34 protein-coding genes are annotated in these 40,469 nt (G+C 44.1%); 6 read left to right on the top strand and 28 right to left on the bottom strand.

The features are described from left to right. From ACWI_RS02150 to ACWI_RS02125, 6 genes are all read right to left on the bottom strand, one after another. A partial coding sequence (locus ACWI_RS02150; RefSeq protein WP_070369793.1) for a NuoF family protein occupies positions 1-1,661 on the bottom strand: 1,661 nt, incomplete at its 3' end. Then, positions 1,658-2,218 (bottom strand): NADH-quinone oxidoreductase subunit NuoE, encoded by a 561-nt coding sequence (gene nuoE, locus ACWI_RS02145; protein WP_070369792.1) that lies wholly within the window; start codon positions 2,216-2,218, stop codon positions 1,658-1,660. The genes nuoE and ACWI_RS02150, both read right to left, overlap by 4 nt. A 251-nt stretch (positions 2,219-2,469) precedes the next feature. Continuing rightward, complete coding sequence (gene fdhD, locus ACWI_RS02140) at positions 2,470-3,291, bottom strand: formate dehydrogenase accessory sulfurtransferase FdhD (RefSeq protein ID WP_070369791.1); 822 nt, start codon at positions 3,289-3,291, stop codon at positions 2,470-2,472. Between the two features lie 46 nt (positions 3,292-3,337). Then, positions 3,338-5,389, bottom strand: a complete 2,052-nt coding sequence (locus ACWI_RS02135; protein ID WP_070369790.1) for an aldehyde ferredoxin oxidoreductase N-terminal domain-containing protein — start codon at positions 5,387-5,389, stop codon at positions 3,338-3,340. 1 nt (position 5,390) lies between these two features. Continuing rightward, a complete protein-coding gene (locus ACWI_RS02130; protein ID WP_070369789.1) occupies positions 5,391-5,888 on the bottom strand; it encodes a 4Fe-4S dicluster domain-containing protein in 498 nt (165 codons plus the stop codon). Positions 5,889-5,949: 61 nt separating this feature from the next. Then, positions 5,950-6,711 (bottom strand): SDR family NAD(P)-dependent oxidoreductase, encoded by a 762-nt coding sequence (locus ACWI_RS02125; protein WP_070369788.1) that lies wholly within the window; start codon positions 6,709-6,711, stop codon positions 5,950-5,952. A gap of 314 nt (positions 6,712-7,025) precedes the next feature. On the opposite strand from ACWI_RS02125, the gene ACWI_RS02120 reads away from it, so the two are divergent. Next, on the top strand, positions 7,026-8,561 hold the full coding sequence (locus ACWI_RS02120) for a PucR family transcriptional regulator (protein ID WP_084633443.1): 1,536 nt from the start codon (positions 7,026-7,028) through the stop codon (positions 8,559-8,561). Between the two features lie 169 nt (positions 8,562-8,730). Here the strand turns inward: ACWI_RS02120 and ACWI_RS02115 are convergent, their stop codons facing one another. The 5 genes from ACWI_RS02115 to ACWI_RS02095 form a co-directional block, all read right to left on the bottom strand. Next, positions 8,731-11,007 (bottom strand): methyl-accepting chemotaxis protein, encoded by a 2,277-nt coding sequence (locus tag ACWI_RS02115; protein WP_070369786.1) that lies wholly within the window; start codon positions 11,005-11,007, stop codon positions 8,731-8,733. A gap of 88 nt (positions 11,008-11,095) precedes the next feature. Continuing rightward, positions 11,096-11,596 carry a GNAT family N-acetyltransferase gene (locus ACWI_RS02110; RefSeq protein ID WP_070369785.1) on the bottom strand — a complete coding sequence of 167 codons (501 nt, stop codon included), beginning with the start codon at positions 11,594-11,596 and terminating at the stop codon, positions 11,096-11,098. Positions 11,597-11,623: 27 nt separating this feature from the next. Next, on the bottom strand, positions 11,624-12,106 hold the full coding sequence (locus ACWI_RS02105; RefSeq protein WP_070369784.1) for a nucleoside-diphosphate kinase: 483 nt from the start codon (positions 12,104-12,106) through the stop codon (positions 11,624-11,626). Positions 12,107-12,280: 174 nt separating this feature from the next. Further along, positions 12,281-13,951 (bottom strand): formate--tetrahydrofolate ligase, encoded by a 1,671-nt coding sequence (locus ACWI_RS02100; RefSeq protein WP_070369783.1) that lies wholly within the window; start codon positions 13,949-13,951, stop codon positions 12,281-12,283. 158 nt (positions 13,952-14,109) lie between these two features. Beyond that, positions 14,110-15,438, bottom strand: a complete 1,329-nt coding sequence (locus ACWI_RS02095; protein WP_070369782.1) for an aminomethyltransferase family protein — start codon at positions 15,436-15,438, stop codon at positions 14,110-14,112. Positions 15,439-15,594: 156 nt separating this feature from the next. On the opposite strand from ACWI_RS02095, the gene ACWI_RS02090 reads away from it, so the two are divergent. After that, positions 15,595-17,118 carry a PucR family transcriptional regulator gene (locus ACWI_RS02090; protein ID WP_070369781.1) on the top strand — a complete coding sequence of 508 codons (1,524 nt, stop codon included), beginning with the start codon at positions 15,595-15,597 and terminating at the stop codon, positions 17,116-17,118. Between the two features lie 88 nt (positions 17,119-17,206). Here the strand turns inward: ACWI_RS02090 and ACWI_RS02085 are convergent, their stop codons facing one another. From ACWI_RS02085 to ACWI_RS02050, 8 genes are all read right to left on the bottom strand, one after another. After that, the gene (locus ACWI_RS02085; RefSeq protein WP_070369780.1) at positions 17,207-18,151 is read right to left on the bottom strand and encodes an NmrA family NAD(P)-binding protein; all 945 of its coding nucleotides are present in this window, start codon (positions 18,149-18,151) and stop codon (positions 17,207-17,209) included. Between the two features lie 116 nt (positions 18,152-18,267). Further along, positions 18,268-20,316 (bottom strand): NAD(P)/FAD-dependent oxidoreductase, encoded by a 2,049-nt coding sequence (locus tag ACWI_RS02080; protein WP_070369779.1) that lies wholly within the window; start codon positions 20,314-20,316, stop codon positions 18,268-18,270. 135 nt (positions 20,317-20,451) lie between these two features. Further along, entirely contained in the window at positions 20,452-21,336 is an 885-nt protein-coding gene (locus ACWI_RS02075) for a LysR family transcriptional regulator (RefSeq protein WP_070369778.1), read from the bottom strand. Continuing rightward, complete coding sequence (locus ACWI_RS02070) at positions 21,333-22,232, bottom strand: LysR family transcriptional regulator (protein ID WP_070369777.1); 900 nt, start codon at positions 22,230-22,232, stop codon at positions 21,333-21,335. The genes ACWI_RS02075 and ACWI_RS02070 overlap by 4 nt, the downstream gene beginning before the upstream one ends. Before the next feature lie 240 nt (positions 22,233-22,472). Then, positions 22,473-24,782, bottom strand: a complete 2,310-nt coding sequence (locus ACWI_RS02065) for a methyl-accepting chemotaxis protein (RefSeq protein ID WP_070369776.1) — start codon at positions 24,780-24,782, stop codon at positions 22,473-22,475. A gap of 287 nt (positions 24,783-25,069) precedes the next feature. Further along, positions 25,070-25,699 carry a corrinoid protein gene (locus ACWI_RS02060; protein WP_070369775.1) on the bottom strand — a complete coding sequence of 210 codons (630 nt, stop codon included), beginning with the start codon at positions 25,697-25,699 and terminating at the stop codon, positions 25,070-25,072. A 41-nt stretch (positions 25,700-25,740) separates the two neighbouring features. Continuing rightward, entirely contained in the window at positions 25,741-26,538 is a 798-nt protein-coding gene (locus tag ACWI_RS02055; protein WP_070369774.1) for a methyltetrahydrofolate cobalamin methyltransferase, read from the bottom strand. A 34-nt stretch (positions 26,539-26,572) separates the two neighbouring features. Continuing rightward, positions 26,573-27,559, bottom strand: coding sequence for a uroporphyrinogen decarboxylase family protein (locus ACWI_RS02050; RefSeq protein ID WP_070369773.1), 987 nt, complete (start codon positions 27,557-27,559; stop codon positions 26,573-26,575). 259 nt (positions 27,560-27,818) lie between these two features. Between ACWI_RS02050 and ACWI_RS02045 the strand changes: the two genes are divergently transcribed. From ACWI_RS02045 to ACWI_RS02030, 4 genes are all read left to right on the top strand, one after another. Further along, positions 27,819-28,832, top strand: a complete 1,014-nt coding sequence (locus ACWI_RS02045; protein ID WP_070369772.1) for a hypothetical protein — start codon at positions 27,819-27,821, stop codon at positions 28,830-28,832. Between the two features lie 20 nt (positions 28,833-28,852). Further along, the gene (locus ACWI_RS02040; RefSeq protein ID WP_070369771.1) at positions 28,853-29,368 is read left to right on the top strand and encodes a PucR family transcriptional regulator; all 516 of its coding nucleotides are present in this window, start codon (positions 28,853-28,855) and stop codon (positions 29,366-29,368) included. A gap of 18 nt (positions 29,369-29,386) precedes the next feature. Continuing rightward, on the top strand, positions 29,387-30,004 hold the full coding sequence (locus ACWI_RS02035) for a GTP-binding protein (RefSeq protein ID WP_070369770.1): 618 nt from the start codon (positions 29,387-29,389) through the stop codon (positions 30,002-30,004). A 79-nt stretch (positions 30,005-30,083) separates the two neighbouring features. Further along, complete coding sequence (locus ACWI_RS02030; protein WP_070369769.1) at positions 30,084-30,656, top strand: hypothetical protein; 573 nt, start codon at positions 30,084-30,086, stop codon at positions 30,654-30,656. A 186-nt stretch (positions 30,657-30,842) separates the two neighbouring features. Here the strand turns inward: ACWI_RS02030 and ACWI_RS18925 are convergent, their stop codons facing one another. The 9 genes from ACWI_RS18925 to ACWI_RS01985 all read right to left on the bottom strand — a co-directional run bounded on the left by ACWI_RS18925 (position 30,843) and on the right by ACWI_RS01985 (position 40,319). Beyond that, entirely contained in the window at positions 30,843-31,007 is a 165-nt protein-coding gene (locus ACWI_RS18925) for a hypothetical protein (RefSeq protein WP_175440880.1), read from the bottom strand. Positions 31,008-31,015: 8 nt separating this feature from the next. Then, the gene (locus ACWI_RS02025; RefSeq protein WP_070369768.1) at positions 31,016-31,984 is read right to left on the bottom strand and encodes a GGDEF domain-containing protein; all 969 of its coding nucleotides are present in this window, start codon (positions 31,982-31,984) and stop codon (positions 31,016-31,018) included. 234 nt (positions 31,985-32,218) lie between these two features. Continuing rightward, positions 32,219-34,042, bottom strand: a complete 1,824-nt coding sequence (gene glmS, locus ACWI_RS02020; protein WP_070369767.1) for a glutamine--fructose-6-phosphate transaminase (isomerizing) — start codon at positions 34,040-34,042, stop codon at positions 32,219-32,221. A 333-nt stretch (positions 34,043-34,375) separates the two neighbouring features. Beyond that, entirely contained in the window at positions 34,376-35,713 is a 1,338-nt protein-coding gene (glmM, locus tag ACWI_RS02010; RefSeq protein ID WP_070369765.1) for a phosphoglucosamine mutase, read from the bottom strand. A 73-nt stretch (positions 35,714-35,786) separates the two neighbouring features. Continuing rightward, complete coding sequence (gene mnmA / locus ACWI_RS02005; protein ID WP_070369764.1) at positions 35,787-36,830, bottom strand: tRNA 2-thiouridine(34) synthase MnmA; 1,044 nt, start codon at positions 36,828-36,830, stop codon at positions 35,787-35,789. Between the two features lie 23 nt (positions 36,831-36,853). After that, entirely contained in the window at positions 36,854-37,618 is a 765-nt protein-coding gene (locus tag ACWI_RS02000; protein WP_070369763.1) for a cobalamin biosynthesis protein CobQ, read from the bottom strand. Next, positions 37,618-38,973, bottom strand: a complete 1,356-nt coding sequence (locus ACWI_RS01995) for a Mur ligase family protein (protein ID WP_228882717.1) — start codon at positions 38,971-38,973, stop codon at positions 37,618-37,620. Before ACWI_RS01995 ends, ACWI_RS02000 begins: the two co-directional genes overlap by 1 nt. Before the next feature lie 29 nt (positions 38,974-39,002). Continuing rightward, entirely contained in the window at positions 39,003-40,043 is a 1,041-nt protein-coding gene (locus tag ACWI_RS01990; RefSeq protein WP_070369762.1) for a potassium channel family protein, read from the bottom strand. A 12-nt stretch (positions 40,044-40,055) separates the two neighbouring features. After that, positions 40,056-40,319, bottom strand: coding sequence for a GIY-YIG nuclease family protein (locus ACWI_RS01985; protein WP_070369761.1), 264 nt, complete (start codon positions 40,317-40,319; stop codon positions 40,056-40,058). Between the last annotated feature and the right edge of the window lie 150 nt (positions 40,320-40,469).

The following is a 40,469-nucleotide window of genomic DNA, read 5'->3' as shown; positions in this document are numbered from 1 at the left end:
TTTTCGCCGCTAATCGCATCTACGGGACAGTTCTTTTTACAGGCACCGCAGCCGACGCATTTGTCTTTATCAATGGTGTAGGTTAACAGCGGCTTGCAGCTTCTGGCGGTACACTTTTTATTGTAAAGATGATCTTCGTATTCGTTACGGAAATATTTGATGGTGGTCAGCACCGGGTTGGGGGCGGTCTGACCGAGGCCGCACAGGGAACCGTCTTTGATCTTGTAACAGAGTTCTTCGAGCAATTCGATATCACCGTCCTGGCCTTCGCCCTGGGTAATCCGGTTGAGGATTTCCAGCATCCGGGTGGTACCGACCCGGCAGTAGGTACATTTGCCGCAGGATTCTTTACAGGTGAAGTCCAGGAAGAAACGGGCCATGTCCACCATACAGGTGGTTTCGTCCATGACGACCATCCCGCCGGAACCCATGATGGCACCGGTTTTGGTGATTTCGGCGTAGTCAATCTGGGTATCCAAAAGACTGGCGGGAATACAGCCACCGGAAGGGCCGCCCATCTGGACGGCTTTAAAGGCTTTGTCCTGCTTAATCCCGCCGCCGATGTCAAAAATGACGTCGTGCAGGGTCAGGCCCATGGGGATCTCCACCAGGCCGCCTTTTTTGACCTTGCCGGTTAAGGCAAAGACCTTGGTGCCCTTGCTTTCTTTGGTGCCCAGGGCGGCATAGGCGTCGCCGCCATTTCTAAAGATCCAGGGGACATTGGCAAAGGTTTCGACGTTGTTGATGTTGGTGGGTTTGTTCCAGTAGCCTTTCTGGGCCGGAAAGGGTGGTTTTAATCGGGGCATCCCCCGTTCCCCTTCTAATGAAGCAATCAGCGCGGTTTCTTCACCGCAGACAAAGGCCCCGGCGCCGGCTTTGATGCGCAGATCGAAGGCGAATCCGGTGCCGAAGATATCGCGTCCTAAGAAGCCTTTTTCCCGGGCCTGATCAATGGCTTTCTGGAGCCGCACGATGGCCAGGGGGTATTCGGCCCGGACGTAGACGATGCCTTCGTTGGCTCCGATGGCGCGGGCGCCGATTAACATCCCTTCGATCAGAGCATGGGGATCGCTTTCCAGGACGGAGCGGTCCATGAAGGCCCCGGGGTCGCCTTCATCGGCGTTACAGACCATATATTTGGTGGTTCCCGGGGATTTCTTGGCGGCGTCCCATTTGAACCAGGTCGGGAAACCGGCGCCGCCGCGGCCTTTTAAGCCGGCGACTTTGACGGTGTCGATGATCGCGTCGGGAGTCAGCTCCAGCAGACATTTCCGGGCGGCGACGTAGCCGTCAACAGCTAGATAGTCGTCAATCTCTTCAGGATCGATGACCCCGGAGTTGCGCAGGACAATCCGTTTCTGTTTGCCGATCATCGTCAGATCATCCTGGGAAATCTGTAAATCGGCCAGTTCTTTCTGAGCGACGACATAGTCTTCAATGATCCGTTGGGCATCAACCGTGGTGACGTTGACAAAGGTTACCTTGTTGCCGGCATCGTCAACCACGTCAACGATCGGTTCCAGGTAACAGGTGCCGATGCAGCCGGTTTGTTCGACGGACAGCTCGAGTCCTTTTTCAGCGATGATGGCTTCAAAGGAGGTCTGCACCTTATGGGCGCCGGCGGCAATGCCGCAGCTGCCTGCTCCAATGACAATTTTCATGCCGTCACCTCCTGAGGTGCTTTTTCGAAATCCGTTGTCCCGTTACCGGCCTGTTCTTTTAACTCGGTCAGAATATTCGTCACCTTGTCTTTAGTCAACTGACCATAGGTGTCGTCGTTGATCATCATCACCGGGGATAAGCTGCAGCAGCCCAGACAAGCCACGTTGTTCAGGGTGAACAGTCCGTCGGAGGTGGTTTCGCCTTCTTTGATGTCGAGGTAGTCCATCACGGCTTCTTCGACCTGTTTGGAGCCGTTGACGTGACAGGCTGTGCCCTGACAGAGCATGATCAGGTATTTCCCCACCGGTTCAAAGCGGAATTGGGTATAGAAGGTGGCCACCCCGTAAACCTTGGCAATGCTGGTGTGGGTTTCCAGGGCAATATGGCGCATCAGCTCAACCGATAAAAAACCGTAGAGCTCCTGGGCTTTCTGAAGGATCGTAATCAAACTTCCGGGGATGTCGGCGTAACGATCCAGCACCGGTGAAAGTTCCGCAAAGGGATTGGGCTGGTCACTGTGGCAGCCACAGCCAGATATTTTTGTATTTTGACTCATTATTCTTCCTTTCTTTCTTAACAGGGTCCTTAAGGTGTTCACACTATTGGTTTTCATAACATTTAGAAAGCTTTTAATTATTCAAAAAACCTTGCAGCAATCTACAAGGTCTTCTGATTATCTCCATATCAATATTCCTTTATGAACTATTTGAGTAACCACTTAAACTTCCGGTTAAATCGCTTGTTACAAATCTAAATTGTTATTGATTTAATAATTCCAATGATAGTGGTGTCTTTTATTGTTCGCTATTATCCTTTTGAAGCACAAAGTATCTCTGTTTCCTGACCGGCTTCCAAACGTTGCCCATTGGCATACACGGTCATGTTTTGACCACGAACATAACCAATTAAGGTAACGCCGAGGCTTCGGGCCAGGTTTACCGCCTCATCAGTCGGTGAACTAAGCGAAACAACCATGGGCACTTCCAGCATTACTACTTTTTTAAGAATCTCTGATGCAATTCTTCCGGTTGTCATTAAGATCTTATCTTTCGGGTTGATCTCACACATCATGCAGTTACCAATTACTTTATCTAGGGTGTTATGGCGACCAATATCTTCCCCCATGGCCAGAATCACGTCATGATCACACAGCACAGTGGTGTGTACCCCGCCGGTTAAGCGATAGGCAGAGCCGCTTTTGACCATTTGCCGGATCAGATCAAAAATCCTCGCTGGCGTAATTTTTAAATCCGAACAGATGATGATTTTGGGCATCGCTGTTCCCAGACTCATTCCACCGCCACAGCCGGAGGTCAGAATCCGTTTTTCGGTGCTGATGGTGACTTCGTTTTTTAGCCGGACATCGGCCAGCCGACTGCTTTCGCAGACCCTTAAAATATCAATATCATTTACTGCTTTGATAAGTCCTTCTGAAAACAAATAGCCAATCACCAGAAAGTTCAAACTGGAAGGCGAACAAAGAATGGTTACCAGTTCATGGCCATTGACAAAAATCGTCAGCGGCATTTCTTCCGGCAAAGAAAGCTTTTGTTCCGTCCACCGCCCCTCTGCCAGCCGATAACAGCCACTGGTCTTCTTTTCTGATGACAATACCAATATCTTATCCATCACTTTTCGCCTCCTCAGTTTATCTTTTAAATTTCACAGACAATGCTTATTGTGGGCATTTACCCAGCGCTGCCAATTCATTAGCCACGTCGCCCAATCCCAGTTTTTCATAGGTTTCTCGGGTCGGCCAGCCGGTTTTTTCATCCCAACCGCGCAAACGATAATAGTTGGACACAAAAGTATTAAATCCATCTTCATCAATGCAAATACCGTCAGCATCCGGATAACGATGAAAGGGGACAATCTCATCGACTTCCATTTGTCGGGTTCGGTCGTAATTACGGATGGTAATGGCCCGGAATAAATTTTTGATCCGGTTGGCAGCTGTTTCAATCTCTTCCTGAGTCAGGCCGGCCCCGGTGGCCGCTTCAAATAACTCGGTTTCGGCCGTCATCCAGAACATATCCGGCAGCTGCCAGTCACAGGTGGTGATGGCTTCCTTCAATTCTGACTTCGTTTCATTCATGATCACTGATTGGGGGCCCGCCAGACTGCCATAGGGATCTGTTTTCATGGCATGAATATAGTCGGTGGTATCCTTGTGATGAGTGTTGGTCTGAGCATCCCGGGTGGAGGTCATCATTTCAACAGCTATGGGCAGCCAGGTATCTAACGGTACCGTTCCTTCATAACCGCGGCCATTCCAATGGGCTGAATATCCCCAGGCTACTTCAAAACTGATGGGAATATCCAATTGTTTACCGCCTAATCGTCGGGACTTTCGCTGCTGATAAATAGTGTCGCCGAATTTTTCTTTGCCCATTTCCCGTATTGCCCGGGACATGCCTTCGGCAAACAGATTACCATAATAACCTTTACGGTAGACAATCATGTCCAGCATGTATTTCATGAAGTCTTCCGATTCCACATCGATTTCCATGCCAAAGTCAATGTCATCAAAGACCCCTTCTGCATTACCCATGGACAGCCAGGTCATCAGCCAGACAATGATATCCCACTTATTGACGCCATACTGACTGCACAGCTCATTAATGGTCATCCCACGGTTGTAGTCCGGACCCCAAAAATTGTATTCATCACCCTGGTGTTCGTCAAAGAGAATCGGAATTTCAGGATCAGAAAAGTCCGGTGGCGGTGCTGCTCCGGACATCATGGCGCAGGCGGCAGTATTGTTTTTTTCGGTGACATAGGTTTGGGCCGGCATCCAGGCGCAATCGTATTTCCACTCAATGGCAAAGGGACCTACACATTTTGACACCTGATTCATCCGTTCCTGTTTCCAGGTGGTGCTCTTGATATCCATCATCAGTCGGGGACAATGCTGGTTGCATCCATGACTGCAGGTGGTATTGTATTCTCGCAGTCCCCCTTCCACTTCTGCTTCCTGGCCATGACCAAAAAACTTCGGTGATTCCTTAATCGGATTGGTATTAAAACCTGGGGTGCCCATGGTTTTTCTGAGTTCCAGCACCTTGTTCACATCTGCCGGTTTGATACTGCCGGTGCCTCTGACGCAGATGCCCTTTAACAGCTTTGAACCCATGACTGCACCGAACCCGCCTTTGCCGGCGGCGGTTTCATTGGCAGTGGCCACAATTGCCATCCGCAGCAGGTTTTCGCCAGCCGGGCCAATGACAATACTTTTGACATCTTTCCCATGAATAGACTCCAGTTTGATCTGGGTATCATAGGTATATAGCCCCCAAATGCCGGCTGCCAAGGCATCGCGGATTTCTACCGTCTGGTCGTCAATAAAGAGATAGCCCGGTTTTTCCAGGGCACCTTCAAGGACAATCCCATCATAACCGGCATATTTAAGCTCTGAGCCAAACCAGCCGCCCATTCCGGACCAGGCATACTGCTCCGGATAACATTGGGGTGCAATCCCGGCAATGACAATCCTGCCGCCAGTGGGAATACCGGTGGCGGTGGTTGCCCCGGTCATGATGATCAGCTTATTTTCCGGATCGAGGGCTTTGACTCCCGGTTTCACCTCATCCCAGAAGATTTTGTTGGCGACTCCACGCCCGCCCAGGTATTTGGGTACATAATCCCAAATTGGTTGTTCGGTGATTTCCTTTGTTGTCAGATTGACCCGCAAGATTTTTCCGGCATAGCCGCATAATTCTCTCTTCATCTTAGTTTTCCCTCCCTAAGTCAGCCTCTGACAGCGCGAGACATTGTACCTGGCAATACTCAATACAGGCCTGACCCGCTTCACGATTGCGGCACAAATCGCATTTTTTCGCTTTTTTTGACACTGTGTCATAATTGATTCTTTTGGGCTCATAGGGACAGGCTTTGTAGCATTTTTTACAGCCAATACAATCTGCTTCATTGATATAAACAATGCCGCTATCCGCTTCAATACAGATTGCTTGATCTTTTTTGGGACAGGCTTCATAACAGGGATGATCTTGACAATGCTGGCAGGTTAAAATCGTATGATCCTCCAGATTGATGGTATCCCGTTCCAGAAAAATCCGTCGCAACATCTGCCCCGCTGCACCCTCGTGCACCAGACTGCAGACAATTTCACAGGCATTACAGCCCACGCAGACTGAATATTCCTTGGCATGCTGAATGACGTGCCGGCCTAGCTCTTTTGGCCCAAGATTACTATTATTATTCGTCATTTTTCGCTTACATCCTCATCAAATTTTTTGTTGCCCTCTTTCAGTTGTTTGATACTTTATCTTAGTTGCTAATACACACGCCGCCGTCAACAACGATATTGGTTCCGGTTACAAAAGAAGACTCATCGGATCCCAGGTACACGGCTGGATAAGCGATATCATCTGGTTCACCCAAACGACCGACCATACACACTGTGTCAATCATTCCCTGTTGCGCTTCTTTGCTGTTTTTAATGAAGTCCGGTGTCATGCCGGTATTAATTGGTCCTGGTAAAATACAGTTGATCCGAATCCCTTGGCGGGCAAATTCCTTGGCGACATTTCGGGAAAGGTTGGTAACAGCCGCTTTCATAGCACCATAGAAATAAGAATTCAGTTCTGGCCAGATTGACGAAATAGATGCGACGTTAATGATGCTGCCTTTGCCGGCGGCCACCATGCCCGGGATGAAAGCCTGCATCGTCCAGACGTAAGCCCGATAATTGGTTTCCATAATTAAATCGAAATCTTCTTTGTTTTGCTCTAAAAACGGTTTGTGTACCAGAACGCCGGCTGAATTAAAAAGAATATCAACATGATCATATTTTTCATCAACCGCCGCTTTTAATTTTTCGATATCTTCAAATTTACGCAAATCGCATTGAACAAAAGAACCTTCGCCGCCTATTGCTTCAATTTTTTTAACCAGTTCGTTTCCTTTTTCCGCATTTCTGCCGACACAAACAACTTTTGCACCTTCTTTGACATACATCAACGAAACGGCTTCCCCAATACCGGATGTTGCTCCAGTTACTACTGCAATCTTGTTTTCTAATCTGCCCATTTTTTACTCCTTCATATTTTTAGTTTGGATTTAAAAATCAACATGCATTTTTTTGCAGTCTAAACAAAACCGATCTCAACACATCAATAATTTTTAAATCGCTATTACAATCGTTATCATTATAGCAACTGGCTTATCAAATTACATTCTACATTAATTTCAAAATTGCTTTTCTTTTTATACATTTTGTATTATGATATTTTAACAACATTGTTTTGTTAGCGAATTTTATTGAAATCACCATACATTTTGTATGATGAATATTAACTACCGGTCTGTTTTTTTGAATCTTTAATCTGCTGAGGTAATTATTAATGAGAGTAACCATGTCCATGCTTTACGATGGCCTTAAATCGTGCGTGCTTTGCCGCAAAGGAACCGCTTATAACAAAAATATATACGTTGATGATGTCTGTTTCTCCAAGAAAAGTAAAATTCCAACCGATATCAGCTATGTCATTGTCGACTGGAGCGACTATAACCAGGACGCTTATGTTCATATTCCTTCCGAGATGTTAATTTTGGCAACCCGAAAAGAGACGGACGACAGCGAAGTTCTGCCACCCTGTGCCTTGATTATTTATTCGGCTGCTTCCTTATCACAATTATTCGAGATTTGCCGGGATGTTATGCGCCGCTATTTTCAGTGGGGCGATGAGTTGCTGTCTCTGGTGATGAAAAATGTGGACATTCATCAGCTGATTGAATGTGCCCACCGGATTTTGACCAATCCCATGATGATCCTCGACAATTCCATGAAAGTTCTCGGTTTTACTCCGGACGACTCTGTCGACGATGAGGTTTGGAAGCTCACTGTTGAAAAAGGCTATGCCGACCTGGATAGTCAGGCTTCCCAGGTTTTAAAACGGGCCTTGACATTATTAGATAACCGGGACGCCGCCTATAACCACCCCATGCATGGCGACAGTTGGGCATCAGCTAAAAGTGTGGTCTTAAACGGCAACCGGGTTGCCATCATCAGTCTGATCCAAAAAAATCATCCCATCAGCGAAGGTGATTTTTCCTGCCTCTGCTATTTCGGTGATATGCTGGCCTTATATTTTAAAACACATGACAGCCGCAGCTATCTAACTGACAACCGGTTAGAATTAATCATTACTGATATTCTGGATGAACGGTTTAAAAATGATGCTGAACTAGTTGCCCGGATCCGTAACGTTAACTGGCTGCCCAAAAAGAATTTCTTTATTCTGACAATTCAGTCTCAGCATGTCTTTTTAAACAAAACCCAGCTGAAGAAAATTAGTGATGCCATCCTTAAACTCATTACCAGTTCCTGTGCGGTGATTTATAACGATCATATTGTCATTTTGATCAATCACGATCAATTAAGCAGTCTCAGTGCTCAGGAGTCTGAAAACTTAGCACACTTCCTGAAAAAAAATCAGCTGTGTGCCGGGGTCAGCAATGGCGAAGAAAAAATTTCTGATCTTGCCAGACTCTACCGCCAAGCCCTGATGGCGATTGATATTGGAAATTATCTAGGTCTTGACGACCAGTTATTTAATTTTAAAGAGCATCGCCTCAGCAGCATGATTTATGCCTTTGTGAAACTCGGCGATATTGAAAGTTATTTAAACCCCTGTATTAAACAATTGCAGGCATATGATCAAAAGAAAGGGGCTGCCCTGTTGCCAACGCTTGTTGCTTATCTGGATAACAACTGCAAGCAGCTCAAGGCATCTCAGGATTTGTACATTCAGCGGGGTACCCTTATTTATCGACTCAAGAAAATTGAGGAGCTGTGTAAAATTGATCTGACTGATCAACAGGTTATCTTTGATCTGCAGCTTTCATTTAAGCTGTTTCAATTTATCCTTGCGTTTTAATCCCCTAAACTTTACTTCAATCATTTGGCTTTCTTTTATTAAAAAATCAGTACATTTGACAGATAAATGTACTGATTGAAAGAACATAAATTAAGACTTCCCAGCTAGCGGTATGAACACATTTGCTGGGATTTTCCCTTAATACAACCCGAATGGTTTTATCTATTTTTCAAACAAACTTTTTTTCTTCCTCTTTTAACTGAAATCGCCTGATCATCTGATTTAATAACTCAGCCTGACTGTTTAACTCCTCACTTGCGGCAGCACTTTCTTCCGCCGTTGCCGAGTTGGTCTGGACAACTTGAGAGACCTGTTCGATTGCCAGCGTAATCTGCGCAATTTCTGACGCCTGATCATTCGAAGATATCGCAATATTGCTGACAAGATTCGAAACGGTTTCAATTTCAGTCAGCATTTCTTTTAAACGCTCTGACGTTTCATCGGCAATTTTCGAACCGGATACTACTTTTTCAATGGAGTCTTCAATTAAAACCGTTGTTTCTTTTGCAGCTTCAGCACTTCTTGCCGCAAGCGTCCTGACCTCTTCGGCCACTACGGCAAAACCTTTGCCATGCTGACCGGCCCGGGCGGCTTCAACCGCTGCATTTAATGCCAGAATATTCGTCTGGAAGGCGATATCCTCAATCACCTTGATGATTTTTGAAATGTCCGTCGATGACCGATTAATCTCATTCATAGCATCAACTGTTCTTTTCATCTGAAGATTGCCATCTTCAGCGTTATCCCGTAATCGTCTGGTAATTTCATTAACCGCATTGGCATTGTGCGCATTTTGTTTTGTTTCACCGGCTACTTCCTCGATGGAGGCGGTGAGCTCTTCAATGGTACTGGCCTGTTCCGTTGCGCCTTGTGAAAGGGCCTGACCCCCATTGGAAATCTGTCTTGCGCCCATTTTCACCTGATCGGCAGCGGTGTTGATCTCTGCCATGGTCTCGCTGAGATGGGTGGTAATGTCATTTAATGCCATTTTAATGGTAAGAAAATCGCCATGGTAATAGGAGGTAATTTCCAGATTCAGATTTCCCTGACCGATTTCACTCAATGTCTCACTGATTTCAGCAACATACCGCTTTAAAAACGCAATTGTTTTGTTCATGGCAGTTTTTATTTCAGCATGATCACCTGAATAGTCACCGCTCATCGCTGTCTGCAGATTCCCCTTTGATAGTTCAGTCAGTACAATTGAAGCTTCGGAAATGGGTGCAATCACTGCATCCAGGGTTTGATTAAAACCGGCGATGACTTTCGCATATTCGCCACTAAACATTTCGACATGCCCCCTGTAACTGAGATTTCCTTCGATAGCCATGGTTGCCATTGCCTGGGTTTCCTGAGTCAGATTACCAATATTTTCAATCATTGCAATCAAGCTTGGATTTAACGTATCGGCTGTGCTTAACTTCCCGACTTGTTTTAATTCTTTTAAATCACTGAGATCACCTGCGGCAATCCGGCTGGCTACTGCCACAATCAGGTTCAGTTGTTGGTGGACACGATTGATGGACTCCGATAGCTCTCCATAAATTCCCTGGTACTGTCCTTTAACAACTTGGGACAGATCATTGACACGCATGTTTGCCATCACAGCGTTGCCTTCTACGAGAGCCCCTAAGCCATCAATACAGGCATTAATGCCATCCTTGAGATGATTATAATCACCAGCATACTCTTTGGTGATTTTATCCGGTATTTCGCCTTTGCCAATCTTTCCAATAACTGACTCACCCATTCTGATGTGTTCAACTAGGTCTCTGATAACCTGATTAAAACCAATCATAAAATGTTGAAATTGACCATTTAATCCTTCTTCATTTCCTTCATATTCAAAATTACCTTCGTTTGTTTTAAAGGCTTTTTCTGCCATTTCAGAATACAATTGATTGATTTGAGCGACAATATCAAGCAAAGACTGACCTAAAATATCTTGCTCTGATTCTTTCTTAAACTCCACCGAAAAATCGCCTGCCGCCAAATTTTGAACTTTGGCGGCCAGGTCTTTTCGTTTTTCAATCATTAGGACAAATGATGCCATCATCTGTCCCAATTCATCTTTTGAACGTTGTGAAAATGCATTCAAATCATTTACATCCAAGTCAACATCTCCCAGCGCCATTTTTGAGAAAACTTCATTCAGTTTTTTTATTGGTCGTGTTAATATATTTCCTACGATCATTGAACCAATCAAACTTAAACACATGATTGAAAGTGTCATCACTGCAATAAGCATTCCAAATTCAAAACGTATCTGTTCAACATTCAGATCTTTCAAATTAGCCAGATAGGATGATACAAGCAGATAAGAAATGACTCCGTATAAACCAATCCCGATGAACGCGATCGCGATAATCAGAAGTGATATTTTATGTGAAAACTTTCCTCTGAATTCCCTGATTGAAGCTGCTGATTCATTTTTTCTTTTTTTCATTTTATTCAACTTCCTTCTTTTTATCCATTGCTTTTGATTTAATACAGTCAATAACGCTTGATGTCTTTAATCGCCATATCTATTAAACTCACTTGAGCAGTGTATACATACAGGCATTGTGTACCTGATCATTGAGACAAACACTCTTTCTCATGATTCCTTCCAGCCTGAATCCTGACTTTTCCAGAACTTTTCTGGCTCTTATATTTTCAAAGATTGGCACTGCAAAAATACGCACTAAATTAAATTCCGATAATCCCAATTGGCACATTTCTTTAATAGCATTTTGGGTAATTCCGCGTCCCCAATAACTTTCTCCAATCCAAAAGACTAATTCACCGGATTTACTGCCATCATCTTCCTGAATCATCAGGCTGATTGTCCCGATGATTTTGTTCTCGTACATAATGGCTTTATTGATCTGCTTAACCCGGTAAACATTCTTGTCTTTTAAAATAAACGAATGGATATCATCAAGAGCAAACGATTTTTGAGCCACTTTTCCCAGGTTTCTTACCACCGGCCCAGTGGCATGATTCATGATACTGTGCGCATCATTCAGTTTTAAATTTCGTAATTGAACGTTCATGGTTTCCTCCAAATTTATTTACTTACACTAACTGGCATTTAGATCGATCGCTACATCCAGCGCTTCGCCAAACCACAGCTTCGCTTCTTCCCGCAACGATGCTTCTGAATCGCTGCAGTGCAGCAGGTTATTGCAGCTGCGGTTTTCAAGGTTGGCTGCTTCCAGGGTGTCATATCCATAATCGCCTCGGATAGTGCCCTTTTCCGCTTTTGACGGATCAGTTGCTCCGGTGAGCGCCCGGGAGTTCGCAATGGCAGCTGAACCTTCCTGAGACAACAGGATTGGGATCATTCCTCTACCGACATAACTGCTGATCACAGCCGCCTTAAAGCTTTCCCCGAACCGCTTAATGACTTCCTGATAATGTGCCAGAATCAGCTGTTCATCGACATTGCGATAACCGATCTTTTCAATCGAAAATCCTTCATTCCTAAAGCGCTGGCTAATTGTTTCAACCAGTTCCCGTTCCAATGCATCTGGTTTCATAATGATAAAAGCATACGTTTTCATTCCTTTATCTTTCCTTTTGATAAATAGAGCCCATCTCAAAAGCTTCTCATTTTTCAACAAAAATTTTCTGAAGATGGGCCTGGAAGTTAAAATTTCTAAATTATTTGTATGAATGTACTTGTTATTTTAGTGTTTTGTTGTTTTTTCAATGGGGCTTTAATGTTTCATAGGGTATTAGGATAACCCGATGATTTCGCCGTCTTCGGTAATATCCATACCGTTGGCTGCTGGCACTTTGGGAAGACCCGGCATGGTCATGATGGCACCGGTGATGGCAACCACAAATCCGGCGCCGGCAGACAGACGGACTTCTTTGACATGGATGTTGAAATTGCGCGGTGCTCCCAACAGGGCGGCATCATCCGAGAACGAGTACTGGGTTTTTGCCATACAAACCGGCAGGTGATCAAAGCCCAGAGCGGCAATTTCGTCCAGCTGTTGCTTGGCTTCCAGGGTGTATTCCACCCCATCGGCCCGGTAGATCTCTTTGGCAATGGTTTCAATCTTATCTTCAAGGGGCAGTTCCAGGGCATAAAGGGGTTTGTAAGGTGCCACATTCTGATCACAGAGTCTGACCACTTCCTCGGCCAGCTCCACCCCGCCTTTGCCCCCCTGAGAGAAGACGTCGGACAAGATCACTTTTACACCCTTATCTTCGCAGGCTTTTTTAACGGCGTCAAATTCGGCAGCCGTATCAGTTGGGAACTTATTGAGCGCCACCACCACTGGTACTTCAAACTTCTTTAAATTATCCAGATGCTGAACAATGTTGGCCGTTCCCGCTTCAACTGCTTTGACATTTTCTTTGGACAATTCCGCTTTTTCCACACCGCCATTCATTTTTAAGGCTCGAACGGTTGCCACGATCACGACCGCACTGGGGCTGATCCCGGCGTAGCGGCATTTGATGTCAAAGAATTTTTCGGCTCCCAGATCGGCGCCAAATCCGGCTTCGGTTACCACGTAATCGGCCAATTTTAAAGCTGTTTTAGTGGCCAGGACTGAGTTACAGCCGTGGGCGATATTGGCAAACGGTCCGCCATGAATAAAGGCTGGGGTATTTTCCAGGGTTTGCACCAGATTAGGTTTGATGGCATCTTTTAACAGCAGAGCCATGGCGCCGGTGGCTTCCAGATCACTTGCAGTCACCGCTTTGCCAGCGGTATTGTAGGCGACGATCATCCGGCCCAGACGTTCTTTCAAATCGGTCAGACTGGAGGCCAGACAGAGAATCGCCATAATTTCTGAAGCCACGGTAATGTCGTAGCCGGTTTCCCGTTCAACGCCGTTGGCGCGACTGCCTTGGCCGACGGTAATTTTTCGCAGGGCCCGGTCATTCATGTCCACTACCCGTCGCCAGACAATCCGGTCCATGTCAATGTTTAAGGCATTTCCCTGATGGAGGTGATTATCCAGCAGCGCCGCCAGCAGGCTGTGGGCTGAGGTAATGGCATGAAAGTCGCCGGTAAAATGCAGGTTGATGTCATCCATCGGGACCACCTGGGCGTATCCCCCACCTGCAGCCCCGCCTTTGACCCCAAAGCAGGGTCCCAAAGATGGTTCTCTTAAAGTAGTGATGGTTTTCTTGCCAATGTAATTCAGTGCCATGGACAGACCCACGTTGGTGGTTGTCTTACCTTCCCCGGCTGGGGTCGGGTTGATGGCCGTTACCAGAATCAGTTTACCATCCGGCTTATCCTGATTGTCCTTTAACACCGAAAGGGATACCTTCGCCTTGTGGTTGCCATAAAGCTCCAGATCATTGGCATTTATTCCCAATTTCTCAGCCACTTCTGAAATTGGCTTCAGATTGGCTTCCTGGGCGATTTGTACGTCAGTTTTCATTTTTAATAATTCTCCTTTTTTCAATAATTTCCATTTTCACTTATTCATTCTCATTTAGTATAAAACGCGTTTATCTTAAAATTTTGCAATAAACGCGTTTTAAAGCTGACTTTAATTAATTTTTTATCAGATGATTTTAGTATTCTTCTTTTAATAGCTTATTTGCTATATTTCGGTATGTCGTTCACATCAATCTCTTTATTATTTTCCAGATTCATATAAGGCGATCGGGCAACCGTTACCCGGATTTCTTTTTGCGGTTTTCCTGGAGTTCCCCAGACAACCGTTAATTCTTTTCCTAAAGCGGCATATTCCGGCTTGATAAAGGCCAGCGAAATCATCCGCTGGTAAAAATAACTATTAAGACGACCGCTGGAAATACCAATTTCACGGCCGTCAGCTAAAACCTTATCAGCGTGGTAATACATCGAAAAACCGCTGTTGTAATACATATCCATCGGGCGGTCGTCCATGGTTTCAAAGGGTTCAACGTCCTGACCTCTGAACTGTGAAGCAAAGATTTCTCCCAGATCATCGGGATTCCATTCCAGGGTCACCATGGTTCTTTGGGGATTTTTGGCGATTTCTTCCAATGCCGCCTTGCCCGGGAAGTCATGATCAAACTTGATCAGATATTCCCAGCCGACATCATAAGGGGTGACAAAACGGGTCGTTAAATCATCGCCTACGCTGCCAACCAGGACTCTGTTCAGATTGAAAAAGCCTTCCATCGGTCTGGCGGTCAGATATTCTTTTAGGCCTTCCGTTTCAAACCAGGGCAATGGATAATGCATATTGATATTCGGGAAACCGGCTTCGGTATGGTTCATGGTATAACCAACCTGTCCCAGTTTTTTAGCATCAAAGGTTTTAGCCACTTCCCAGATACAGTCATAAACAGCTTCTGAATTTTCCGCATCGCCATGAATTTCGTAGCCCAGAGTGCCGGCCATGCCCAGTCTGAGAATGCGTACATCGATCCCGGCAATTTTTGCCATCCGGTGTTTGGTAAAGGCAATATCATGGAGATCGCTTTGAGAAGCCTGTTCCAGAATTTCCAGAGATTTTGGTCCGGCCAGCTGGAAGAAGAACTCTTTACCCGATAAATCAACGCCTTCAACCTCCATCTCGGTAACTGATATATAATAGCCCACCACCGGGTTAAGCCAGTAGGTTCGGAAGTGATTTTCGGCAATCATCATGACTACTCCGTCAGTCAGAATGAAACCCTGGTCATTACATAGAACGGCATGGCGGATGCTGCCGGGTTTCATCTTTAAAAAGCTGTTGATGCAGATGGAGGTCAGGAATTTAGCCGCATCCGGTCCTTTGACATCGTAAATTGGGGAATTGTTCAACGTTGTCCCAAACCAAGCTGTCGATTTTGATGCCAGAATTTCATTCTTATATCCGGTGTACTCATAAGGGATCAGATTTCCGCCCTGGTTAAACAGCGTAAACGCATCTTGATTAATTGAATTTAACATTTTATTTCTCCTTTTGATTGAGAAGTCATAATGAAATCCTTCTCAATATTTATTTGCCCTTATTATATTTAACTTGCACTTTAAAGTCATTGTCCATATAATAAAAAAATAAACGCGATTGTTATACAAATTTGTACAAGACCAAAGGAGTTCCTGATGAAACTGAGCATTGATATTATATTTGAACAGCTCGCCTGGCCGGACGCTGCATTAATTTCAGGCAAAACCATTCAATTGAACCTCTCCGGAATCCGCTTTTATCGCCCGGAGAATGGTCATAACTTATGTGAGGAATTGCTCTATCTCAGCGATGCAAAACAATTAGCTGACCTGCAATCGCCAAAATCATTGTCCTTTATCTGTCTGGGTCCGATTGACGAAGCCCTGCTCGACCCCCATTGGTCGGTTATCATCATACCTTCGCAAACCGATGCCGGTGAGCTGTTTGACGCGGTTCAGGCGATTTTTGACCGCTATCAACGATGGCTGGAACACATTAACGAAGCGATTTTTAACGGCCAGACGCTCCAGGCCATCCTGGACGAAGCCTGCCGGTATCTTAAAAACCCGGCGGCCTTGTTTGACGATTCCCAGGGGCTGCTGATGCGCACCAGTAACATGAATCTGGATAAATTGGATGCGATCTGGGCTCACGTTCTGGAAAAAGGCTATTCTTTAAAAGAGGTTGACAGTATCAATCTCAGCGAAAAGTTCAGAACCCAGCACCAGCCCTTTTATTATCAGTCCCCGGATACGTTTGGAAACATCAAACGCCTGATTGCGCCGATTCTTGTCAATGGCCAGCTGTTCGGATCACTGGCGATGACGGAACTGATCAGTCCGCTGACAAAGTCCGAATATGCCAACCTGTGGCTGGCTCAGCAAATAATCGAAAATGCCCTAAAGGTGAATGACGAATTTTGCAAAAATCTGGAAACCCCCTGGTATCTCTACCGTTTGATTAAAGAAAAATACGTCGATCCCCATATCCTCGCCCATCATTTAGGTTTAAAAGACCGCAAGATCGCGGAACCTTATGCCTTATGGTGCTTTAGCCCTGCCGGAAAAATTATTGATTCGGATTTCAGCACTCAGGGTTACTCTAATCAGCTTTCCCGATTGTTTAAAGATCAGCTGATTTTTTTGTTTGAGTCACTGATTCTCGTCTGTGATTACAAACTCGAACCTGAAAATAAAAAACAGTTCCATGAGCTGATTCTGGATTTCTTAGCCAAACGCGAATTCAAAGCGACGAAGAGTATGGTTTTTAATGATATCTATGAAATTAATCTGGCCTATCTGCAGTGTCAGATAGCCAACGAATACGCCAATGATGCTGCTTGTGAAATTATCTGTTTTAATGACATTTATGCCGATCATATTTTAACGGTTCTTGATCGCCACACCAAACTCGATGTGCTCATTGTCCCCCAGCTTAAAAGCTTGAATCAGCAGGATCCCTATACCCACGAGTTGCTTTTATGTCTTAGAGCCTATATTGCCAACGGCAAAAACATTACCGCGGCCGCTGATTCACTCAAGATCCATCGCCACACCGTGGTTTATCGTTTAAAAAACATTCAAAAGCTCACGGGTCTGAATTATGAGATGCTCCAGGACGACATGATGTTTCAATTGTTTTTGTCCTGTGGAATTTTATTGCGAAATGTACCGCAATAAGAAATCATTTGTATTCCTTTTATAAAGACAAACAAAAAACAGCATCTCCATTAATTGGATAATGCTGTTTTTTTCTTTTCTAACTTTGTTAATTTTCAGTTGAGGTTCGGCTACCAATCCGGTGATTTTCCAGATCCTCGAAGATTTCCCGGACTGATAATGGTTTTCTGCCAATCAGCATTTCTACATCCTTGGAGCAGGCGTTCATCTGTTCCAAGCGGATGGCCCGGCCAAAGGTCACCATCCCATCGGAACAGAAGGGAAAGTTCTTGGCTGTTTCGGCCCATTCACCTTCGGTATTTCTCGGCACACCAATAGAATCGAAGAAGGCGTACATCTCGTCGTCAGTCAATTCCTGATAGGTAACCGTTTTGCCGGTGACTTCGCTGCCGATTTTACAGAATTCGGTAATGGTCATCGCTTCCGGTCCACTGATATCGTAGATGGTATTGTTTTCGCCAGCCCCGGCCGCCACACAGGCAGCGACTTCGGCACAATCATCCCGTGAAATGAAGGCCATGTGCCCATTGCCCATGTTAGTGGCCATTACACCGTTTTCGGCGGCACTTTGTTCAAACACCGATACCATTGCCTCGGCATACTGGGAATCCCGTAAGATGATCCAGTCAATATCAAGGCTTTTCAGGTAAGCTTCGGTGATTTTATGATCTGAAACTTCATAGGTATCACAGTCTTCTTCGCCGGCACCGACAATGGAGGTATAAACAATTTTTTTCACACCCGCTTCAACGGCAGCATCAATCGCGTTCTTGTGAGCAGTTCTTCGGCGCTCACCAACAAAAGGCATAGAGATTAGCAGTAGTACCTCTCCCCCTGCAAAGGCTTTTAATAATGTCTCTTTATTAAATATATCCGCATATCGGGTCTCGACGCCCTGCTCTTGATACTGTTTAATCACATCTTTGTTTGGGGTTGTAAAGATCAGCTGGTCTTTCGGCACTTTTTTTAAAATACTGCGCGCAGAATAACCGCCAAAATTACCGTCTACACCGGTCATTATTATTTTTCCCATTAATTCGTTTCTCCTTGTTTGTTATTTATCTAACTAAGACAAGTATAACGAATCTCTGACCAAAAAGATAATTCAAAGAAGCAAAGATGATAATCAGGTTTACTTATGATGTTATATCAATAACGTCCGATATCCCGGGCAATGGTATAGGCGGTGGCATTGGCCGTATAAACATTTTTAGGTTCAACACAATCGCCAAGTTCAAAGAATAATGGTGCGCAGTTTCTCAATTCATTTGACTGGTCTCGCAGTGGTTTCTGCCCAAGCGCATAGATCACCGTGTCCGCTTCATAAAGGCTTTGTTTGCCAATTTCGTAGTGTTGATTCAAACTGGCCTGGGTCACAGCCGATACCAACATTCCTTTTGTAATGGTATCGCAGCATTGTTCTTCTGAAAATGAGTCACCAACAAACTCACCAATGACACCTTTTTCAGTGATCTCGACAGCTTTGGTTGAAGTCACTACCACGATTTGATACTTCAGGATTTCATTGTTAATGGCCATTGAATGAATGACATTGTTTGAAAAGTTCAAACGGTTGGACATTTCGATAATGGTCACTTTTTTCCCTAGCTGTGAAAGATAAATGGCCAGTTCAATCCCGGATAATCCGCCACCTAGAACAACTGCTTTTTCGCCAACTTTCTCGGCCTCCAGATATCCCGCATCTGCATCCATAACGTTTTTGCCGTTAATTCCAGGGATATTGGGCATCACTGCTTTTGCGCCCAAGGCAGCAATGATAACATCTGGTTTTAAGACTTTAGCTAATTCCGGCGTGACTTCGGTATTCATACGCAAATCAATTTCCGCTTCTTCTATCAGCGCACTTTGTGAATCCAGATATTGCTGCATATTCTGCTTGAAAGGCACTTTTTTCTCACAACGCAAAGCACCGCCTAATTCATTTGACTTTTCACAAAGAATAACTTCATGACCGTGTTCATAAGCAGTCAGAGCCGCTTGCATACCACCGATGCCGCCCCCGGCAATCAATACTTTTTTCTTCTTTTGAGGCAATACCTGATTGTATTTTACTTCCCGTTCAAAACCAATTTCTGGGTTGATTGCGCAAATGCTTGTTAACTTTGTGAAGTGCGCCGAGAAACATTCAAAGCAACGAATGCATTTGCGAATTTTTTTCTCCTGTCCCATTTGGGCTTTAATAGGGGTGTCCGGATCAGCCATCAATTGACGGCACAACATCACCACATCGGCTTTTCCTGAAGCAATGATCTCTTCCAACAGCTCCGGTTCAGCCAATGCACCTACCGTTGCAATTTTAGAATGACGGATGACTTTTTTCACTGCCGCCGCATATTTTACATTGGCACCGTCATCTAAAAACATACTGGGGGAAGTGATGGTAAACACCGAAGTTTCTTCGTGAGCGCCTACCGAAACGTTGATCAGATCCGCATGCCCATCTAATTGTTTGGCAATCTCAACGCCGTAGTCAATGTCATAACCGCCTTCAAAAAGCTCTGCTCCGCTGATCCGAACACAAACCGGAAAATCACGACCGCATTTTTTCTTGATATCGGCAATGGCCGCATTAACAAAGCGAGCCCGATTTTCCATGGAACCACCCCACTGATCCCGTCGGTTGTTATGGGGTCCAAGAAACTGGTTGAACATCCAGCCATGACCGGCATGGATAGTTACCATCCCAAAACCGCAGTGTTTGGCGGTTTGTGCCGCATCGCCAAATTTCTTGATGATTTCAAAAATAACTTCTTCCGGCATTTGGGGAATCTCCATCCCTAAACCATTAACCGAATCAAAGGCACCAAAAATCTCATTTCCCAGACCAAACTTGCTGTGATACGAATTTGCCCCACAGTGTTGGAGTTCAATATCGGCAACAGCGCCGTGTCTGCTGATACATTGAGAAAGTCTGTATAAAGGCGACAAAGCGGTGGGATCATCCAGTCTGATGGTCGGACCGATGGCACCTCTGGCATTATCAGCCATTGCTGAACCAATGCTGACGGTGGCCGCTCCGCCCTGAGCCTTTCTTTCAAAATAAGCGATAAATTCATCCCCCGGATGCAATCGCTCGTCGGGATAGTATTCCAACCCAATTGGCGCTGCAAAAATCCGGTTTCTAAACTGTCTGTTTCCCAGTACTACTGGCGAAAATAATTGTTCAAATTTTTTCATTAAATCTCTGCCTTTCAAAATAAAATAATAGCATTCAACGCTTCTATCGTAATTAAAATTAACACTGTTGTCTAACGATTAAAAAGCCTGATGCTTATGCTAAAAATGCATAAGTACCAGGCTTTTGTGACCTCTTTAATTTTTGTCTCGCGCTGTATTGAGGAATGCGTTAAGACAAGGATTTTTATTCGCCTGATTCCAGGCAAATTCAATGTTATATTGATGATGCGTCTGATTAATTTTCAAAAACGTGATCGTCTGATATTTTTTCGTCAGCCCATCTGAATCAGGATAGAAAGAAATGCCCCTTCCCAATTCAGTTAACAGTAACTGGGTTTCAAACGAATCGACTTCAATGACTATCGGATCAAAACCATCCTGACGACAGCAATCCAGAATATAATCATAATGCTTCTGAAAGCTTTCCCTTTTGGGCACAATAATTTTCTCATTTCTAAGTTCAGTTGCTTCAATCGATTCTCGTCCTGCAAACCGATGAAATGGCCCCACACCAACTTTTACATTATATTGACAGACATTTAATGAATTGATTCCTTTTTCATCCTGCAGTTCTGCTTTAAAGACCGAAATAATATCCAAAGTGCCATCGTTGATTTGGGTCAGCAATTGTGCCGGTGTACTTTGTTGCAGAACGATTTCGACACTTTGATTTTTTTGCTGATATCGTTTTAATACTCCAGTCACATACTCAAAGCCCAGATCATTAGAAAAGCCCACTTTTAAGACATTGTTTTCTTTGTAACTTAAACGCACGCCATCTTCAACCGCTTTATCGTATAATTTCAGTATCGATTTCACACTGGTTAAATAATCGCTACCCGCTGGAGTGAGCTGAACTTTTGTGGTGCAACTTTCAAAAAGTGCAAAACCAATCTCTTTTTCCAATTGTTTGATGGCGCGACTGATGGTCGTTTGTGAAACAAACTGGCGTTTTCCAGCTTCAGTGAAATTTAAAGTTTCAGATAATGCGATAAAATACTCCAGGGTTTGTCGATTCAAGCACTTGCTCCCTCCTTACTCTTTTTAATAATCAATTGCATAAATTCATCAATGAGGGGATTATCATCATTCTTATTTCGGGCCATGCAAAATTCTGAATGATGATGGGTTTCGATCAGTTTTATCCGGTGAATCCCAGAAGCTTCGGTTAGCACTTCCTCAGAAATAATGGCAATTCCTTTATTGGCACTGACCAATAAAATCATCTCATCAAAATTATCAACCTCTTTAATAACATTCGGTTCAAAACCGTCCTGTTCGCAGCTCCTGAAAAAAGAGTCATGATACTTGGGTCCATAGGTTTTTGAAAAAATAATCAGCTTCTCAGATTTCAATTCATTGCCATAGATTTCATAACGATCGTGCCAGGGATGACTGGTCGAGACAATGACACATAGGGTGCTGGTGAATAAGGTGGTGATCTCGATCTGGGGATAGGTCTGAATTTCATTGGCCAGTCCGAACATGATATCAATTTCGTTATTTCTTATTTTTTCAGATAATTTTCTAAAGCTGAGTTCATACAGTTCCAGATTCACTTCCGGGTGACGGGCGACAAATTTACTTAACACCTCCGGCAAAAAACGTTTTTCAACCGGACCGGATACGCCGATTCGCAATGATCCTGAAAACCCATTTTTTAAGGCCTTGGCCTTTATTACTGCTTGTTCGTAATCCTCAATGATCCGCTTGCTGGCTTCATAAAAAGCTTTGCCGGCCAAGGTTAAGGTCGGACGATAACCGGATCGGTCAAACAATTGAAAATCCAGTTCCTGTTCCATAGCGGCCATCTGTTGGCTCATGGCCGTCTGGGAGACAAAGCATTCCTGAGCCGCTTTGGTAAAACTGCCGTGCTCAACCGCTGCTATAAAATACTCCAATTTTCTGAAATCCATTTTTCCACCTCGCTGGGATGATCATTCATCATTGCATTCTTTGCTCCAATTTTATCATTCGTTTGTTTTCCACACAACGCTAAATTTATGAAGCATCTGGTTTTGCTTCAATTCAATCATAGATTGCGATTTTTCTGCTATTCCAATAGCGAACTGGCAACAATTATAAGTTTACAGAATAAAAAAGCTATCTGTGCTTTGTCTACAGGCAGACAAAGCACAGATAACTTTTATTGATTTTTATTTTCTTAAGGTAAACTGATGGATGGTTTCTTTTAATAATTCCGCCTGGCTGGAAAGTTCTTCGCTGGCAGCGGCACTCTCCTCCGAGGTTGCTGAGTTTTGCTGAACCACCTGGGCTACCTGGTCAATACCCGCATTAATCTGGGCGATCCCCGTTGCCTGATCATTTGATGCCAAGGCGATGTTCCCCATCAGATCAGTGATTTCGCTAATCCCGCTGACAATATCATTAAGCGCCGTTGCGGTTTCATTGGCCATTTGCGTCCCATGTTGAACCTTATTGATGGAACCTTCAATCAGCCGGGTGGTTTCCTTGGCCGCTTCGGCGCTGCGGGCCGCCAGGGTTCGGACCTCTTCTGCCACCACCGCAAAGCCCTTGCCATGAACGCCCGCTCGGGCTGCCTCTACAGCCGCATTTAAAGCCAGAATATTGGTCTGGAAAGCAATGTCGTCAATGACTTTAATGATTTTGGAAATGTCTTTGGACGATTGATTGATATCAATCATGGCGTTTTGCATTTCCGCCATCTGTCCGTTGCCGATATCCGCATTTTCACGAACAACCCCGGTTAGTTCCCGGGCCTTATTGGCATTTTTGGCGTTTTCCCTGGTCTGATCGGTAATTTCAGCGATTGATGCGGTTAGCTCTTCGATGGAACTGGCCTGTTCGGTGGCTCCCTGAGCTAACGACTGACTGCCAGCAGCCACCTGGTTGGCTCCTGAACTGACCTGCAAGGCCGCCGTGTAGATTTCACTTAAGAGCGTATTTAGTGTTTTGATAATCTCATTCAGGGCATTTGAGATCCCGATAAAATCGCCGTTATACGCCTGAATATCGTCAATGTCTAAGTTGCCATTGCCAATTTCCCTAGTCACTGCTGAGATTTCTTCAATAACACTGTTTAATTGTGCAACGGTGCCGTTCACTGATTGTTTCATCTGGTCAAAACCACCTTCGTATTGACCCGTGATGCTGGTTCTCAAATCACCAGTCGAAATGGCATCCATTACTGTCGAAATCTCATCAAAGGGCTTGGCAATCTCCATCAGGATGTTGTTCATCCCGGAAATAATGGTTTGCCATGAGCCTCTAAAACTTGTTTCATCAGCTTTTATCTGCTTTCCTTTAATAATGGAGTCTAACAGCATGTTGGCTTCGCCAATCAGATCCCCAACAGACCTTTTGACTACACCTAAACTCATATTGATTGCCCCAAAATATTCTTTTATTTCATTTGTGTATTGATTACCTTCACCGATCGTCAGATCAAAGTTCAGATCGCCATCGGCTAGAAGCAGAAGGTTTTCTTTGAGCCGTGAAACCTCGGCCTCTGTGTATCGATTGATACTCACCATTGATGTCAGATCCATAGTTATTTCTAGAAAACCGATATTTTTATTTTTTTTGTTGGTGATTAATCGGGAATTCTTTTGCAGGTATGCGCCTAAAAATTCAAAGTCAAAGGTAGTAATGCCGTTATTAACCAACTGATAAATACTGCAGTTTTCCGGACATTCTACGGTATTACAATGTTCCACCCCAAATTCACAGGCTTTTCTGCCATAGGCACCTTCCCGGTTCTCAATAATGCCAGCCTGCAAAAGTTGATTCTCCAGGGTTTTATTAAAAAACAGCCAATGGGAATTGGTATCCAGAATGTGCATGGGATAAGGTATAGCATCCATGGCATTCTCATACAGTTCAATTTTAGCCGAATTTTGAGTGACTATTCTGCTAATATTATCAAGCAGAAACAAGTAGATTCCTGAAAGACCCGCGGCAGCTGGTTTAACATCATCAGGATCCATCATGACGGATAATTTTTTAGTGTCCGCTTCCAGTATGGAGAGGGACTCACCAATTAAAATAAGATTTCTTCCCAATAAGTCATTATTTGATATTGGCAGCGCTTCAAGCGAAAGTTCTCCGGTTGCTAATTGACTTGCTGCATCTGAATATATCTGCATCTTACTTACCAACGCCATAACAACCTGACTTAATTCATCTGGATCATTTTCAATCGCGCTCAATTCAAGGTTTCCCGCGCCGTCTGTGAGGTGTTCCAAAATGCCAGCTATTTTTGATGAACGTTTGTAATATTTTGATGACAGAATAATCAATGAACCTAAATTTAAACATAGACCAATGCCCAAAATTGCCAGGATGATCAGTGGCTGATTAAGCATTGAAGACTCCGGCAAACTATTTTGACTAAAAATAGCTAAAGCCATACAAGTAATCAATAAATAGATCGCAAGAATTGGAATGCCTAATTGAAATATCCATTTTCTTTTGTTATTCTTCATAATTTTTTACCTCGTATCATAATTTTGCTCAGGAAATTTTAACATTTCAATTGGTTGATACAACAGCATCAATTTTGATAAACGTTTTCATTTCCGATGCTTTTAAAAAAGAATCTTATCCACTATAACGAATTTTCTAAAAAAAAGATAATTCAAAAAGGCAAAGCTGTTGATAAGTTTTGGTTATGCTTTTGAACATCGAAAATAGTCAATCTTAAATAGGGGTTTAAGATTAACTATTGACAGTATTTATTAATTTTTGATTATTTTATGGCCAAAACTATCCCTTATGCCCCAATGATTTCCTTAGCCTTGGCTGCCGAGCTTCCGGCATCTGGTGCATAACCATCAGCACCGATTTCGTCAGCATATTCTTGTGTAACAGGGGCACCGCCGACGATGACTTTCATCTCAGGTATTGCCGCTTTAATGGTCTGAACCGCTTCTTTCAAAGCTGGCATGGTTGTAGTCAACAGACCGGAACAGGCAATCAGAACGACATTGTTATTTTCTTTGGCCGCTTCCACAAATCGTTCCGCTGGCACGTCAACACCCAAATCAACCATATCGAAACCAGCACTTTCCAGCATCATCACAACCAGGTTTTTCCCAATATCGTGAAGATCACCGGCAACGGTTCCCATAATACAGGTACCCAAAGAGCTTGAGCCATCGCCAGCCATCACTGGCTTTAACACTTCCACCCCTTTGGACATCGCTTTGGCGGCAATGAGCATTTCTGGGACAAAGATTTCGCCGGATGAGAATTTATCACCAACTACACCCATGGAAGCGATCATCGCGTCCAGGATATCCTGTGCTTTGTCGCCAGCGTCCAATGCTTCCTGAACCGCTGCAGCAACTTTTTTTGATTTACCAGTTTCGACTAATACTTTTACATCTTCTATTTTTGACATGTAGATTTTCTCCTTTTATTTTTGATTTAAATTTAATGCACTTATTTTACAAAAATACCTTCGCGGAAGGCGCCGATGTATTCCATACAATATTCGTCTTCACCCATCATCGCTTCAGTGGCAAAGAGCATTCCCATCATATCCTTGTTGAGCGGAACGAGGATGAAGCTGTCTATGCCAGCACTCATGGCCAATACGGCAAATGCCTGGTTGGCAATCCGGCGGGCGGGCAGGTTAAAGGAAATATTGCTGACCGCACCGGTGACATGGATGGTCGGGTATTGGGCTTTAATGCCACGGATGACTTCGGTGACCATGGTGATGCCATCTTCGGAGGTGCAGAGCATTTCAATCAGGGGATCAATATGCATCCGTGATGGATCGATGTTATATTCTTTGACCTTCACCATCAGATCGGCAAAAACGTCCAGCCGGTCTTTGGCGGTTTTGGGAATCCCCTTGTCGCTGTTAAGCAAGGCCACACATTCCCATTTGGTATCGGCGATGGCTTTAAAAGCCACATCAACCTTGTCACCTTCTAATGAAACGGAATTAAACAGTCCCGGCTTATGACAGTATTTAATGGACTCAATGCAGGTGTAGACGTTGGGACTGTCCACCGCAATCGGCGTGTCCACCGCATTCTGGACAATGTCAATCAGCCATTTCATGGTTTCCAGTTCAATGTCGTCGTCTACTGATGCGCAAACATCGATGAAATCCGCTCCGGCTTCCGCCTGTTTAATCGCCAGATTCTTAATAAATTCGGCATCCTTGGCCGCAATCGCTTTGGCGCTGGAGGGGATGGCGCCGTTAATTTTTTCTCCAATAATGATCATGTTCTTCTCCTTCAGTGATTACTCTTTGCGTAAATTATTTGATATGCTTATATTTTTCAACGGCATCATTAATCGGAAGAATACCTTCCATAAAGCTTTCCGGACCTGCTCCGCTCATCAATCTAAAGCCCATAAATACATAGCTGCCATAAGGGCCATAGGTTTCCATACAACGTTTGACGTCAGCATCAATTTCTTCATTCGTGGCCTCTTCCAGACCAGGACGGCCGTTGGTGTCATAACCGCCAACCACAGCAATTTGGCTGCCGTATTTTTTCAAAATCCCTTCAATATCGTTCATCGGTTGAGCCGATGTCCAGGCAGCCGTACCGATTTCCACATAATCCGGAATGATCTCTTCACATTTCCCGCAGGTGTGAATAAAAGGAATGATTCCATGCGCCTTAATGGCATCATTTAACCGTTTATGATGGGGTTTGATCAGTGACCGATAGGTTCCAGGAGACATAAACAGGCCTCTTTCGGTAGCAATGTCATCATAGCTGGTAATAATATCCGGTTTAAAATGTTTGGCGACTCGTTCAACCAGCTTAATTTTATAATCGGTAATCGCAGCAAACAGTGCGTCGCAGGCTTCCGGCTCTTCCAGCATGGCACAGAGGGCGTTTTCAAAACCCATCAGGTGCGTCAAACGTAAAAACTGTCCATTCCACATCCCATATTCAACCACTCGCTGATCACGGTCAGCTCCAAAAATGCCTGCCTGCATGGCAAGGCTGCCTTCCCAATCGTACTCATCCAAATTTGGGAACTTAACGATATTTTCCCATTTTTCAATATCATCCAGCACGGGTTTACCGCCCGGAACCGGCTGGCCGCCAGCTGATTCCGTAGCATGCCAGGTTACCCCAAAGCCGTCCAGACCACCGCCGGCCGGACCGTTTTCAAAGCTCTCAAAAGCTCCGCCATACATAATGACATCACTCATTTCGTTGGGCACCCACTCTGGTTTTTTGTGTTCAACTGCTGCCAGTAAAAAATTCTCTTTTGGTGTTAACATGATATTTCCTCCTGAATTTAATGGATTTTTACCAATTCAATGGTTATTTTTAATTAAAACCGTTTACATGGTTTAATTATAACGACATTATTACGAAAAGTACATCCGGCATAGTAGAGGATAATACAAAGCTCATACTCTACACAGTGTAGGATATCGTGGTAAAATAGTAATGACCCCTTGCAAAATGACCATGCATGACATAGAATGAAGCTGCATCGTGAAATTTCTGAAAATTTATTTAAAATTAGAGGTACCTATGAGACTTTCTCGGGATGTAATCTACTATTGGCTGATTAAAAAGTTTGCCGTTAGCTTTGAGAAAAAAAGTGATCCGGACATTGGCTTTATGCGCCCCGTGTTCTATGAAACAGACCTGGACATTGCTGGAACCGTGGTTATCATTGATGCCGACGGTCTCAAATCCCTGATTGAAAGCCGGAACCATGGCGCTGAGTCGCTCTTTTTATGTACCGAAAAACCAAACCGGTCACTGAAGATGATTGATGGAACCGTAATGGTGATAAAATCAAACCTTTCCGCATTATCATTATTCAATTACCTCCAAGATATCTACAATCGATTCGATCAATGGGATGAACGGTTAAACCAGATCTACTATGAAAATGGCAGTTTTCAGGATCTGATTGACAGCTGCCAGTCGATTCTGACCGAACCGATTCTTTTGATTGATAAAAAGTTTCATTATACGGCCTATTCCAAATCCATTGAGGAATTAACCAGCGCTGCTTTTATGGATGAAAATAAAAATTCACTCCCAGAAGTGGTGAACGATTTTATCACTGATTCCAGTTTCCAGTCCTTGTATGATTTGCCTGATATCTTTGACTACGCCATGGTATCGCCATCCGGTACAGACGAAATGATCTGCAAAAATGTTTTTGATCATAATGGCTATGTAGGACGGTTTATCATCCAGCTGTCAAACGGCAGCGAAGAAATTGCAAAAACCTATGTCCGGACTATTTTGGCCCATTTATTTACCACCGCTGATAAACTGTACCAAAAATATCAGTCCTTCAATTTAAAAGAAGTAGCGCTAAACAGCCTGCGGGAGCCACTGCTGAACATGCTACAAAATGAACAGAGTTCCGACGAACAATGGCAGAAAGTCGCCTTTGAAAACAACTGGAAACAACGGACAATCTGCAGCTCGTGCAATTTCGATCCAATACCCGGTATGCCAAAAATGTTTATACTGATTACCTCAGTTCCGAAATTGAAAACCAGTGGCAGGGCTGTGTCTGTCTGAATTACAGGGAACGACTGCTGATGCTGATTAATCTGGATCAGTTTAATTCGGTCAATGATAAAAATTTTTATCGACAATTACCCTATTTTCTTCGAGACAGCCTGTTGGTGGCTGGATTAAGCCGGGTTTTTGGGGACATGGGTGATTTGCGGGCGGCCTATCACCAAACTGAAATTGCCCTGGATTTCGGCACCTGCGACCAGCCGATGTTCTGGACGTATCGGTTTGATGATTATGCCTTTCATTATCTACTCAAAAATAGTCCTGGTATTTTTGCCATGCATCAAGTCTGCAGTGAAAAACTTTTAACGCTCCGGCAATATGATGCCGAGAAACATACCGAGTATTATAAAACGTTATTGACCTTTTTTGACTGTCGACTCAACGCTGCAGCGGCAGCCAAACGGCTGTATATTCATCGCAGTTCCTTTCTCAACCGTCTGGAAAGAATAGAAAAACTGTTTAACATCGATTTTAATTCCAATAACGAACTGCTTTATCTGGGTTTGTCGATGCTAATTATCGAGCGAAATTAACATGAAAGTGGTGAAATAGTGAAAGTTATTGTATTAGGAGGATTTCTGGGCTCCGGCAAAACCAGTGTATTACTGCAGCTGGCTGAGTTTTTGGTTGCCAGATCTTTAAATAATGAGAATACCACTCCGGTGGTGATTGTCGAAAATGAAATTGGCGGCTCCGGGGTAGACAACCTGCTGCTTGAAAATCAGGGGCTGACTGTTAAAAATCTTTTTGCGGGCTGTGCCTGCTGTACGTCGTCGGTCCAGTTGGAGGATACAGTTTCGTACCTGAAAAAAGAATTTGATCCCCAATGGCTGGTTATCGAAGCCACCGGACTGGCCTATCCCGATAAGATCAAACAAACGATTGAAGATGCCTTTCTCGTGGAAACTGAGATTATCACCATCATAGATGCTAAGCGATGGTTCCGTTTAATCGCTGCCATGGAACCCTTTGTTTCCGGTCAGCTGGAAAACGCCAGCAGTGTTTTGATTAATAAAGTCGATACGGTGGATGAACAAAAGGTTCAGAGCGTCATCGAAAGCATTCAAACTTATAATAAAAAGCTCCCCTGCTATCCCATCTCCGCCATCATCAAGATCCCTGATGATTTCTGGGAAAGACTACTTGATCAGCGGTTAATCGCATTATAACAGCCGATTATTTTAAAAGTAACCAACGCTATTTGTTGAATTATATGGCTCAACATTGTATTGAGTTGAAAGGAAAAAAATGAAAAACGAACATCAGCACCAACATCCCCACCTCGAACAAGACGAGATACGCTGTTCCTGTGACCAAGATCATGATCACAGCAAAAGACAATATGCTCACCCGGACGAGCCCTGCTCCTGCGGCCATGATCACCATGAACACCAAAACCATCATTCCCATCAGGAAGAGTCCTATATCTGTGGACACGATCATGACAAGCATGAAATCCATGAACATCTGCGCCCTAAAACTAACCTTGGTGATCTTTCAATTACCCACCACGAAAATGCCATAATTATTTCCGCAGAGCGTGAAATCAGCGGTGAGTATCTGCCAATAAAAGAAGCCATCGCTGTTGGTTTAAACGGCCTGGCGGACTGGGTTGAAAGCCAGAACGGACTGGTTGGCCACATCAAAACCCATCTCACCGAAAAAGGAAAAAGCGCCATTCTTTCCACCACTGGTGATGGGGTTCAAGTTAACGAAGTTTATCATCCGAAGGTAATACTGAATCTTGCCGTGATTGTCTTTGCTGTCGATGAAGCCGATCTTGCCAATCAGGTATTAACGATACTAAATAAACTGTATTAATAAAAAACCATAAACACCTGAATTATTGGTGTTTATGGTTTTTTGAAAAAGAGTATGTTTGTTGAACTCCGACAGTCGCCTCAATTCTTCCATTATAGCCTCCTTAGCGACTCGTGAAAAAAATACATACCCGTATTTTGGTTTCTCTACCACTATATGATCATTTCAATTCTGCAAGTGTATTACTTAAACGCTAATGTTCTTCTTCATCGCCTTTTCAACATACATCAGACGATCTAATTCTCCAAAAAACTCACTAAGATTCTGTTCTCTTTCAGGAAAAAACATCCCACTACCACTGCTGACACTCAATTTATAGCGTTCTTGCGTCTGCTTATTAAAGTTATCCATATTTTCCTTCAGCCGCTCCAAAAGCCCATCGAATCCTTTTGATCATCCACTTCCAGCACCACTACAAATTCATCACCTCCGATTCGGGCGATAAAATCAGTGTTTCGAAAACTCTTCCTCAAAATTTCGCTCATGTTGATCAAAGCACGATCCCCGGCATTATGACCAAAGTTGTCATTTATTTCTTTAAAACGATCCAGATCCAACATAAATCCAGCTAGTTGTTTCTTCTTCGAATGCCAGTTCATCCAATCTTCCAGATAGTAATCGAACTCCCGTCGGTTATAAAGCCCTGTTAGATGATCCGTATTCATAGTCCGGGACTGAATAAAAATATAAATGGTCAACAGCGAAATAGTCAGCGCCGGCCAGGTAATTGCCAGACCATATATCAATGCCTGAATAACCCCCGCCAGAAACGGCGGTAGCGCAAAAAAGAGCAACGGCAGAAGATCCCGCTGGCGGATGCGGTTGCGATTCCATAAGATCATCACAAATGATAAAAAAATATAAAAATAACAGCAGATTGGCACCATTACAAACAGCGGTCCCCGCTGATAGACATTATCGGCACCAAAATAAAACAGCCATCCGGTAAAAATGCTGGCGATTGATAAAATACTATTGAGATAAACAGGTAGCAGAGCCACAGCAACGAGTTTTTTTAACCGCTTTTCGCTGCGGTGGATTGTGTAATGAACATAAGCCATCCAGAATAAACTGGGAAGCGGATTTAAAAGATAATAAATCAGTGTCAATAGTATCAGTAAAAAATGAATCGGTTGCCCCGCCAGACCATATAGACTAATTCCGATGCTGTCCAGAATCAGAATTGCCATGACTACTTTTAACATGATCAAAAAAAACCGGTTGCTGGCATTTGTCAGATCAGCCCGTTTTCTAAAATTCACAAAAATAATACTCAAAATGATCAACGCATATATATTTGCCTGCAAGGTATAAACCAATAGATTCATCTGTTTACTCCTTTTCGATAATCACATTGCACTATCTCCTACAATAGCACAGGAATTCAAAAAAGTCGATGTAATGATGTTACCTATTTGGCAATAATATTGTTGCGGGAAAAATCGGGGATTCTCAAGAAAAAAGGGGCTTTTGCAAAATAGCGAATAAGCTATAGTGCAAAAGCTCCCTTGTGCGTAGCATACAGTATTAAATACCTTCCTTAATTATTTTTAAATTTGTTTTTACTCCACCGTCACACTCTTAGCCAGATTTTTCGGCTTATCGACATCGCAGCCTCGGGCAACCGCCAGATAATAAGCCAACAGCTGCAGATACACAATGGTGGGAATGGCGGTGATATCATCGTCCATCTCCGGAATCACCCAGACCTCATCCACCTCCGAAGCAATATCTTCGTGACCGGCCTGAACAATCGCCAATACGTGGGCGCCTCGGGCCTTTACTTCTTTAATATTGCTGAGCATTTTTTCGAACACATTTTCCTGGGTACAGACGGCTACCACGATGGTACCCTCCTCAATCAGGGCAATCGGTCCGTGCTTCAGTTCCCCGGCGGCATAGGCTTCAGAATGAATATAGGAGATCTCCTTAAGTTTTAGTGAACCTTCCATGCTGGTATAAAGATCCACCCCTCGCCCCATATAAAAAAGATCACTGATCTGATAATTTTTATCGGCAAATGCTTTAATCACGTCCTGGGTTTCCAATGCTTTATCGATCAGTCCCGGGGTCATCATCAGCCCATGACAAATCCGAGCAGCATCTACTTTGTTCATTTTGCCATTGAGATTTCCTAAAAATGAAGCCAGCAGCATCATACAACCAACCTGGGTGACATACGCCTTGGTCGATGCCACGGCGATTTCTGGTCCGGCATTGGTATAAATGACGTCATCGGCTTCCCGGGCAATGGAACTGCCGACCACATTGGTCACCGCCAAAACCCAGGCTCCCCGTTCTTTAGCCAGGCGGATCGCCGCCAGGGTATCGGCGGTTTCGCCGGATTGACTGATCACAATCAACAGGGTATTTTCATCGACAATCGGATTTTTATAGCGATACTCCGAAGCTGCTTCGGTTTCGACGCTGATCCGGGCGAATTTTTCAAAATAGTACTTACCCACCATCCCGGCATGATAAGCGGTGCCACAAGCAACAATCTGAATCCGATTGATCTTTTTCATCATCTCCGCATTAAGCTTGAGCCCGGCAAAGGATGCACCATTTTCACAGCAACGGCTCATTAAAGCTTCCATCATCGCCTTGGGTTGCTCCACCATTTCTTTCATCATGAAGTGATCGTAGCCGCCTTTTTCAGCATCGCCGGGATCCCAATCAACAACAAAAACTTCTTTATCAACGGTGTTACCAGTGCTGTTCATAACCTGAATATGATCTGCTGTCAGCACCGCCATTTCACCGTTATCCAGCAGATAGACTTCCCGGGTATAGTTAAGAATCGCCGGAATATCCGAAGCGATAAAGTTTTCACCATCACCCAGTCCGACAATCAAGGGACTATCTTTACGGACAGCCACAATCTTATCCGGCTCGTTGGCACACAGAACCGCCAGGGCATAAGAGCCGCTCATCCGCTGTAAGGCAATCTGAATCGTTTCGACCAGATCACCGGTATAAAGTTCATTCAGCAGATGGGCAATCACTTCGGTATCAGTATCCGAAATAAAGACATGGCCTTGCGCCTGCAGCTCATCTTTCAACGTCATATAATTTTCGATGATACCATTGTGAACCACCGAGATTTCTTTATTGACACTACAATGGGGATGGGCATTGGCATCGGAAGGAACCCCATGGGTTGCCCAACGGGTATGACCGATACCGACCTGGCCGGAAAGCGGTGTTTTATCCAGTACATCTTCCAGGTTTTTAAGCCGCCCTTTTTTCTTTTCCACCCGGATCATTTCATTTTCCAGGGTCGCAATTCCGGCCGAGTCATAGCCCCGGTACTCCAACCGGGAAAGACCATTAATTAGCACTTCTTGTGCCTGTTTATCGCCGATATAACCTACAATTCCACACATTTTTTCACCTATATTTCTTTTTTATGCCATCTCTGTCCCAAAGATCACTCTTTGGTTTTAAATGACAATTCTCCAGGGCATCCGCCGAATTTTCGATACTCCCTGACCTCGTCAACTCAATTTCTGTGTGGACCATCACTTGAGTTCTGGCGCTTCTTGGCTGTCTTTGGTTACGGTCCATTAGTTTTATACCCAAAAACATACTGAGTTATTCTACCATAAAAGTCCTTTCAACACAAAGAAATGAGGGACAAAGCCCTCATTTCTTAAATTATTTTTAATTTTCAATTTTTGACATTATCATTCGGTTTAATTATATTTTCTTACCAAATTTCAGCAGCCTAAGCGTTGTTCAATTAATACAGCCAGCTCACTGGCGATGGTGGTTAATTCATTTTGATCCTGCCCCTCAATCATCACCCGTACCAGGGGTTCGGTTCCTGATGGCCGAATCAGCACCCGTCCCTGCCCGTGAAAATGAGCTTCCACTTCCTGAATCCGTCTTTGAATCTCCGCATCATTCAGATAATCCAGTTTCTTTTTATTTTCGACTCTGGCATTAACCAGGATCTGAGGATAAACCGTCATTAAATTATTCAGGGCTTTGGCATCCCGGCCATCCTGTTTTAACAATTCCAATAAGATCATGGCCGTAAGCATCCCATCTCCAGTGGTATTATGATCCAGCAGAATCAGGTGTCCGGACTGTTCGCCGCCCAGATTATAATCGCCAGCAACCATCGCTTCAAGAACATACCGATCGCCGACATCCGTCTTGACGGTTTTACACCCAGCGGCATTTAAGGCCAGATCCAGGCCGATATTGCTCATCACAGTGACCACAACCGTGTCTTTCTTCAAAGTATTGGCGGCCTTCATCGAAGATCCGATCAGATTCATAATTTTGTCACCATCGATGATCGCACCCACATTATCAACTGCCAGACAGCGATCCGCATCGCCATCAAAAGCAATACCAATATCGGCTTTTTCATCCACTACCCGGTGCTGCAAGGGCTGTAAATGGGTCGATCCGCAACCGGCATTAATATTCTTGCCATCAGGCTGATCCCCGATCACAACCACATCGGCACCAAGGCTACGAAAAAACGCCGGAGCGATGGCATAGGCGGCCCCATTGGCACAGTCCATCACTACCTTGAGTCCAGAAAAATCACTTTTTACTGCCTGTTTAATGTGGTTTAGATAGAGGTCTTCCGGTTTTTCCAGTTGACTGATCCTGCCACCCTCTTTTAATTCAACTGCCTGTTTTTCCAGAACGATGGTTTCAATTTCGTCTTCCACTGCATCTGGCAGTTTGAATCCCAGACCATCAAAAAATTTGATCCCGTTAAATTGAAAGGGGTTGTGGGAAGCCGAAATTACTACCCCAGCATCAGCTTGGATTTCTCGGGTAATCACTGCTATAGCAGGGGTTGGTAGAACGCCAACCAATACTGCTTCACCGCCTACTGCTACAATTCCCCGGGCCAGAGCCTGTTCCAGAGCGTTTCCGGATTCCCGGGTGTCCATGCCAATGACAATTTTGGGCCGATGCGCATTTCTTCCCAGAACGCTGGCTCCGGCCTGACCCAATCCATAAGCCAGATCCAATGTCAATTCTTTTTCATATACACCACGAACGCCATCAGTACCAAATAATTTTCCCATCTATGTAAAACTCCTTAGTCTTTTTCTTTTGCTTAAAATTTGCTGGCCTCATTATAACCTAAAGCACCTTATTTTAAAACCGTTTTATGATGCCACCACCGAGAACCTGCCGACCCTTAAAAAAAACCAGAGCCTGACCGGGTGCCGGAGCCCGAACCGGAACCTGACTGTGAACGATGGCCTGAGTTCCCGAAAGTCGTTCGATCCGGCCCTCATACTCGTGGCCCCAGCGGCAGGTTTTAAAGGTGAAGCCTGTTTCCGGCAGACCCTCGGGCGATTGGATAACCAGCGCATCCACCAGAATACGGTTTTGATACAAATTCACTTCTTCATCCAACACCACTGTATTGGTGGCTGGGATCACCTCTACTACTGCCAGCCGATGACTGCTGTTAATCCCCAATCCCCGGGTTTGACCCGGAGTAAAATGATGAATGCCGGGGTGCTTCCCCAGTATTTTGCCCGTTTTATCCACAAAATTACCAGGAGCTGTCGGATTATTTCCAAACACAGCCTCCTTGAGAAACAAACCATGGCCCTTTTTAGGGATAAAACAAATTCCCTGGCTTTCTGCACCCTGGGCAAGCTCTGGCAATAAACTCAAAATTTCTTTTCGTACTTCTTCTTTGGATGTGACCGCATTCAGTGGAAATAATAAACGCCCCAGGATTTCCTGCTCCAGATGATATAAAAAATAAGACTGATCTTTATGGGGATTGGCACTGGCCCAGAGCTGATATGCCCCCTCATGCTGGCGAACTTCGGCATAATGGCCGGTGGCTATCATGGCGTCGCCATTAATGGTAGCAAAATCACGAAGCAGCTTAAACTTCATGTTCTGATTGCATAACAGACAGGGATTAGGAGTTTCTCCCCGTTGATAGCCCGCTACAAAGGGATCAATCACTTTTTTCTGGAACTCATTTTGAGCCTCCAATACATGGTGTTCAATATCCATTTTTTCCGCCACCATTCTGGCGGCATTAATGGTTGTTTCGGCATTTAAAAAATTAAAGGTTACGCCAATTACCTCGTAACCTTCACTTTGTAACCGATAAGCGGAGGCAGCACTGTCGATGCCACCGCTTAATCCAATAATGACTTTTTTTCTGTTCACACTTTTTTCCTTATGATTTTATACTAACGTTCACTGATGCGCTTTAGCCGGGTTTCTTTTTTATTGATATGAACCATTTTGCTTTTTTGTGACTTCAACTCGAGGCTGTTATCCCGGTGTTCGTCCCAAACTGGCCAGGTTTTATTGACTTCAATCAAATTGATGATTTCTTCGGTGAGCCAGGGGTTGCAAACCAGAACCGGGCCCAAGGTATTGGTAAAAATCCCTTTGCCGCTGATCACCCCTTCAAACTTCGTCTTGCCGTTATTGCCGTAGCCATACTTAAGCCGTCCAAATGGTGACTCTTCTTTAATATCCAGATCGATCATTTGGATCTGACTACCGATCATTTCCATTTCCTTGCCATTGTACTGACAGGTGTAATACAGATCATCGCCGTACACGGCGTGATTCTCACGGGCTTCAATCTCAATGATCCCCAGTCCAATAATCTCGGACTGATCATCCCGCTTTATCGTTTCCCCAAACAGTGCTACGGTGGTGCCGGTCACCAACATCGGTCGGGTTTCAATATAGGCCATCAGTTCGTTTCGATGCGGTTCCAGATAGGCTGCCACCGCCTCAAAATGCTCAATTTCACCCGGTGGACAAAACAGAAAATCAAAATCAAGCGGGTTAAAGGTCTCTGTGTCCAAGTTAATTTGGGTAACCTCAACCTGGTAGCCCCGTCTTTTTGCCTCGGCCTGAATCGCCAGCAGATTACCCCGATCGCCATGAAGGTTAAACATATTATTAAAAAGCCAGCCAACTTTTATGGTCTGTTCCATTAGTTCTGTCCTCCTTCAATGAATTTTTTCATCTTTTCAAAGGTAGAAATCCAGGTGATCAAATAAATATTATCGGTTTCGGCCTTGTCGATTTCGGCAAATATTTCACTGATGTTGTCACTGTCCATGATCGTGATCACTTCTTTTGAAACCCCATCATAAACCAGTCGATTGGCGGTATCATAAGCAACATGCTCAGAGAAACACAGGTATCGCTCCACATTGGAGTCTACCAACGGTTTAAAATCACAGTCAAAGGCGTAAAAGGTATTGATGTAATGGGGAACAAAATCATTGACTACATACAAACCCAGAGCCACCATTTTTTTACTTTTGTCTGATGCCATAATATTTAAGGCACTCTGGAGGGTATCGGGATTTTCCTGTTTAATCCGCATATATTTGATGGTTTTATTTTTATAGGTCAAGACCTCAAAGCGGCCGCCGATATTTTTAAAATTTTCAAAGGCCCCCGCTGCGGCTGCCGGTGTTATCCCACAGAGCGCATCACAAACCGCCAATGCTCCGGCATAATTATAAAACATAAAGGGCAGATCATAGGGCATATGAAAGACCACGTCCTTTAATTTAAAGGTTTTATCACTAAAGTTAAGCTCGGTAACCAGATAGTCCGGGGTGCTTTTGCTGGCAAAGCCACAAAAATCGCAGGCAAAAGCGCCAATGCTGTCCACATTATAATAGTCAAAGCGCAGATCATGATGACATTTGGGACACGCCTGGGTCGGGTAATCCCCGCCCTTTGTAAAGGATTCAGCATGATTGGCAACACTGTAATAAATTGAGCGATGGGCAATTTCCTCAAAAAATCGGGATCGCGGTTCTTCGTTATTGAGGATCAGCGTCATCCTCGGATTGACCACCTCTTTTAACTTGCGGATAATAAAATCCGGATCCCCATTTCTCTGGACCTGATCTTTTTGGAGATTGGTGATCAGCATATTTTCGGCTGGTAATTGGGCGTAAATTAACGGCAGATAGCGTTCATCGGTTTCAAAAATATAGTAGTCGGCCTTGAGTTTCCCCAATAAACTGGCTTCTTTGGCCAGACTTGTAGCAATCCCTCCCAATAAGTTGGCGCCTTCCAGATTGGAAACAATTTTTTTACCGTTCTGCTTTAATATATGCGTTACCAGATTGGTAGTCGAAGACTTTCCGTTGGTTCCGGTAATAAAAACGACCTTGGAATAATCAATATTTTTAAAATGTTTGACAAAATCCGGGTCGATTGCCAACGCCTTCTCCCCGGGAAGGTTGGTTCCCCGCCCCTTGCTGACAAGTTTGATGGCAATCCCCATTAATTTTGCCAACCATAATGCAAAATAAAATTTCATCATTAATAACCTTTCTTTTTAGTAATTGCCTGTTAAAGCTCTTTATTTTTCAATTTTTCATGAATCACAGAAATCATGCTTCGGCGCTCATTATGTTCGTCCTGATCTGATGATGCATCGTTATCCTGATTTTTTCCTTCCATACCCTGATTCCAACTCATCTGGGCGGCTCCGGCAACCACCGCACCGACAAAGCAGGCGGTGCTGAACATACTGGCCAAACCAATTACCATGGCCACCAGTTCGCCGTAAATAATGCCATTAAAACGAACCGGATGAATATCCCCATAGCCGATGGTGGCAAAGGAAATCACCATATAATAGAGCATGTCAAAGGCATCCAGGGCTCGGTCTGAATTCGCTGCGTAAAAACCAGAATTGATTTTAAAACAGTTATAGACCATCAGATAAAGGATACTCATTTCACTGACAACCAGTACCAGCATCCCTTTTAGAATACTGGCGGTTTCGTGATATTTCCGCCTTTTGGAAACTGAACTGCGGATCAGGGTAGGGTTGGCGATTGCCCGGATCATCACCGAGAAACAGAGCATCAGGGCAAAAGAAAGACCCAACAAACCCAGCGGCAGGCTCGGCGGAGTGATAAAGTTAGCAAACAGCACAAAATAATGACCCAGTACGAGATAAAAGATCAGATCCATAAAGCGGGAGACAATAATATCCTGAAACTGATCGATTTTCATAAAAAGGTGTTGCACTAAAAATACGATGATAATAAAAACGGCAAAGCTTCCTAAAATTCCAATCAGTTCGCTGAACAGTATTCGGTGATGCAGCGACACCACCAATAACGAGATCACCAACAAAACACCAGTGACCATTAGAATTCCCTGATATTCATAATTGACAATCAATTTTACCAGAAAACGGCGAACTGGTTTAATCTTTTTTGTTTTGTTCTGCTTCACTTCAGAAATAATGCGTTCTTTGTTGTAGAACAGAAACAATTCAAATAAAAAAAGCAGAAGAATGAACAAATCATAGATAATAATAATGGCGTTACCATTGGCAAGGGTTTCGTAAACTGGGATTTCATTGACAAAGGGATTCATCTGAAAACTCCTTTACTTTTTTGATTCATGGTTCTTTATCAACTCTAATTTCTTCGCTTTTGACATTTTCTTGATGGCTGCTTCACGACTGAGGGCTTCCGAACGGGTGGTCAGCGTTTCCCAATAAACCAACGTGACTGGCAACCGTCCCCGGGTATATTTTGCACCGGTTCCCGCATTATGGGCCTTGATTCGCGCTTCGATGTGAGTGGTCCACCCAGTATAAAGGGTATCATCATTACATTTTACGATATAAACGTGAGCCTTGTCTATCATTTGTTTTTCTTTCTTCCCGTTTCATTGGGAAATCTGTTTATGCGTCAATCAACTACTCATATCATTTGGTTGGATCAATTCTCAGGCTTTCCAAATCAACAAGAAAAAAAGATCCCTATAAGGGATCTTCATTGTTTTTTTTAGAAATTC

Origin of the sequence: Acetobacterium wieringae, assembly GCF_001766835.1 — a bacterium.
In the GTDB taxonomy this organism is placed as follows: Bacteria; Bacillota; Clostridia; order Eubacteriales; family Eubacteriaceae; genus Acetobacterium; species Acetobacterium wieringae.
This window is presented reverse-complemented; position numbering and strand designations above follow the sequence as displayed.

Excerpts from the sequence above, each read along its gene's own strand:
- nuoE (WP_070369792.1), bottom strand. The coding sequence starts at position 2,218 with ATGAGTCAAAATACAAAAATATCTGGCTGTGGCTGCCACAGTGACCAG.
- fdhD (WP_070369791.1), bottom strand. The coding sequence starts at position 3,291 with ATGGATAAGATATTGGTATTGTCATCAGAAAAGAAGACCAGTGGCTGT.
- ACWI_RS02135 (WP_070369790.1), bottom strand. The coding sequence starts at position 5,389 with ATGAAGAGAGAATTATGCGGCTATGCCGGAAAAATCTTGCGGGTCAAT.
- ACWI_RS02130 (WP_070369789.1), bottom strand. The coding sequence starts at position 5,888 with ATGACGAATAATAATAGTAATCTTGGGCCAAAAGAGCTAGGCCGGCAC.
- ACWI_RS02125 (WP_070369788.1), bottom strand. The coding sequence starts at position 6,711 with ATGGGCAGATTAGAAAACAAGATTGCAGTAGTAACTGGAGCAACATCC.
- ACWI_RS02120 (WP_084633443.1), top strand. The coding sequence starts at position 7,026 with ATGAGAGTAACCATGTCCATGCTTTACGATGGCCTTAAATCGTGCGTG.
- ACWI_RS02115 (WP_070369786.1), bottom strand. The coding sequence starts at position 11,007 with ATGAAAAAAAGAAAAAATGAATCAGCAGCTTCAATCAGGGAATTCAGA.
- ACWI_RS02110 (WP_070369785.1), bottom strand. The coding sequence starts at position 11,596 with ATGAACGTTCAATTACGAAATTTAAAACTGAATGATGCGCACAGTATC.
- ACWI_RS02105 (WP_070369784.1), bottom strand. The coding sequence starts at position 12,106 with ATGAAAACGTATGCTTTTATCATTATGAAACCAGATGCATTGGAACGG.
- ACWI_RS02100 (WP_070369783.1), bottom strand. The coding sequence starts at position 13,951 with ATGAAAACTGACGTACAAATCGCCCAGGAAGCCAATCTGAAGCCAATT.
- ACWI_RS02095 (WP_070369782.1), bottom strand. The coding sequence starts at position 15,438 with ATGTTAAATTCAATTAATCAAGATGCGTTTACGCTGTTTAACCAGGGC.
- ACWI_RS02090 (WP_070369781.1), top strand. The coding sequence starts at position 15,595 with ATGAAACTGAGCATTGATATTATATTTGAACAGCTCGCCTGGCCGGAC.
- ACWI_RS02085 (WP_070369780.1), bottom strand. The coding sequence starts at position 18,151 with ATGGGAAAAATAATAATGACCGGTGTAGACGGTAATTTTGGCGGTTAT.
- ACWI_RS02080 (WP_070369779.1), bottom strand. The coding sequence starts at position 20,316 with ATGAAAAAATTTGAACAATTATTTTCGCCAGTAGTACTGGGAAACAGA.
- ACWI_RS02070 (WP_070369777.1), bottom strand. The coding sequence starts at position 22,232 with ATGGATTTCAGAAAATTGGAGTATTTTATAGCAGCGGTTGAGCACGGC.
- ACWI_RS02065 (WP_070369776.1), bottom strand. The coding sequence starts at position 24,782 with ATGAAGAATAACAAAAGAAAATGGATATTTCAATTAGGCATTCCAATT.
- ACWI_RS02060 (WP_070369775.1), bottom strand. The coding sequence starts at position 25,699 with ATGTCAAAAATAGAAGATGTAAAAGTATTAGTCGAAACTGGTAAATCA.
- ACWI_RS02055 (WP_070369774.1), bottom strand. The coding sequence starts at position 26,538 with ATGATCATTATTGGAGAAAAAATTAACGGCGCCATCCCCTCCAGCGCC.
- ACWI_RS02050 (WP_070369773.1), bottom strand. The coding sequence starts at position 27,559 with ATGTTAACACCAAAAGAGAATTTTTTACTGGCAGCAGTTGAACACAAA.
- ACWI_RS02045 (WP_070369772.1), top strand. The coding sequence starts at position 27,819 with ATGAGACTTTCTCGGGATGTAATCTACTATTGGCTGATTAAAAAGTTT.
- ACWI_RS02040 (WP_070369771.1), top strand. The coding sequence starts at position 28,853 with ATGCTGATTAATCTGGATCAGTTTAATTCGGTCAATGATAAAAATTTT.
- ACWI_RS02030 (WP_070369769.1), top strand. The coding sequence starts at position 30,084 with ATGAAAAACGAACATCAGCACCAACATCCCCACCTCGAACAAGACGAG.
- ACWI_RS18925 (WP_175440880.1), bottom strand. The coding sequence starts at position 31,007 with ATGGATAACTTTAATAAGCAGACGCAAGAACGCTATAAATTGAGTGTC.
- ACWI_RS02025 (WP_070369768.1), bottom strand. The coding sequence starts at position 31,984 with ATGAATCTATTGGTTTATACCTTGCAGGCAAATATATATGCGTTGATC.
- glmS (WP_070369767.1), bottom strand. The coding sequence starts at position 34,042 with ATGTGTGGAATTGTAGGTTATATCGGCGATAAACAGGCACAAGAAGTG.
- glmM (WP_070369765.1), bottom strand. The coding sequence starts at position 35,713 with ATGGGAAAATTATTTGGTACTGATGGCGTTCGTGGTGTATATGAAAAA.
- ACWI_RS02000 (WP_070369763.1), bottom strand. The coding sequence starts at position 37,618 with ATGGAACAGACCATAAAAGTTGGCTGGCTTTTTAATAATATGTTTAAC.
- ACWI_RS01995 (WP_228882717.1), bottom strand. The coding sequence starts at position 38,973 with ATGATGAAATTTTATTTTGCATTATGGTTGGCAAAATTAATGGGGATT.
- ACWI_RS01990 (WP_070369762.1), bottom strand. The coding sequence starts at position 40,043 with ATGAATCCCTTTGTCAATGAAATCCCAGTTTACGAAACCCTTGCCAAT.
- ACWI_RS01985 (WP_070369761.1), bottom strand. The coding sequence starts at position 40,319 with ATGATAGACAAGGCTCACGTTTATATCGTAAAATGTAATGATGATACC.